Source organism: Corynebacterium sp. (genome assembly GCF_022712195.1).
In the GTDB taxonomy this organism is placed as follows: domain Bacteria; phylum Actinomycetota; class Actinomycetes; order Mycobacteriales; family Mycobacteriaceae; genus Corynebacterium.
Genome location: NZ_JALAGY010000061.1, coordinates 1 through 57,108 on the forward strand (window position 1 = coordinate 1; position 57,108 = coordinate 57,108).

Consider the following 57,108-nt stretch of genomic DNA (forward strand, 5'->3'; position numbering starts at 1 on the left):
GGGGAGTGGCCGCGGTGGTCGGTCCCGGGGTCGGGGTGGTCTTCGCGGCGGGGGCCTACTGGACCTACCGGGCTCTCACCGCGGAGGCGGAGCGTCAGCGCGCCACCGCCGACGAGTTGCTCCGGACGCGGGACCGTCTGCTGGTCACCGAGAAGAACGCGGGACGGCTGGAGGAGCGGGAGCGGATCTCCCGTGACATCCACGACACGCTCGCCCAGGGGTTCAACGCGGTGGTCCTGCTGTCGCGTGCCGCGCAGACGGCGGTGCGGCAGGGGCGTACCGGGGACGGGCTCGGTCAGCTGTCGCTGATCGAGAGGACGGCGGGGGACAACCTGGACCAGGCGCGTCTCCTGATCCGGGACCTGGCGGCCGGGTCGGCGGGGGAGCCCATGGAGCCGGTGCAGCTGGCGCTGCGTCGTGTCGTGGACGACGTCACCGCCACTCAGCGGGCGCTCGGTGACGGTCTCGACGTCCGGCTGGTGGTGGAGGACGCGGTGGTGGACAGGGCACCGGAGCTGCCTGCCGCCGTGCAGGACGCGCTGGTCCACGTGGTGAAGGAGTCGTTGACCAATGTCGTCAAGCACGCCGACGCCCGCGGGGTGGGTGTCCGGCTCGGTGTGGAGGACGGTGCGCTGGTGCTCGACGTCGTCGACGACGGGCGGGGGATCGACCCCCGCGAGGTCGACCGGCCCTCCGGGGGCGGGTACGGGCTGACCGGGATGATGCTGCGGGTCAGGGAGGCAGGCGGCGAGGTCGACGTCCACGGTTCGGAGGGGACGCGCGTCAGCGCCCGCTTCAGCCTCGACGCCGGCGGGGACCGGGGGGACAGGCCGTGACGGTGCGGGTGATGCTCATCGACGACCACCCGGTGGTCCGCGCCGGGCTGCGCGCCATCCTCGACGGTTTCGGGGACGTGTGTGTCGTCGCCGAGGGGTCGGACGGTGCGGAGGCGGGCCGTGCCGCGGAACTCGGGGTGGACGTCCTGGTGATGGACATCCAGATGCCCGGCACGGACGGGATCTCGGCGACGCGGGACACCGTCGCCGCCGGGGGTCCGCCGGTGCTGGTGCTGACCACCTACGACACCGGGCGCCATGTCCGGGACGCCCTGGAGGCGGGTGCCACGGGATACCTCCTGAAGGACGCCCCGGAGGACGTCCTGCACCGGGCGGTGCTGGACACTGCGGCGGGCCGTCGGACGTTGTCGCCGGAAGCCGCGGTCACCCTCGCCGACCAGGTCGGCAGGTCCGGCGAGACCCTGTCGCGCCGGGAGGTGGAGATCCTGGCTGCACTGGCCACCGGTGCGAGCAACCGCGAACTGGCGGGGCGGTTCGTGATCTCACTGGCGACGGTGAAGACACATCTGATACATATTTATCAGAAGTTGGGGGTCGAGAACCGCACCGCCGCGGTGGCGGAGGCGCGCTCACGGGGCCTGATTGCAGGGTGAACGCGTGCCGACGGTGGGGGAACACGCACATAGGCTGTGATCTTTTTCACGGGGGCAGGGGTCGGTTGGTACTTGCCACTATGAGGGTCGTACAGTGTCTATGACACTGGAGGTGCCATGACTGTTAAATACGACGATCCCGCCGCAATCGAGCACGGGAAAATTTCCATCAAACCGTTGAGGGAGAAGCCGGGCTTCCCCTCCTGGGCGATGAAGCTGACGATGGCCGTGACGGGCATCATCTTCGCCCTCTACGTTCTCGTCCACATGGTCGGAAACCTGAAGGTATACACAGGTGCCGGCCACTTCAACGAGTACGCAGGCTTCCTGCGTGAAATCGGCGAGCCGCTCGTCCCGCACGAGGGCTTCCTCTGGATCGCACGCGTGGTCCTGCTGGTTTCGCTCATCCTGCACGTGTGGTGCGCCTTCGCGTTGAAGAAGCGCTCGCGCGAATCACGTGGTTCGTTCAAGCGCACCGGCAAGGTCGGTGGGCTGAACACCTTCACCGCCAGCTCCATGCTGGGTACCGGTATGGTGCTGCTGCTGTTCATCATCTTCCACATCCTCGATCTGACGATCGGTGCGGAGCCGGCGGCGTCGACCGCCTTCGAGCACGGTGAGGTGTACGCCAACCTGGTGGCCTCCTTCGAGCGCCCGGTTGTCGCGATCTTCTACATCCTGTGCATGGTCGTCCTCTTCCTGCACCTGAGCCACGGGATCTGGACCGCGTCCTCCGACCTGGGGATCACCGGTCACAGGACCCGTCAGGTCATGCTGTGGATCGCCTACCTGCTGCCCGCCGTCGTCATGATCGGCAACATCTCCATCCCGTTGATGGTGATGTTCGGCGTGGTGGATTAGTCCGGGTTCACAAGGGACCAACAGGGACCAAGGAGAGAGAAGAGACTATGGGAATCAGCAAGCCCCACCCGCACAACCAGACCCCGGACTTCGACTACGACGAGGCTCTGCAGGCCTTCTCCGCGCCGGAATCCAAGGTGGACGGTGTCGCCGTCGGCAAGGTCATCGGCGACAACGCCCCGCACGAGGTCGGCCAGCAGGAGCAGTGGCAGTACGACAAGGAGCACTTCAAGCTCGTCTCGCCGCTGAACCGCGCCAAGTTCCGCATCCTGATCGTCGGCACCGGCCTGGCCGGCGGCGCGGCGGCCGCGGCACTCGGTGAGCTCGGCTACGACGTCAAGGTCTTCACTTACCACGACAGCCCCCGTCGCGCGCACTCCATCGCCGCGCAGGGTGGCGTGAACTCGTCGCGGTCGAAGAAGCTGGACAACGACTCGACCTACAACCACACCAAGGACACCGTCAAGGGCGGCGACTACCGGTGCCGTGAGAACGACTGCTGGCGCCTGGCCATGGAGTCCGGCAAGGTCATCGACCACATGAACGCCATCGGTGCACCGTTCTCCCGCGAGTACGGCGGAACCCTGGCGACCCGTTCCTTCGGTGGTGTCCAGGTCTCCCGCACCTACTACACCCGCGGGCAGACCGGTCAGCAGCTGCAGCTGGCCACCACCTCGGCCCTGTACCGTCAGATCGGTGCCGGCAACGTCGAGATCTTCACCCACTCCGACGTCCAGGACATCATCGTCGAGGACGGGGTGTGCAAGGGCATCGTCACCCGCAACATCATCACCGGTGAGCTGTCCACCCACACCGGCCACGCCACCGTGCTGGCCACCGGCGGGTACGGGAACGTCTACCACATGTCCACGCTGGCCAAGAACTCCAACGCCAGCGCGATCATGCGTGCCTACGAGCAGGGTGCCTACATGGCGTCCCCGTCCTTCGTGCAGTTCCACCCGACCGGCCTGCCGGTCAACTCGGACTGGCAGTCCAAGACGATCCTGATGTCGGAGTCGCTGCGTAACGACGGCCGCATCTGGACGCCCGTCAAGAAGGGCGACGACCGCCACCCCAACGACATCCCCGAGGACGAGCGCGACTACTTCCTCGAGCGCCGTTACCCCGCCTTCGGCAACCTGGTGCCGCGCGACATCGCCTCCCGTGCGAACGCGCAGCAGATCAACGCCGGTTACGGAGTCGGCCCGAAGAAGAACTCGGTGTACCTGGACCTCACCCACGCCATCAAGAAGCTGGGCGAGGACACCATCCGCGAGCGCTACTCGAACCTCATCCAGATGTACGAGGAGGCCATCGGCGACGACGCCTACAAGGAGCCGATGCGCATCGCCCCGACCTGCCACTACACCATGGGTGGGCTGTGGACCGACTTCCACGAGATGACCTCGATCCCGGGGCTGTTCTGCTCCGGCGAGTCCTCCTGGATGTACCACGGCGCGAACCGTCTGGGCGCGAACTCCCTGCTCTCCTCCTCCGTGGAAGGCTGGTTCACCCTGCCGTTCACCGTGCCGAACTACCTGGCCCCGCTGCTGGGTGAGGAGGCCCCGGACACCGACTCGGAGGCGGCCAAGGCCGCGCTGAAGCGGGCCGAGGAGCGCATCGACCGCATCCTGAGCATCCGCGGACCCAACCCGCACGGTGCCGAGTACTACCACCGCCAGCTCGGTGAGATCCTCTACCGCTGCTGTGGTGTGGCACGTACCGTGGAGGGTATGCAGGCGGGCATCGACGAGATCCGGAAGCTCCGCGCGGACTTCTGGGAGAACGTCTTCGTGCCCGGCGGCAAGGAAGAGATGAACCAGGCGCTAGAGAACGCCATCCGCGTCGCCGACTACCTGGATCTCGGCGAGCTGATGTGCGTCGACGCCCTGGACCGTGACGAGTCCTGTGGCGCGCATTACCGCGAGGACCACCTCGACGAGGACGGCGAAGCCGAGCGCAACGACGACGAGTGGTGCTTCGTCTCCGCCTGGGAGCCGGGCGACAAGCCGGAGACCTTCATCCGTCACTCGGAGCCGCTGTACTTTGACCGCATCCCGCTGATGACAAGGAACTACAAGTAATGAAACTGCATCTTGAGATCTGGCGTCAGGCGGACCACACCTCGGAGGGGCACTTCGAGTCGGTGGACGTCCCCGACGCTGAGCAGGCAATGTCCATCCTGGAGCTCCTCGACCACGTGAACACCACGTACGTCGAGGCGGGCAAGGAGCCGTTCGCCTTCGCCTCCGACTGCCGTGAGGGCATCTGCGGCACCTGCGGCCTCATGGTCAACGGGCGTCCGCACGGTCCGGACAAGAACAAGCCGGCCTGCCAGCAGCGCCTGTACAGCTTCAACGACGGTGACAGCATCAAGCTCGAGCCGCTGCGCTCCGCCGCGTACCCGGTGATCAAGGACATGGTCGTCGACCGGTCCGCACTGGACCGCGTCATGGAGAAGGGCGGCTTCGTGTCCATGGCGGCCGGTACCGCCCCGGACGCCGACAGCCTGCTGGTCAACCACGAGGACGCCGAGCTGGCCCTCGACCACGCCGCCTGCATCGGTTGCGGTGCCTGCGTGGCCGCCTGCCCGAACGGTGCCTCCCACCTGTTCACCGGTGCCAAGCTGGTCCACATGACCCTGTCCCCGCTGGGGCGCCAGGAGCGTGGCCGCCGTGCCAAGAACATGGTCGACGAGGCCGAGGGCACCTTCGGTCCCTGCTCGCTCTACGGCGAGTGCGCCGACGTCTGCCCGGCGGGCATCCCGCTGACCGCCGTCGCCGCGATCACCAAGGAGCGTGCCCGCGCCGCGATCCGCGGCAAGGCCGACTAGCTGCACGTCCCCGGGTGTACGACCCGGGTGCACCACCAGGTGCGCGACTAGGCCCCCGGCCACACCCGTGCGCTAGAATCATGGTGTCGCCCGGGTCCGACGTCCCCGGAAAGTACCGAAGGATGAGAGAAGAATCGATGATGTTTCCGCATTCAGACACCAAAGGTGAGCACTCGGCGTCACCGGAGTACCTCGACGGCTACGTTCCGTCCAGCTGGGACGCGCCGCACTCGTCACTGCAGCGTGGCGTGACCTGGCTGTCGATGGGGCTGCTCGTCGCCGCCGTCGCCATCATGGGTGTCGGGATCTTCGGCTTCGCCGCCTACAGTGTCGACGCGCAGGAGCACGGCGTCACCATCGGCATCGTCGGCTGGGTCGTCGGAGTGGTCCTCCTCCTCGCCTCCTTCCTCGGTATCCGTATCGGCCGTCGTGGTACCCGCGAGTACCGCAAGCGCACGGGACGCGTCTACTAGAGTCCCCCGGTACCTGAACCACCTGTACCACCCGCGCCTCCAGCGCACCCCGGCCCTCTGAGCTGCCCGGCAGCCAGGGGGCCGAGGTCTGTCCGGAGCCGTGTCCGTCACCGGTGGAATAATGGGGCGGGTGACCTCCTCCACGAACCCCGCGGGCTCCCTGAGCTCCCCGGGCTCCCCGAAGAACAGCCCCGCCGACAGCCGCCTCGAGGTACCGGGACCGTCCCCGGAGTCCGAGGCCGGGCGTCGTCGTGACCTGCGCCGGCACAAGGCGTTCGCCACCGGCCTACTGGTGCTGGCCACGGTGGTCTACCTGCTGTGCCGGTGGCTGGAGGCCACCGGCAGGGACGGCGGGTGGACGGGGTACGTCCGGGCCGCGAGCGAGGCCGGGATGGTCGGTGCCCTGGCAGACTGGTTCGCCGTGACCGCGCTGTTCCGGCATCCGCTGCGCATCCCGATCCCGCACACCGCGATCATCAAACGAAAGAAGGACCAGGTCGGCCACGCGCTGAGCTCGTTCGTGGGCGAGAACTTCCTCAACGCCGCGCTGATCACCGAGAAGCTGCGCCAGGCACGGATCCCGGAACGTGCCGCGGACTGGGTGCTGGACCAGGGAGGGGCGGAGCGGACCGGGGAGGAGGCGGCCCGGCTGGTCGACCTGGTGGTCAACGGCGTGGACCCGGCGGAAGCGGAACAGCTCCTGCGGACCCTGGTGGTCGACAAGATCTCGGAACCGGCCTGGGGTCCGCCGTTGGGACGCGGTCTGGAGCAGCTCATCAGCGAGGGCAGGACCGAGCCCGTCGTCGACGCCGTCGTCGTCTGGTTGGACGACAAGGCCCGCGACAGTGAGGAGCTCATCGTCCGGCTCCTCGACGAGCGCACCCCCGCCTGGGCGCCCCGGTTCGTCCGCGAACTCGTCGGGGACAAGGTGTACAGCGAGGTCGTGCAGTTCACCGGGGACGTCCGAGCCGACCCCGACCACGAGGCGCGCCACGCGATCCGCCGGTTCATCACCCAGTTGGCCCGGGACCTCCAGCACGATCCGGCGATGATCACCCGGGTGGAGGGCCTCAAGAACGACATCATGAACTCGCCCACCGTCCAGGCGCTGCCGGGCACCCTGTGGGAGTCGGTGCGGTCCACCCTGACCACCATGGCGCGGGACAGGGACTCCGTCCTGCGCACGAGGATCGTCACGTGGGTCACCACCTTCGCCACCCGGGTGCGTACCGAGGAGGAGCTGCGGGCCTCCCTGGAGAAGCGGCTCGTGGGGGCCGCGTCCTACCTGGCGGAGAACTACGCCGGTGAGGTCACCGGCATCATCGGCGAGACCGTCGAGCGTTGGGACGCCGACGAGGCCAGCGACCGTATCGAGCTGATGGTGGGCAAGGACCTGCAGTTCATCCGGGTCAACGGCACCGTGGTCGGGTCGTTGGCGGGGCTGGCCATCTACACCGTGTCCGAGCTGATGTTCACGGTGCTGTGACGTCGGATAGTATCGGGAGCCATGATTGACTTTGTGGACATGGCCTTCCGGGGTCTCGGCTACCTGCAGCTCGTCTTCCTGGTCCTCGTGGTCGTCGGGGCGATCTGGGGTGCGGTCCAGGTCGCCGTGACCAGGGACGACGCCTTCACGGTCATCGACCGGTCGAAGCAGAACTGGCTTCTGCTGCTCGGCGGCTCGGCGCTGGGTGTGCTGCTGCTCGGGACGGTGGTGTCGATGGTGTGGATCATCGGCGCCGTGATCGTGGGCATCTACTGGCAGGACATCCGCCCGTCCATCCGTGACGTCCTCGGCAACGCCCAGTGAGCGACAACACCGGCGTCGAACTGGTGATGCTCGACCCCGCCTGCACCGGGCGGGACGCCCGGGACCTCATCGAGGAGGCCGTGGACGGCGGATTCTCGGCGGTGTGCCTGCCACCGACGCTGTTCCCCGTGCGGGATGTGCCGGAGACCGTCCGGCTGGTGGCGGCGGCAGGCTACCCGAGCGGGAAACACCACCCGTTGGTGAAGGCCAGTGAGGCACACATGGCGGTGGTCAATGGGGCGCAGGAGGTCCATGCGGTCCTGGATGCGTCGAACGTGGTCGCGGCGGACGGCAACGCGATGATCAGTGAGATCGTGACGCTGCGCGAAGCGGTGCCGTACCCGGCGGTGCTGCGTGTCTCCCCGGGGGAGTACGGGGCCGACGTACCCGACACCGCCCCCGACACCGCCCCCGGCACCGCGGCCGGCGACCGGGTGCGGGCCTTCTGTCGGGCGGCGGTGACCGCCGGGGCGGACATGGTCTCCGCCGGCTCCGGGCACGAGGCATCGCTGATGCTGGAGGCGGTGCAGGGGACGAACGTGACCGTGACCGCGCCGGTCCGGCTCCCCGGGGTGGCACGTGTGACCGTGCACCGGTGAACGGTCGTGCGGGTGGTTCCGGCGCAGGTGCCGGGTACTCAGGCGTAGTTCGCCTCCACCTGTTCGGCGAAGTGCGCGGCGACCGGCTTGCGCCGTAGCTTCAGCGACGGCGTGAGCTCGGCGTCCTCCACCGTCAGGTCACGGGGGAGGATCTGGAAGGTCTTGATCTGCTCCCACCTGTTCAGCGTGGTGTTGAGTTCGTCGATGTACCCCTGCACCAGGTCCCTTGTCCGTGGGTCGGCGGCGATCCGGGCGTAGTCCCCGTCGATCCCCTCCCGTTGTGCCCAGGCCGTCAGCGCATCCCCGTCCAACGCGACCAGGGCGCTGACGTACTGACGCCCCTCTCCGATGAGCACCAGGTTGGAGGCCACGGGGCAGAGCCCCTTGAACTGCGCCTCGATGGGTGCCGGTGCCACGTACTTGCCGTTCGAGGTCTTGAAAAGCTCCTTCTTCCTGTCGGTGATGCGTACGAACCCGTCGTCGTCGATGTCGCCGATGTCGCCGGTGTGCATCCACCCGTCTGCGTCGAGTGCCTCGGCCGTGGCTTCCGGGTTGTTGTGGTAGCCGTCCATGACCCCGGCGCAGCGGAAGAGGATCTCACCGTCGTCGGCGATGCGGAGGTCCACGCCGTCCAGGGGGCGTCCGATCCGCCCCGAGCGGTACGCCCCCGGCATGCCCAGGCAGGACCCGCCCCCGGACTCGGTCATCCCGTATGCCTCGAGGATCATCATCCCGGCGGCACCGAACCACCGCGAGATGTCGGTGTTGAGCGCGGCGGAGCCGGAGATGAAGTACCGGATCCGTCCGCCGAAACGTTCCCGCACGGTGGAGAAGACCAGACGGTCGGCGAGCCGCGCCTGCAGCCGCTCCCAGCGGGAGACCGTGGTGCCGCCGTCGCCGTGGTCCGCCTCGAAGACCTTCACGCCCACTCGGCTGGCCCACTGGAACAGCCGCTCCTTCACGCGGAGCGGCCCGGGGTCGTCGGCGATCATGGTGACGATGCCGTTGTAGGCCTTCTCGAAGATGCGCGGTGCCGACCCCATGAAGGTCGGACGGACCACCGGGAGGTTGGAGACGATGCGGTCGACGCGTCCGTCGATGGCGGTCTCGAAGCCGAGGTGTACCGGCATCATCAGCAGCAGCTTGCCCATCACGTGTGACAGGGGCAGCCACAGGAACTGCTTGTCGTCGATGGTCAGCATGTCGTCCGGTGACGTCCTGCGCATCGTGTCGTCCATGGCCAGGATCTCGAACACCAGGACCCTGTGGGGGAGGAGGACCCCTTTGGGGCGACCTGTCGTCCCGGAGGTGTAGATCAAGGTCGCGAGGTCATCGAGGTCGGTGTCGTCGATGCGCCCGTCGATCTCCCCCGGGTGGGAGTCGAGCCGGGCGCTCCCACGGCGTCGCAGCTCGTCCATGCTGATCACCCAGTCCCCGTCGGCGTCTGCGGGCACGTCGTTGTCGAGCACGACGACGGTGTTCACCTTGGGGAGGTCCCCACGGAGACCGGAGATCTTGGCGAGTTGTTCGCGGTCCTCGACGAAGACGACTGTGCTGTCCGAGTCGTCGAGGATGAAGCGGACGTCGTTCGCGAGGGTGGTGGGGAACACGGTCACGGTGGCGGCGGCCGCGTAGACGATGCCGTAGTCGGCGAGTGCCCACTCGTACCGGGTCGTGCTGGCGATCGCGACCCGCTGTTCGGGGCCGACCCCCAGGGAGATCAGGCCGGCTCCGACCTCCGCCGCCTGAGCCCCGACCTCACCCCAGGTCAGGGTCTTCCAGGTTTCCTGCCCGGTGCCGTCGGTGACGGGGTAGCTGTAGGCGCGGCGCTTCGGGGTCTCGGTGACCCGTTTGCGCAGCATGTGTCCGGTGGACCGGACCGACGGGTCGAAGGTGGTGGTGGCGATGTCGGTGGTTGTCATGGGGTGTCTCCTTCTACGTGGTGGGGTACAGCGCGGCGATGTCGGTGGCGAAGTGGTCGGCGACGGGCCGACGTCGGAGTTTGAGCGAGGGCGTGAGTTCCTGCCGCTCGACGGACAGCTCACGGTCGAGGATGCGGAAGGCCCTGATGCGCTCCCAGGGGTTGAGGCCGTCATTGAGTTCGTCGATGTAGCCCTGCACGTGCTGACGGGTCCGCTGGTGGCGGGTGACGGAGAGGTAGTCGCCGGGGACCCCCTCGCGCTCCGCCCACGCCAGGATCGCGGCCTCGTCCAGAGCCACGAGGGCCGCGACATGGCGGCGGCCTTCGCCGACCACCACGATCTGTGACGCCTCGGGGCATAGTCCCTTGAACTCCGCCTCGATCGGCGCGGGGGCGACGTACTTCCCGTTGGACGTCTTGAACAGTTCCTTCTTGCGGTCGGTGATCCGCAGCCGTCCGGCCTCGTCGAGGGTGCCGATGTCCCCGGTGTGCAGCCAGCCGTCGCCGGTCAGGGCCCGGGAGGTTTCCCCGGGGTTGTCGTGGTAGCCGGCCATCACCCCGGGGCCACGGACGAGGATCTCGCCGTCGTCGGCGATGCGGACACTGAAACCGTGGACCGGGGAGCCGACGGTGCCGGCCTTGTAGGAGGACGGCAGCCCCAGTGTCGCCACGTTGCTCTCGGTCATGCCGTACCCCTCGAGCACGGGGAGTCCGGCGGCGCCGAACCACCGGGCGATGTCGGTGTTCAGTGCGGCGGAGCCGGAGATGAAGTACCGGATCCGTCCGCCGAAGCGTTCCCGCACGGTGGAGAACACCAGGCGGTCCGCCACCCGGGCCTGGAGCCGGTCCCACCGGGTGGCGGAGCCCCGGCCCTGGTCGGCGTCGAAGACACGGACCCCGACCCGTCCGGCCCAGTGGAACAGCCTCTCCCGGATGCGCCAGGGGCCGGGGTCCTCCGCCATCATGGTGGTGATGCCGGTGTGGGCCTTCTCGAAGATCCGTGGGACCGAGGCCATGAAGGTCGGCCGTGACTCCCGGAGGTTGTCGACGATTTTCTCGATCCGGCCGTCGACGGTGGTCTCGAACCCGACGTGGACCGGCAGCAGCACCATGAGCTTCCCCATGACATGGGCCAGCGGGAGCCAGAGGAACTGCCTGTCGTCGATGCTGAGGAGCGGGGTGCCGTCGGGTGTCGGTTCCGCCGCCACCGTGTCTGCGATGGCGCCGACCTGTGACACCCACACCCGGTGGGGGAGGAGCACGCCCTTGGGGCGGCCGGTGGTGCCGGAGGTGTAGATCAGGGTGGCCAGGTCGTCCGGCCGGATCCCGTCGATGCGCCGGTCGACGGCGTCCGGGACGTCGTCGAGAAGGTCTCTCCCGCTGCGCCGGAGTTCGTCGACGGTGACGACCCAGTCGTCCGGACGGTCCGGCAGGTCGGTGTCGAAGACGACCACGGTGTGCACGTCGGGTAGTCGTTCGCGCAGCGTGAGCAGTTTCGACAGCTGTTCGGCGTCCTCCGCGAAGACGACCCGGGCGCCGGAGTCCCCGATGATGTGGAGGACGTCCCCGGTGACGGTGGTGGGGTAGACGGCGACGGTCGCGGCGCCGGCGCTCATGGTTCCGAGGGTGGCGATGATCCATTCGTACCGGGTGGAGCTGGCGACGGCGACGCGGTCCCCGGGGTCGACCCCCAGGGAGATGAGCCCGGCGGCGACCTCGTCGGTGTCCGCTGCCACCCGGGACCAGGTGGCGACGGTCCAGATATCGTTGTCGGAGGTGGTGTCAGGGTAGGTGAAGGCGCGTCGGTGTGGTGTCTCGGCGGCGCGTCTGCGCAGCATGTGGCCGACGGTCGGGGCACTTACGGCGGTGGTGGTGGTCATGGGTGGTCCTCCGGACCTGCGCGGTATCCGCTATTGTTGTGAAAGCTAAGTAGCTGGTGTGAGACGTGTCCCCGGGCGGTGGAGCAGATGGACGGTGTGGCGGTGGTCAGTCGTTGCGCCGGATGTCGGCGAGGATGGCCGACCACGTCTCCAGGGCGTGGCGCTGGTGTTCCCGGTTGTCGACGAGGACCGAACCGAGCCCGAGCCCCCGGGCGACGTCCAGGGTGAGGCCCAGGAGACGACGGGTGCGCCTGTCGGACAGGTCGGCGTTCAGGGCGAGGGCGGTGAGGTGGTAGACCTCGCGACCGTAACGGGCCTCCGCCGGGACGATCAGTTCACGGAGGGTGGCGTCGGTGCTCGCGGCGGCCCAGATGTGGAGGGCCGCGTGGAACGGTCGGTTGCTGAAGAACCCGAAGACCAGCTCGAGGACGTCCTCCACAGGAGCACCGTCGCTGCCCGAGGACAGTTCGGCGACACTCGTGCGGAGGTTCTGGGTGCGTTCGGAGAAGAACTCCTCGAGAGCGGCCTCGATCAGCGCGTCCCGGGTGGGGAAATGGTGCTGTGCCGCACCCCGAGAGACCCCCGCCCGCGAGGCGACGGCACTCAGCGTCGTCGCGGCGAGGCCGTGTTCGGACAACGTCGCCAGGGCAGCCTCCAGCAGGCGACGCCTGGTCACCCTGCTGCGTTCCTGCTGCGCTACTCTGCTGGCCATGTGTCCTCCGGGCTTCTCGGTCAAACGACAGTCACTGTAACAGCCGGTGAAGGTCACCCCGCACCACCACCGACGTCACGCCGCCCAGCTCGGGGGACGCTTCTGCAGGAAGGCGGTGATCCCCTCCAGTGCCTCCGGGGTGGCGAAGAGCTCGGCGGACTTCGAGGCCAGGGCCTCCGCCCCGGCGTCGAAGGAGTCCACGAGCGGCCTGTTGATGATCGCCTTGGTCTCCCGCAGGCCCTGCGGTGAACACTTCAGCAGTCCCTCGGCTGTGGTGGCGGCCTGCCGCCGGGGGTCGTCGACGACCTCGGTGACGAGCCCCAGTCGGGCCGCGGTCTCCGCGTCGAAGCGTTCGCCGGTCAGCAGGTAACGCGACGCGGCACGGGAGGTGAGACGTGGCAGCACTGTCAGCGCGATCATCGCCGGGGCCACGCCGATGCGTGTCTCCGTGGTGGCGAAGGACGACTCCGACGAGGCGAACACCATGTCACAGGCACCGACCAGCCCGGTGCCACCGGCACGGACGTTGCCGTCGACGACGGCCGTGACCGGCTTGGGGAGCTCCACGACGGTGCGCAGCAGCCCGATGAAACTGCCGGTGACCTCCTCCGGTGACAGGTCGCCGACCGCGGCGAGGTCCGCGCCGGAGCAGAACGTCGATCCGGTGTGGTCGAGGACCACGCTGCGCACCGACTCGTCCTGTGCGGCACTTCTCAGGGCGTCGTCGAGATCCCTGATCAGCGCCGGCGACAGCGCGTTCCGGCGGTCCGGTGCGTCGATGGTGATCCGGGCGGTCTTGTTGTCCGTGGTGGTGGTGATGGTCATGCCTGTCTCCTGTGACGTCGTGGGTGGGTGTGTCCGGCGGTCAGTAGCTCTTGGGCAGGCCCATGACCGTCTGCGCGACGTAGTTCAGCAGCATCTCACGGCTGACCGGGGCGATACGGGGGAGCCGTGAGGCGGCGTACATGCGGGCCAGGCCGTACTCCGCGGTGAGGCCGTTGCCGCCGAGGGTCTGCACGGCCTGGTCGAGCGACTTCGCGGAGACCTCGCCCGCGGCGTACTTGGCCATGTTGGCGGCGGTCGCCGCACCGTCCAGGTCGCCCTGGTCGAACCGTGCCGCGGCGTTACGGCACATCAGCCGGGCCTGCTCGAGCTCGATCCGGCACTGTGCGAGCGGGTGGGACAGGCCCTGGTGCGCACCGATCGGGGTCTTCCAGATGACACGCTCGTTGGCGTACTTCACGGCGGTGTCGAGCGCGTAGCGGGACATGCCGGTGGCCATCGCGGTGGCGATGATGCGCTCCGGGTTCAGGCCGACGAAGAGCTGGAAGATCCCGGCGTCGCTGTCGCCGACCAGGTCCTCGTCCTTCAGCCGGATGTCGTCGAAGTGCAGGGTGTACTGCCACTCAGGCAGCATGACCTCGGTGGGGATCTGGGTCTTGGAGAAACCTTCGGCGTCGGTGGGGACCATGAACAGTGCCGGCTTCAGCTTGCCGGTGCGCTCGTCGTGGGCACGGGCGACGACCAGGACGGCGTCGGCCTGGTCCACCCCGGAGATGAAGGTCTTCGAGCCGTTGAGGATCCACTCGTCACCCTCCTTCTTCGCGGTGGTGGTGATGTTGTGGCTGTTGGTGCCGGCGTCGGCCTCGGTGATGCCGAAGGCACTGATGAACTCGCCGGAGGCGATGCCGGGCAGCCAGCGCTGTTTCTGGTCGGGAGTGCCGAAGGCAGCGATGATGGACCCGCAGATGGCGGGAGACACGACCAGCATCAGCAGGCCGCAGCCCTGTGCGGACAGCTCCTCCTGGACGATGGAGAGCTCCAGCAGGCCCGCTCCACCGCCGCCGTACTCCTCGGGCAGGTTCACGCCGACGAAGCCGAGTTCACCGGCTTCCTTCCACAGCTCGGTGGGGTACTCCTTGGCGTCGGCCTTCCTGGCCATGTAGTCGTAGCCGTACTTCTTCGCGAGCGCACGGACGGTCTTGCGTAGTTCCTCCTGCTCGGGGGTGTCGTTGAGGGGCATGCTGACCTGGGGTTGTGACATGGTGTGATCTCCTTGGGAAGTGGTGGTCGTTAGTTGTCGTCAGTTGTCGTTGTCGGGGGTGTCGATGACCGCAAGCAGGGTTCCGGTCTCGATGTGGTCCCCGGTGGCGGCGGCCAGCTCGCTGACCGTGCCGTCGGAGGTGGCCGAGATGGTGTGCTCCATCTTCATGGCCTCGATGGTCATCAGTTTCTGACCGGTGGTGACGGTGTCGCCGACGGCGACCAGGACCCCGGTCACCGTTCCCGGCATGGGGGCGACCAGGGCGCCTTCGGCGACGATGTCGGACGGGTCGTCGTACCTCGGACGTTCGGTCAGGGTGACCGGGCCGAGCGCCGAGTCCACACCCACACCTCCACCGGGGTACCGGTGGACGGTGAGCGTGCGGCGGATGCCGTCGACCTCGACGAGCACCGTGGCCGCGCCGTCGGAACCGCCGCCGGTCCGCGGTCTGACCTCCACGAGCCGGACGCCGTCGTGCCCCGCGAGGGTCGTGCCCCCGGCGCCCGTCGAGCGCGAGGAGCGCACGACGGTGACCTCCACCTCGTTGTCCGTGTCCTGGCCACGGAAGTACCGGTGGGTGGTGCGGGCGTCGCCGTGCAGGCGGAACCCGGAGGGTACGTGGGGGGCGGGGCGCGTCGACGCGGTGTCGGCCTCGGCGACGACGGCGGCGGCGAAGGCGGAGACCGCCACCGCGTCGTCGTCGGCCAGCGGGGCCATCGAGACCTCTGTGTGGGTCTTCTCCAGGAACGCGGTGTTGATGTCACCGGCCCGGAAGTCGGGGTCGTCCAGGATCCGGACCAGCTGGTCCCGGTTGGTGCCCAGTCCGTGGATCCGGGCGCGGCGCAGCGTCCCGCTGAGTCGCCCCACCGCCTCCGCACGGTTCGGCGCCCAGGAGATGACCTTGGCCAGCATGGCGTCGTAGTTCACGCCGACAACGGCAGGACGGCCCGGCTCTGCCTCGGGTCCCGAGTCCAGCCGGATGCCCGGCACCCCGGGGCCGGTGAAGGAGGAGACCACGTCGTCGAAGTCGAACCGCAGCACCTCACCGGACATCGGCCGGTAGTCGTGGCGGGGGTCCTCGGCGTAGACACGTGCCTCCACCGCCCAGCCGTCGAGTCCCGGAGGGCCGCCGGCGGGGAGTTCCCGGCCGGCGGCGACGTCGAACTGCAGGCCGACCAGGTCGAGGCCCGTGGTCGCCTCGGTGACCGGGTGCTCCACCTGCAGCCGGGTGTTGACCTCGAGGAAGAAGAACTCGCCCTTGTCGTTGGCCAGGAACTCCACCGTGCCGGCACCGCTGTAGCTGATGGCGTGGGCTGCGGCGCGCGCGGCATCGAACAGCCGGTCGCGCATCCCGTCGACGCGTTCGACGAGTGGGGACGGGGCCTCCTCGATCACCTTCTGGTGACGGCGCTGGATCGAACACTCGCGTTCGCCTACCGCCCACACCCCGCCGTGGTTGTCCGCCATGAGCTGGACCTCGATGTGGCGGCCGGACTCGATGTAGCGCTCTATGAAGACGGTGCCGTCCCCGAAGGCGCTCTCGGCCTCACGGACGGCGGCGGCCGTCTCGGACTCGAGTTCGTCGATGGTGCGGACAACGCGCATCCCGCGGCCGCCGCCACCGGCGGACGCCTTGACCAGGACCGGCAGCATGTCCTCGGTGATCTCCGAGGTCTGCAGGTTTGTCAGCACCGGTACTCCGGCGGCCTCCATCAGCTTCTTGGCCTCGGTCTTCGACCCCATCGCGTCGATGGCCTCGGGGGACGGGCCGATCCAGGTCAGACCGGCGTCGATCACGGCACGGGCGAAGGAGGCGTTCTCCGACAGGAACCCGTAACCGGGGTGGACGGCGTCGGCACCGGTCCGCTTCGCCGCGTCCAGTACCGCGTCGGCGTTGAGGTAGGTCTCCGCGGGGGCGTTGCCGGGGAGCCGGACGGAGGCGTCGGCTTCCCGGACGAAGGGTTCGTCGCTGTCGGTGTCCGAGTACACGGCGACGGTCGAGAGCCCTCTGTGTCGCGCGGTGGTGAACACGCGGCGGGCGATCTCGCCGCGGTTGGCGACGAGTACCGTGGAAAATTCTGTGTTGGTCATCTCTTCTCTCATCTCTCGTTCTCGGCCGTCACATCCGGAAGACACCGAAGGCGTCGGTGCCCTCCACCGGGCCGGAGTGGATGGCGGACAGTGCCATCCCCACCACAGAACGGGTGTCGCGGGGGTCGATGATGCCGTCGTCGTAGAGCATCCCTGACATCTTCAGCGGTGCGGACTCGGCGTCCGCCTGTGTCTTGAGCATGTCGAAGAGCTGCTTCTCCGCGTCCTCGGTGTAGTCCAGGCCACGGGCGCGGGCCGACTGGGCGCTGATGCTGCTCACCACGGAGGCGAGCTGCTCGGACCCCATCACCGCGGACCGCGCGGAGGGCCATGCGAAGACGAACCGGGGGTTGAAGGCCCGGCCGCACATTCCGTAGTGCCCCGCCCCGTAGCTGGCGGCGGTGATCAGGGAGATGTGCGGCACCTCCGAGTTCGAGACGGCGTTGATCATCATCGCGCCGTGCTTGATGATGCCGCCCTCCTCGTACTCGCGACCGACCATGTAGCCGGTGGTGTTGTGCATGAAGATCAGGGGGGTGTCCGACTTGTTCGCGAGTTGGATGAACTGGGTCGCCTTCTGCGCCTCCTCGCTGAACAGCACTCCGCGGGAGTTGGCGAGGATGCCGACCGGGTAGCCGTGCACCTCTGCCCAGCCGGTCACCAGTCCTGAACCGTAGCGGGGTTTGAACTCGTCGAACTCGCTGCCGTCGACGAACCGGCCGATGATCTCGTACGGGTCGTAGGGGACCTTGAGCCCGTCGGGCACGATGCCCAGCAGCTCTTCCTCGTCGAGGACCGGGGCCGCGACATCTTTCGCGGGGGTCTGCCCCTTGCGGCGCCAGTTCAGGCGACGGATGATGGACCGGCCGATGCGCGCCGCGTCCAGTTCATCGACCGCGAGGTAGTCGCCGAGTCCGGAGACGTCGGTGTGCATCTGCGCACCGCCGAGGCTCTCGTCGTCCGTCACCTCGCCGGTGGCGGCCTTGACCAGCGGTGGGCCGGCGAGGAAGACCTTGGAGCGTTCCTTGACCATCACGACGTGGTCGGACATGCCGGGGATGTACGCGCCACCGGCGGTGCAGTTGCCGTAGACGATGGCCACCGTGGGGACGCCCGCCTTCGAGGCCTGGGTGATCGCACGGAACATCGCACCGCCGGGGACGAAGACCTCCTTCTGGCTTCGCAGGTCAGCACCGCCGGACTCGACCAGTGTGAGGACCGGGAGGCGGTTCTCGACGGCGATCTCCTGCAACCGGTTGCATTTACGCAGCGTCCACTCGTTCGATGCGCCACCCTTGACCGTCGGGTCATTGGCGACGATCATGCAGTCCACGCCTTCGACGGTCCCGATACCGCCGACGACTGAGCCTCCCACGGTGAAGTCGGTCCCGTACCCGGCCATCGTGCAGAGCTCCAGGAAGGGGGAGCCCCGGTCGAGGACGGAGTCGATACGCTCGCGGGGGGTCAGCTTGTCCCTGCCACGAAGCTTCGCCAGGGACTTCTCGCCACCGCCGATGAAGGCGGTCTCGTACGCCTCCCGGATCTCGGAGAGCTTCTCCTCCATCGAGGCCCGGTTGGCCTGGTACTCCTCGGAGCCGGGGATCACGGCAGAGGTTGCGGTCATGACGCTTCCTTTCCTTCGCTGCTGGTGCTGAGCAGGCTCACGGGGATGTCGACGTGGCGTGAACGCAGCCACTCACCGAGCCCCTTGCCCTGCGGGTCGAACCTCGCGCCGTGGGCGACGCCCTGGCCGAGAATGTCCTGGACCACGATGTTCACGGCGTTCAGCCGGGGAAGCGGGTAGACCTCGACATCGAGTTCCGCGGTCTCCGGCAGCAGTGTCCTGACGGAGTCCGGCGTGACGGTGGCGAGCAGCCACGGGTAGGCCTCCGGATCCCTCGTCCACAGACCGATGTTCGCGCTGCCGCCCTTGTCTCCGCTCCGCGCGTCCGCCAGGAGTCCGAGCGGAGCCCGCCTGGTCTCTCCGTCCGGGCTGAAGTCGGGGAGCGGCTCGTCCGTCCGGGAGGACCCGAGCTCCGCGGTGGTCTTCGTCGGTGGGACCCGGACGTCGGTGCCGTCGGCGAGGTGTGCGGTGTGTTCCGGGACGTCATTGTCGACGTAGGCGGGCGAGAACGTGCCGTACATGCTCGGCTTCGGAGGTACACCGTCGAAGAACGTGCCGGGCGGGGAGGCCAGGGCGGTGCCCACCACCCCGCGGCCCCACTCGGCGATGCGGTTCTGGTCCGGGTCCCAGACCACGCACACCAGCCGGGCGGATGCGGCGGCCTGGGTGTCCGCGTCCGCGTGGTCGGTACGCTCCAGTCGGTACTCGACGGTGCGGGGACGTGGCTCCAGCTCGTCGAGCTGGCGGGTGAACAGGTCGGCCTTGTCCTCCACGTCCAGTCCCGAGAACAGCACCTGGACCTCGTTGCGGAACCCGCCGAGCCGGTTCACCCCGACCTTGGTGGTGGGGGGCGGGGCCTCGCCGGTGGCACCGCTGATGCGCACCCGGTCACCACCCAGGTCGTCGACCCGGACATGGTCCAGCCGCAGGACAGCGTCCGGGCCCGCGTACCTGGCGCCGGTGACCTCGTAGAGGAGCTGTGCCGTGACGGTTCCGGCGGTCACCGCCCCGCCGGTGCCGGCGTGCTTCGTGATCACCGAGGTGCCGTCGGCGTGGATCTCGGCGAGCGGGAACCCGGGTGTCACCGGCGAGTCGGGGAGTTCCCCCCGGTTGAACCCGGAGTAGTTGCCGCCGGTGGCCTGGGTGCCGCACTCGATCACGTGCCCGGCGGCCATGGCGCCGGCGATCTGGTCGAGGTCGCCCGGCCCCCAGCCGAAGTGGTGCGCGGCCGGGCCGACAACCACAGAGGCGTCGGTGACACGCCCGGTGACGACGATGTCGGCCCCGGCGTTGAGGCACTCGACGATGCCGAACGCGCCGAGGTAGGCGTTGGCGCAGAGGGCGTCAGGAACCGTCGGCCGTAATGGTTCCCGGACGTCGTCACCGTCCACGTAGGCCACCGAGAGGCCGAGGCCCCGTTCGGCGATCTTCTCCCGGAGTGCGTCAGCCAGGCCCGAGGGATTGAGGCCGCCGGCGTTCGTGACGACCTTCACGCCGCGCTCCGCGATCGAGTCGAGGCAGGTGTCGAGGTGGTCGATGAACCGCCTGGCGTAGCCGAGGGTGGGGTCCTTCATCATGCCCTTGGCGAGGATGAGCATGGTGAGTTCCGCCAGGTAATCGCCGGTGAGGTAGTCGACCTCGCCGCCGTCGAGCATTTCTCTCATGGCGCTGTCGCGGTCACCGTAGAAGCCGGAGAAGTTGGCGATTCTCACGGGTGGGGTGTCGCTCACTGGAGCCTCCGAAGGGTGTCGGTGTCGGGGGATGGTTCTGACCGTGAACACTGTGGTTCGATGATCGAAATCATGAGGTCAGTTGTAGCATCTGAAAACAAGCAGTCGTGACTGATTGATTCGATCGGTCCAGAGGAGCATCTGGTCACCCCTGTCCGGGTGTGGTCCCACGGCGAAGGCCCCGGACTCGTGGTCGAGTCCGGGGCCTTGGGGTGGGGCCTTGGGGTGGAACCTGTGGTGGGCCGGGAGGCCGGTCGGTCAGCTGTCCTGTCGGCTGTCCTCCGTGAAGCCGGAGGTGCTCGAGGAGACCTCGTCGAGGCTCACGTCGGTGCCGTGGAGCCGGACCTTCAGGCCTCCCTCGGTGATGTCCGCGCTCTGGATCTGCAGGCCCTCCACGTCATTGACGGTCTCCTGCAGTGAGTCGGTGAGCGACTGGACCATGGACTCCGGCAGGTCCATGCCGAGGATGCTGAGGTTGTCCACGCGGAAGTTCATCGCGCCGTCCTCCACGACCGGGGTCATGCTCAGTGTCGCCAGGCCTCCGGTGATCTCGAGGTCCATGGTGTTCTCACCGGTGTTCATGTTCACGCCGGTCACCTCGATGAGCCCCTCGAGCAGGCCGCCGGCATCCCCGCCGTCGCCACCGTTTCCGCCGTTGGCGGAGGACTCCGCCTGGGACTTCTGGATCTCGGCGAGCAGGAACTCCGGCGGCAGGGTGGTGTCCACCGCGATCTCACCGGCGGTCGCGTCGCCGGTGTCGGTGGACATGTCCTTCGCGTTGATCCTCATCTCCGGCTGGCCTGTGACGACCGGCCGGGACTTGTCGGAGTCCTCGTAGGAGACGTCCAGACTGGAGGGGATCGTCGCGTCGAAGGAGGGGATCTTCCCCTGGGCGATCCCGAGGAGGAGGGGGGAGGTGCCGAAGCTCACGGAGGGGTCCTCGGAGAGCTTCGTGCCGTTCTTCTCCGCGGACGAGCGGATCTCGTCGACCACGGTGTTCTTGGCGTAGGCGCGAACGCCGAACTCTGCGGCGGCGGCCAGCAGGGCCAGGACCACGACCAGGATGAGGAGGATCTTCCACCACAGGCCTGACCGCCTTTTACCGGCGGTGCTGCCGTCCTGCCCGGAGTGAGCCCCCCAGCTCTGCGGGGCGGCGGGTTGTCCGGTGTTGTTTGAAGTACTCACCGGACCAGTGTGAACCATCACTGCCCGTCGGCGCCAGGGATCCGCCGTAAATACGGTGGATTATGCGGAGACCCGCAGGTTGGTCCGGGCCTGGATCAGAGGTTCTCCTTGATCCAGGTGTCGATCAGGGTGTTCTCGTTGGCGAGGATGTCGCGGACCGTGTCGGCGACCTTCGGCTCGATGACCGGGCCGACCATCGGGATGGTGACGTCGATGTCGGCGTCCGCGGTCAGGGTGGTGGAGTCGCCCTCGCCGGTCAGGGTGAGCTCGGCGCCGAACTTCACCGGTGCGCCCTTGACCTCGGCCTGCATCTCACCGTTGACGACGCCGTCCTTCTCGGCGCCGAAGGTGACGGTGCGCTTCAGCTTCAGGTTCTGCGAGACCATCGAGCGCACGGCCTCGGGCAGGGCGTCGGTGGGCAGGACCTCGTAGAGAACTGCCTCGATCGGGTCGGCGGAGAAGGAGTTGACCTCGCCGGGAACCTCGGAGATGTTCTTGGCCTCGTACTCCCAGTACTCCTTGGAGCTCAGGGCGGACAGCACCTTGTCCAGGGGGTGATTGACTGTCGTTGAAGACTCGATGTGTGTTGTCATGCAGAAAGGCTAACATCATAAGTGTGCAGCGTCCTGATTTTAGATTCCATTCGCGAACAATTGCGTCGACCTCGCCAGTAGTGGCCCGGTTGGCGGCGCGCGACGACGTCGAGCTGTCCTCACGGAGCTTCGCTGAACTGACGACCCTGCAGGTCGGCGGTTCGCCGGCCCTGGTGCTGTCCTGCCGCTCGGCCGACGCCGTCGCGGAGGTCGTCGGAGCGCTGGACGCAGAGGACGTCCCGCTGCTGGTCGTCGGGGGCGGATCCAACCTCGTCGTCGGCGAGGACGTCGCGGACATCGTCGCGGTCGTCCTCGAGCCCTGCGGGGAGCCGGAGGTCGACCGGGGGACCGGCCTGGTCCGGGCGTTCGCCGGGCTGGTCTGGGACGATGTCGTCGCCGCCACGGTCGACGCGGGGCTCGGCGGCCTGGAGTGCCTCTCCGGCATCCCCGGGTCAGTCGGCGCCACCCCGGTGCAGAACGTCGGGGCCTACGGGGCCGAGGTGTCCCAGACCCTGCACCGGGTGCAGTTGTTCGACCGCTCCACCGGCACCACCTCCTGGGTGACCCCGGAGTCCCTGGACCTGGCGTACCGCTACTCCAACCTGAAGTTCACCTCGCGGGCCGTGGTCACCGCCGTGGAGTTCCGGCTCACCACCGACGGCCTGAGTGCCCCGCTGCGTTTCGGCGAGCTCGCCCGACGTCTCGGCGTGACCCCCGGTGACGCGGGGCAGGACGGCGACGTCCGGCGTCCTGTGGCCGAGGTGCGTGACATGGTGCTGGAGCTGCGCCGGGGCAAGGGCATGGTGCTGGATCCGGACGACCACGACACCTGGTCGGCCGGGTCGTTCTTCACCAACCCCGTGGTGGACGTCGCCACCGCCGACGAGGTGCAGCGTGCCGTGGCCGCCACGCACGGTGCGCAGGACGCCGCCACGATGCCGCGGTTCGCCGCGGGGACGGACGGGGCGGGCGCCCCGCTGGAGAAGCTCTCCGCCGCCTGGCTCATCGAACGCGCCGGGTTCTCCCGGGGGTGGCACGTCCCCGGCAACGACCGGGCGGGCCTGTCGACGAAGCACACCCTGGCGTTGACGAACCGCGGCTCTGCGATGTCGTCGGACATCGTGGACCTCGCCCGCGCCGTGCGCGACGGGGTGCGCGGGACATTCGGTGTCACCCTGGTGCCGGAACCCGTGTGGGTCGGGGTCTCACTCGACGCCGGGTGACAGGGCGCGTCGCGGGTGGGGCGTATCCTGGGACGCTATGCGCGTCGCGATGATCTCCATGCACACCTCCCCGTTGGAACAGCCCGGTATCGGGGACGCCGGAGGGATGAACGTCTACGTCCGCAACGTCGCCGAGCACCTGGCGTCCCACGGTGTGGAGGTGGACGTGTTCACTCGGGCAACCCGCGCCTCGCAGGGTGAGGTCGTCGAGGTCGCACCGGGCCTGCGGGTGGTCAACTGTGTGGCGGGCCCGTTCGAGGGGCTGGCGAAGGAGTCGCTGCCGACCCAGCTCGCCGCGTTCACCGGGTCCGTGCTGTCCTTCGTGCGCCGGGAGGCCGGTAGTTCCGGGGAGGCGGGGAACCGTGTGGACCGGACGGGTGCCGGACACTACGACCTGATCCACAGCCACTACTGGCTCTCCGGGCAGGTCGGCTGGCTTCTGCGGGACCTGTGGGGGGTGCCGCTGGTGCACACCGCCCACACGTGGGCGGCGGTGAAGAACCTCGGTCTCGCCGACGGCGACACCCCGGAGCCGGAGTCCCGCCGTATCTGCGAGCAGCAGATCGTCGACAACGCCGACCGCATCATCGTCAACACGCAGGACGAGGCGGACGCGCTGGTCACCGCCTACGACGCCACCGGTTCCGGGCTCGCGGTCATCTCGCCGGGGGTGGACGTGGACCGGTTCACGCCGGGGTCGGACCGGGCGACCGAACGGTCGCGCCGGGAGCTGGGCATCCCCCTGCGGGCGAAGGTCATCGCGTTCATCGGCCGGCTGCAGAAGCTCAAGGGCCCGCACATCCTGCTGCGGGCCGCCGCCGACCTGATCCGGCGTCACCCGGAGCAGAACATCCGTGTGGTGATCTGCGGCGGCCCGTCGGGCACCGGGATGGAACGGCCGGATGAACTGCACGACCTCGCCGCCGAACTGGGTGTCTCCGGTTACGTCCGGTTCCTCTCGCCGCGGCCCCCGGAGGAACTGGTCAGCGTGTACCAGGCCGCCGACATCATCGCGGTGCCCAGCTACAACGAGTCCTTCGGTCTGGTGGCACTGGAGGCGCAGGCTGCCGGCACCCCGGTGGTGGCAGCCCGGGTCGGCGGGCTGCCTCTCACCGTCACCGAGGGGGAGAGCGGCCTGCTCGTCGACGGACACGACCCGGCGGACTGGGCGCGCGCCCTGGAGTCGCTGGTGATGGACGACGACCTGCGCAACTCCATGTCGGACGTGGCCCCCGCCCACGCTGCAGAGTACTCCTGGGACGTCACGGTGGAGAAGATGATCGCCGAGTACCGCGACCTCGTCGACCGGTGGCGGGCCCACGGATGCTCCGAGCCGGACGTCGCACTCACCTCACTGGCCTCCCGGGACCCCAGCGGTTCGAGGTAGCGGCGGGTAGATTCGTTGCCATGGAACTACAGCAGCTGACCGACCTCCTGGAAGCCGCCGAGGTCGACTACGAGGTCTCCAACGGGGTCGCCGTCGTCGTCCTGCCCGGTGAACGCCGACTGAAGACCAACACCCTGTTCATCCCGCAGGACGGGATGTTCCGCGTCGAGGCGTTCGTGTGCCGCGCGGTGGAGGAGGCCCACGCCGAGGTCTACCGGCTGCTGCTGCAGCACAACCGGAAGGCGTTCGGGGTGCACTACACCCTGGACAACAACAACGACATCTACCTGGCGGGCCAGTTCCCCGACACCACCACCGCCGGGGACGTCCAGACCATCCTGGGACAGGTTCTGGAGCTGGCGGACGGCGACTTCAACCACATCCTGGAGCTCGGGTTCGAGACGTCGATCCGGCGCGAGTGGGAGTGGCGGATCGACCGCGGGGAGTCCACCCGCAACCTCGAGGCGTTCCAGCGGCTGCGGCCCGGGTACCGGGAGGAGCGTGCCGACGACAGGGCTGACAGGGCTGACAGGGCTGGCCGTGCCGGCCGTTCGGGTTCCTCGGCGCCACCGGTCCCGCCGACCGCGCCCACGGCCTGACCCCCGCGGCGCCGGTCTTCACGGCTACCCTGTGCGACGGGCCAGGGCGTGGCAGAATAAGGAACCATGAGTGACAACAACCACGGCACACTGATCCTCCTCCGCCACGGCCAGAGCGAGTGGAACGCATCCAACCAGTTCACCGGCTGGGTCGACGTCGACCTCACCGACCAGGGCCGCGACGAGGCGGTCCGCGGCGGGAAGATGATCGCCGACGCGGGCCTGGAGCCCACCGTCCTGTACACCTCCCTGCTGCGCCGCGCGATCACCACCGCGAACCTCGCGCTCGACGCCGCCGACCGCCACTGGATCCCCGTCGTGCGTGACTGGCGGCTCAACGAGCGCCACTACGGCGCGCTCCAGGGCCTGAACAAGGCCGAGACCAAGGAGAAGTACGGCGAGGAGCAGTTCATGGCCTGGCGTCGGAGCTACGACACCCCGCCGCCCGAGCTCGAGGACGGCAGCGAGTACTCCCAGTCCGGCGACCCCCGCTACGCCGACCTCGCCGAGGTTCCCCGCACCGAGTGCCTGCTGGACGTCGTCAAGCGGTTCGTCCCCTACTACGAGACCTCGATCCTGCCGCGACTGGAGGCCGGCGAGACCGTGGTCGTCGCCGCCCACGGCAACTCGCTGCGCGCCCTGGTCAAGCACCTCGACAAGATCTCCGACGAGGACATCGCCGGTTTGAACATCCCCACCGGGATCCCGCTGGTCTACCGCATCGACCAGAAGGGCAGCGTCCTGAACGCCGGCGGCGAGTACCTCGACCCGGAGGCCGCCGAGGCCGGCGCCGCCGCCGTCGCCGCCCAGGGCGGGAAGTAGAGGCCCCGGGGGACGGTCGACAGGACATCGGGTCGTGATGACGTCAGCATCCTTCGCCCTGCTGGCAGGGGGAGTCCTCGCCGGGCTGCTCGTCGGAGTCGCCGTGACGGTGATCGTGGTGGTGGTCCGGCGTCGGGCCGAACACCGCGAGGAGGAACGTATCCGCCGGGAGACCCAGCACAACCGGGTGTCGACCATCGCACAGGTGATGCACTTCGCCCTGGAGTCGTCCCCGTTGGGGGTCGCCGTGGTCGACCAGCGTGACGACGTGGTGTACACCAACCGCAGTGTCCACGAGCTCGGTGTGGTGGATCGGCGCCACCTGGTTCCCGAGGTCTACAGGCTGGCACAGCGGGTCTTCGACGACGGCGAGCCCCGCGACAGCGTCCTGCACCCGGGGAACTCCGCCGTGGGACCGGTGTTCTCCGTCGCCGTCACCGTCCGGCGGCTGACCTCCGTGGACGACCGGTTCGTGGTGGTCTACGCCGCGGACAACTCCGAGAGTCTCCGGATGGAGGCCGCGCGCCGCGACTTCGTGGCCAATGTGTCCCACGAGCTCAAGACCCCGGTCGGGGCGATCTCCCTCCTGGTCGAGACGATGCTGGAGGCCCGCGAGGACCCCGACACCGTGGAGTACTTCGGCAGTAAACTCCACGCCGAGACCCGGCGGATGTCGACGATGATCTCGGAGCTGATCGGGCTGTCGAAGCTGCAGGGCGCTGAGCCCCTGCCGGACGCCCGCCCGGTGAGCGTGGACCGGGTCATCGACAAGGCCGTGGAACGTTCCCGCGTCGCCGCGGAAGTCGAGAACATCGAGCTCGTCACCGACGCCCCCGGCGGCGCCTGGCTCACCGGTGACGAGGAGCTGCTGGTCACCGCCGTGACGAACCTGATCGCCAACGCCATCAACTACTCACCGGACGACACCCCGGTCAGCATCAGCCGCGCCGTGCGGGGCCAGTCCGTGGTGATCAGGGTGACGGACCGGGGCATCGGGATCGCCCCCGAGGACCAGAAACGGGTCTTCGAGCGGTTCTTCCGCGCCGACAAGGCCCGCTCCCGGGCCACCGGGGGGACGGGCCTGGGCCTCGCCGTGGTCAAGCACACCGTGATCAACCACGGGGGGAACGTGTCCCTCTGGTCGCAGCCGGGCACGGGGTCGACCTTCTCCCTGGAGTTCCCCGTGCTGGACACCGAGGCCGTGCCGGACGAGGGTGTCCCGGACCAGGAGCGGTTCACCGCCGCCGAACTGCTGCCGAACCGGGACTGACCGGGACTGGCAGGGACAGGCCGGGCGCCACCGTGACCTTCGGACTTCACCCGGCAGGATCGGTGTGCGGAGTTTACAATGATGTCGTCCCGAAGCAGTCTCCCCGCAATGTCCGTCATTCACCCCGGCCGGTTCGCGGCCCACAGTCTTCCGTGAGGACCAGAATTCCCTATGCCCAGTGACCGTCCCACCGTCCTGCTCGTCGAGGACGAGGAATCACTCGCTGAACCCCTGTCGTTCCTCCTGCAGAAGGAGGGCTTCGGTGTCTACACCGCGGCGGACGGGCCCACCGCCCTCAAGCTCTTCGACGCACACGGTATCGACCTGGTGTTGCTCGACGTGATGCTCCCCGGCATGTCCGGGACGGACGTGTGCACCCAGCTGCGTGCGGTCTCCTCCGTGCCGGTGATCATGGTGACCGCCCGTGACAGTGAGATCGACAAGGTCGTCGGCCTGGAGATCGGCGCGGACGACTACGTGACCAAGCCCTACTCCGCCCGCGAACTCATCGCCCGTATCCGTGCGGTGCTGCGCCGCGGCGGCGACAACGGTGCCGACGAGGGGGAGGGCGACGACGGGATGGTGCTCAGGAGCCGGCGCGTGATCCTGGACGTCGAACGGCACACCGTGACTGTGGACGGTGCCCCGGTGTCTCTCCCGTTGAAGGAGTTCGACCTGCTGGAGTACCTGATGCGCAACGAAGGGCGGGTGCTCACCCGTGGCCAGTTGATCGACCGGGTGTGGGGCATCGACTACGTCGGTGACACCAAGACCCTCGACGTGCACGTGAAACGTCTGCGGTCGAAGATCGAGGAGACACCGTCCGCGCCGACGATGCTGGTCACCGTGCGCGGCCTGGGGTACAAGTTCGAGGGGTGAGCGGGGGAACCCGGTGAGCCGGTCGCCCGTCAGGAGTGGCCGGGCCCGGCGTCACAGGCACGGGAACCGGCCTTGTCTCCGTCTCCCGACGGCCCTTCCGCGGCAGCGGCGGCGGCCGTGGCGGGGTGGATCGACAGCAGCGGGAACCCGGAGGGGGAGTGGCGGGCAGCCTCCTCCCGCTGACGGCAGTGGGCGGCGACGACCTCGTACGCCTCGGCGCCGATGAGTTCGCGTAGTTCGTCGGCGTGGGTGGACCACAGTGACTCGCCGCCGGTGTGGCACCCCGGGTCGGAGGTGCAGTACCAGTCGAAGTCCTCGCCTCCGCCGCCCCAGCCCCGCCGGGTGTACTCGGTGACGGTGGTGCGCAGGACCTCGACGCCGTCCGGCCGGGTCTCCCAGTCCTCGAGCCGGCGCAGCGGCAGCTGCCAGCACACCTCCGGTTTGGCGACGGTGAGGGACACGTCGTTCTTCAGTGCCCAGCCGTGGAGCGCACAGCCGGCGCCGCCGGGGTGGTCGGCACGGTTGGCGAAGACGCACGCGCCGTGGTGCACGCGGGTCTTCAGGGCGGGTTCGGGTTCCCCGGAGTCGGTGTCGTCGCCGTCAAGCTCGTCCCAGACGAGCCAGGGCTCCACCTCGTCGTCGCTGTCCGCGCTCTCCATGACCAGGGACCTGAGCTGCCAGTCGTCGTCGGTGAGGTGGGGGACGATCTCCGCGAGTGCACCCCGGTCGTCGTCGTCCGTGAGGAAGGCCCCGTGGACGCAACAGCCCACGTCAGGGTGCTCGGCGTCGATGCCGTGGCAGGCGTCTGTGCCGAACCTGCACCGGTAGGTGGACAGAAGCCACGTAAGATCGACGGAGACGATGTGTTCGGAATCCGCCGGATCGGTGAACTCCAGGTACTCGCGCGGATGGTCGGCGGGAGTCTCCTGTCCTGAACGCACCGCGAGATCGGCCGGGGTGCCTTCCGGGTAGCCGCTGGTGATGTCGGAGAGAACAGAATGTGTCACGGTGAACACCGTAGACCGGATAGGGTGAAAACCGTGCGACTAGGTGTCTTGGATGTGGGAAGCAACACTGTCCACCTCGTGGTGGTGGACATGGCTCCGGGCGGTCCGCCGACCCCGATGAGCAACTGGAAGACCCCGATGAGGCTGGTGGAGTACCTCGACGACGAGGGTGCGATCACCACGAAGGGCATCCGCAAACTGATCAAGGGGGTCGGTCTCGCCGCGGAGATGTCCGAGCAGTTCCACTGTGACGAGATGCTGCCGTTCGCCACCTCGGCGTTGCGCTCGGCGACGAACTCGGACTCGGTGCTCGCCCAGGTCGAGGAGGAGACGGGGGTGCGGCTGCGGATCCTGTCGGGGACGGCGGAGGCGGAGCTGACGTTCCTGGCGGTGCGCCGCTGGTTCGGCTGGTCGGCCGGACGGATCTGCGACCTCGACATCGGCGGCGGGTCGTTGGAGATGTCGGTGGGGGTCAACGAGCTTCCCGATGTGGCGGTGTCGGTGGATCTCGGCGCGGGGCGTCTGACCCACGACTGGTTCCGCACGGATCCGCCCAGCCGCAAGGAGATCAAGGCGCTGGCGGCGCACATCGACGAGACGTTGGAGGAGCCGGTGGCCCGGCTCAAGGAGGCGGGTCCGGTGGACCTGGCGGTCGGTACGTCCAAGACGTTCAGGATGTTGGCGAGGCTCACCGGTGCGGCGCCGTCGTCGGCGGGGCCGCGGGTCCGCCGCGTGCTGACCCGCCCGGGTGTGCGCCAGTTGACCTCCTTCATCTCCCGGATGACCGCCGCTGACCGAGCTGAGCTGGAGGGTGTGTCCGCGGACCGTTCGGCGCAGGTTGTGGCGGGGGCCCTGGTGGCGGAGTCGACGATGCGCCACCTGGGTATCGAGCAGCTGCAGCTGTGTCCGTGGGCGTTGCGTGAAGGGGTGATCATGCGTCGTGCCGATGCCGAGGACGCCGCAGACTTCGACCCGAACAACAAGGTGGACAAAGGGTAGCGACGCCGCATTGTCCGGACATCGGGGTCAACGGCGGTGTCAGGTGGCGGATCTACGCGAACACCGGGCGGTAAAAGTCCTGGTAGCCTATAATTTCCCGGTGGTCACCTGTGAGCGTTGATCCACCGATGTGGGCTGTACACGTGATAACTGTAAACTGTCACCTGATAATTTAGGCATCAGTGTCGGTCGTCGGAAATGTGCGGCGACTTCTGCGGTGTCTTGTGCCCGCCATCCGGACCGGCGGGAGATGACCGATGATGGGAACGACGGATGAGTGAGAAGCTGACAGTTGCGGAGCTTATGGCCCGCAACGCCAAGGACGGTGCTGGCAGAGCTAACCGTCCCAGGCGTCGACGTAATCTCGAGGACGGCGGGGTCTCGGTCTCCGAGCTGACCGGGTCCATTCCCGTCGTCAGTGACGAGGACATCGAGCAGGACGAGGCGCAGCGCGCCGGGGAGTCCGCACCTGCCGGCACCGACGTCGTCGACAGTGCCGCCGGAGCCGACAGTGCCAGTGGTGCCGCCGTCGCGTCGCCGGGTGCCCACCCCTACCGCGGTGGGCACCAGCTCGCCGACGGCCCTGTCGGGAAGGTGAGCCCCGAAAGCCCCGAGATCCCCGGGACCTCTGAGGAGCCTGACGCCGCTGTGGAGGACGTTCCCACCTCCGGTGCGGACGCGGCTGACGGTATCGAGGAGGGCGTCGAGGAGGACGTCGAGAACGACGTCGTCGATGGTGAGGTGGTCGAGGAGGTCGTCGAGGAGCCTGCCGACGACTCTGACGACACTGACGACACTGACGAGGCCGGCTCCGTCGGGTACGTTCCTGCGGCCGGTGAGCCGGTGGCGCCTGAGCGTACCGGGGACGTACTGGGCGACCAGGACGACCAGGACGACCAGGACGACCAGGACGCCGCGTCGGGTGCCGCGGAGACCTCCGTGCTGCCGCGTGTCGGGGCGGAGTCCGCGGAGACGGCGGAGGCCGGGCGTGGGGCTGAGCCGGAAGCCGAGGGCTTTGACCCGGAGGACCCGGAGGGGCCGGTCGACCCGGAGGACCCGGACACCATCATCGAGTACGAGGACGACGCGATCTCGTGGCCGGCGCTGCTCGGCCAGACGGCTGTCGCCCTGGTCATCGGCGTCGTCATCTTCTTCGGCTTCACCCTGCTCTGGGACAAGCTGGGCACCGCCCTGGTCCTGGTCATGTCCGGCGTGGTCACCCTGGTGTGTGTGGGCGTCGTCCACGCGCTGCTGCGCCACCGGCACACCCTGGTGCTGATCCTGGCGTTCATCGTCGGCCTGGTGATCACCCTCGGGCCGCGGCTCATCATGTCTATCTGACCCGACCCCCGGTAGGCACTGACCGGCCCCGGCGGACCCCGGAGTGGCGAGCTTCACTCCCGCGTGGCACGCTGGGGCGCATGACTCGTATTGCATTTATCGGCGGAGGAAATATCGGTGAGGCCCTGATCTCGGGCCTCGTGAACGGGGAGGGTTCGGCCGACAAGCCGGACGTCGTCGTGTTCGACCCGAGCGCCAAGCGTCTGGATTTCCTCCGGGAGAAGTACGGCATCACCGGGGCGGATGACGCCTCCACGGCCGCGTCGGAGGCGGACTTCGTCGTCATCGCCGTGAAGCCTCACATCGTGGTTCCCGTCCTGGAGGAGATCTCCTCCACCCTGGACAACAACGACGCCGAGACCGTCGTCGTCTCCGTCGCCGCCGGTGTCAGCCTGGCGACGATGGAGTCGGCCCTGGCCGCCGGTGTGCCGGCCGTCCGGGTCATGCCGAACACCCCGATGCTCGTCGGTAAGGGCATGAGCGCCGTCGCCGGTGGACGGTTCACCTCGGATGAGCAGGTCGAGGCCGTGAAGGAGCTCTTCGCCACCGTCGGCCAGTCCGTCGCCGTGGCGGAGAAGGACATCGACGCGGTCACCGCGGTGTCGGGCTCCGGTCCGGCCTACATCTTCCTCGTCGCCGAGGCGATGACCGACGCAGGTGTCCAGCTCGGGCTGACCCGTCCGGTCGCGCAGCAGCTCGCTGTCGCGACGGTCGAGGGTGCGGCCACGATGATGGCGCAGGGGGAGACGAACCCGGTGGACCTGCGGGCGAACGTCACGAGCCCCGGTGGCACGACCGCCGCGGCGACCCGTGGTCTCGAGGAGAACGGGATCCGTACCGCGTTCTTCCGCGCCATGCAGGCGTGCGTCGACCGTTCCGTGGAACTGGGTCGTCCCGCCGGCGACAACTGACCGTCCGGCACCGGCTTCCCCCGTCCGGGGGTGGAGGAGTGACCGACCCGTCCCCTGTGTCCCTCGAGTCACAACCGTGTCACCAGTGTCTCCCGCCTCCCGGAGTGTCAGCCGTCATCTTTTGTCATTCGCGTCGCATTATTCTCAGGAATAACGCTAGGATGGGTCCAGCGCCCGACGTGTCGAAGTTCTGCAGGAGGGGAAGCCTGCAGCGCGTGCGTGCGTCGTAAGGATTGGAAATTATGGCTAACAATGACAGTGGAACGTTCCTCACGGTCGCCGAGGTCGCCGAGCTCATGCGGGTGTCCAAGATGACCGTGTACCGCCTGGTTCACTCCGGTGAACTGCCGGCGGTGCGTGTCGGACGTTCATTCCGTGTGCACGAGCAGGCGGTTGAGGAGTACCTGGGCGCCTCGATCTACGAGGCGGGCCAGACCGGCTAGTACGGCCGTGTCCCGCACGGGACGGCTCACGGGGTCGATCGCAGGCCCCGGACCCCTCCGCCCCACCGGTGGTGAACCGGTGGGGCGGAGGGGTTTCTGCTGTGGTGCACCACGGGGCGTTTACGGTGGGGTCTTTTGCCGTGGCAACGGTGCGCCGGTTAAACTGATCTGCATTCGTGTCGGATCGGTCCCGATCGGTGTGGTTCCCCTGCCGTTTGCCGTCCGCCCGCGGTGCCGCCGGTGCCGTGCGGGAACCGACCAGCAGCATGATCCTTAACCGAAGACCAACCACGAGGGAGGACCCATGGGTTCTGTCATCAAGAAGCGTCGTAAGCGCATGTCGAAGAAGAAGCACCGCAAGATGCTTCGCCGTACCCGCGTGCAGCGGCGGAAGCTCGGCAAATAAGCCGGTGCCCCACGAGGCGCGGTCCTGTCCCGGAATCCCGGGGCCGGGCCGCGCCTTGCTGTGTGCCGGGGCAGTCGCGGTCACTAGACTCGGGTGGCATGGACAGCGTCACCGACAGCGTTACCGACAACATCACCGACGGCGGCTCCCCGTCCGCCGGACACCGGCCCACGGTCACGCTCATGGTGCGTGAGGGCTGCGGGTCCTGTGTGCGGGTGCACGGCCAGATCGCCCCGGTCTGTGCGCAGGCCGGGGCGACGCTGCAGGTGGTGGACGTGGACTCGTCACGGGCGACGGCGGTGGAGTTCGGCGACCGGGTGCCGGTGGTCCTGGTCGACGACGAGGAGATCGCCTGCTGGGAGATCGACGACGAAGAGCTGGTGGAGGCTCTGTCGGAGGCGCGTCGGGAGGGGCACGTCCCGGGCAGGTGAACGGACTTGTGGCTGCGGGGGCTTAACCGGGGGTCGGTCACAGCGCTCTCCGCTGCTTTTGTTATTGGGGGCGGTGAGGGGATACCGTAGGAGGCTGGTACCGCATGACGGCGTCGACCACCGGTCTCCGGTGGGCGGGAGGCGCCGCGGCGGAAAAAGTGACCACTGACGATTTTCGCGGGAGGCTGTGCAGCCATGGCAGGACTCGGGATCACCGGACCGGCAGCCGTCCTCCTGGTCGGCCTGTCCTTCCGGTCGGCACCGGTGCCGGTTCTCGAGAAGGCCTCGGTCTCGCCGGCGGAGCTGAACCGTCTGGAGCGCGACCTCGTCGGGGGTGACTGTGTCACTGAGGCGCTGATCCTCTCCACCTGCAACCGCATGGAGTTCTACGTCGCCACCTCGGCGTTCCACCCGGCGCTCGACCATGTGGTGGAGACGATCGCCGCGCACGCGCGGATGGACGCCGTCGAACTCGAGCCGTACCTCTACGTCCGGTACGCCGACGCCGCGGCCGAGCACATGCTCACCGTCGCCGCCGGCCTCGACTCGATGGTGGTGGGTGAGCAGCAGGTCATCGGCCAGTTGCGGGCCGCCTACACCTCCGCCTCGGAGAACGGCGTGGTGGGAACGACGCTGCACGACCTCACCCAGCGTGCGCTGCACACCGGCAAGCGCGTCCACACGGAGACGAGTGTGGACGAGGCCGGCTCGTCGATGGTCAGCTTCGCCCTCGACCACGCCCTGGCCGAGCTCGAGGTGCAGGACATGGCGGGACGTGACGCGGTGGTCATCGGCGCCGGGGCCATGGCCTCGCTGGCCTCGACCTACCTGGGGCGTTCCGGGGTCCGTCACGTGACCGTGGTGAACCGGACGGTGGCCCGCGCGGAGAACCTCGCCGCCCACGCCAGGGAGGCGGGGGTGGACGCGGCCGCGGTGGGTCTGGACGGCCTGCGCGAGGTGCTGCGGGGTGCGGACCTGGTGGTCTCTGCCACCGGTGCCGTCGGTACGGTGCTCGGGCCGGACGATCTCGTCGCCGCCCAGTCGGAGCGGCCCCGGCGCATGGTCCTGGTGGATCTCTCGATGCCCCGCGACATCGACGACGCCGTCGTCGATGTCGCCTCCGACGGCGCATCCGACGTCCGACTGCTCAACATCGAGGAGCTCACCGCCCTCGCCGGTGACGGTGCCCGTGACGAGTCCGCCGCCCGCGGTATCGTCGCCGCCGAACTGTCGGAGTACCTGGAGCAGGTGCGTGTGCAGTCGGTGGTTCCCACGGTCAAGGCGCTGCGTCGCCGTGCCGCCGACGTGGTCGACGACGAGCTCGGCCAGCTGGTCCGCCGGACCCCGGGGATGGGCGAGGACGACCGCGCCGAAGTGGCGCGGACGGTGCGCCGGGTGGTGGACAAGCTCCTCCACGCGCCCACGGTCCAGGTCAAGAAGCTCAGCTCCCAGGACGGGACGGTCAACTACGCCGAGGCACTGGCCGCCCTCTTCAACCTTCCGGCCGGCAGCACCTCGGTGGTGTCGCAGGCCATCGAGCCCGGGGACGCGGGCAAGGCACGCATCGGCAACGTGCTGCAGCAGGGCACCGTCGGCACCGGCAGTGCCAGCGGTGCAGGCGCCTCGGAGGCGGCCGGCGTGACGGCCCCCGTCGCCGAGGGCGAGGAGGAGGCGTCGTGACCAGTGACTCCGCTGAGCCGCGGAACCTCCTCGTCGGTACCCGGGCCAGCAACCTCGCCCGCACCCAGGCCGGCACCGTCCGCGACGCGCTGACGGACGTGCTGCGCGGTATGTTCGCTGATGCGGCCGGTGCCGCCGAGCTGCACTTCGTCCACACCCCCGGTGACGCCTCCCAGAAGGCGCAGACCCCGGTGAACCGTATCGGCGTCGGCGTATTCACGGAGACCCTGCGCAACGCCCTGGCCGCCGGTGAGTGCGACGTCGCCGTCCACTCCTTCAAGGACCTGCCCACCGCGCCGGACCCGCGGTTCGTCAGCGTGGTCCCAGCCCGCGTCGACCCCCGCGAGGTGCTCGTGAGCACCGGCGGCACGGCGCTGCGCGACCTGCCGGAGGGGGCGAGGATCGGCACCGGCGCCCCGCGGCGGGTCTCGCAGATCCGCGCGTTGCGTCCGGACCTGGAGGTCTGCCCGCTGCGCGGGAACATCGACACCCGTATGGGCCGTGTCCGCGACGGCGACCTCGACGCCGTCATCCTGGCCCGGGCCGGTCTGGAGCGGGTCGGCGTGCTCGACCGCGCGTCCGAGACCGTCTCCGTCGACGACATCCTCCCCGCGCCCGCACAGGGTGCACTGTGCGTGGAGGTCCGCGCCGACGACGAGGAGGCCGTCGCCGCGGTCCTCGGCCTGGACGACCCGGTGTCGCATGCCACCGCCGTCGCCGAGCGCGCCGTCCTGGCCGAACTGCAGGCCGGCTGCACCGCACCCGTCGGCGCATGGTCCACCTACGTGGACGGCACCCTGACCTTACGTGGCGGTGTGTTCGCCCTGGACGGGTCGAGACAGCTGGTCCGTGAACGCTCCGTCGACCTTGAGATACCCGGTGGGCCGTGGCTGCACACCGCCGCAGATCTCGGCCACGCCGTCGGACGTGACCTCATCGCCGGCGGTGCCGCCGGGATCATCACCGACATCGTCGGTGCGCGTTGACCTGGTATTGACCGGTCTGCCGCACCGTCCCCCGCGGCCCAGCCACGCCCACCAGCACTGCCTGACCTACCTGAGAAAGTCGCCTCGATGACCACTGCCGGAATTGCCCAGACGGGTCCCTCGAACAGCCCACTGACCGGCCGCGGCCGCGTCCTGTTCGTCGGCGCCGGCCCCGGAAACCCGGAGCTGCTGACGGTCCGTGCCCGCGAGATCCTCGAAAACACCGCCCACGTCTGGGTCGACCCCGCCGTCACCGAGTCCGTCCGGGCCATCATCGCCGGTGCGCTGCCGGTCCCCGAGGACAAGCGCATCGCCGCGGAGAAGGAGTGGGAGGCCGAGCTCGAGGCCGCGAAGGCCGCCGGCGCCCGTCGCCGTCCCCGCCGGCCGGCAGAGGTCACCGCCGCCGAGATCGTCCTCGCCGCCCCCCACACCACCGAAGCCGTCGCCGCACACGCCGCCGCCGAGGAGGCCGCCCGTGAGGCGGAGGCCGGCGGGTACGCCAGCTACCCGGACACCCCGGACCCCGACGAGATCCGCCCGGTGGAGGCACAGGCCGTCGCCCAGGCGATGGTGGACCACGTCCGCCACGGCCACAGCGTGGTCCGCCTCGTCGCCGGCAACCCGGTGAGCAATCCGGCGGTGCTCATGGAACTGCAGGAGGTCGCCGCCCTCGGTGTGGAGTTCGAGGTCGTCCCCGGGATGACCGGCGCCTCGGCCCTGCCCGCCTACACCGGTATCGCCACCGGAGACGGGTACACCACCGTGGACCTGCGTTCCGACGCCACCACCGAGATCGACTGGGACGGCATCGCCGCAGCCCCGAAGCCGCTGATCCTCACCGCGGGCCCGTCGGACCTGCCGCTGATCACCGCGGAACTGAAGCGTCGCGACGTCGCGGGCAGTACCCCGGCCACGGTCACGTCGCACGCCACGACCCGGCGCCAGCGCTCCTACGACGTCACCCTCGACACGCTGAAGTCCGTCGTCGCGGCCTCCGGGCCGTTGGCGAAGGAGGGCGAGATGCCCCAGGAACTGGTGGTCACCGTGGGCGCCCAGGCCAGCCGCCGCAGCAAGTACTCCTGGTGGGAGAACCGCTCCCTGTACGGGTGGACGGTGCTCGTGCCCCGGGCGAAAGACCAGGCCGGGCCGATGAGCGCCCGCCTCGCCTCGCACGGTGCCATCCCGATCGAGGTCCCCACCATCTCCGTGGAGCCGCCGCGCAGCCCCGCCCAGATGGAACGGGCGATCAAGGGACTGGTCGACGGCCGGTACCACTGGATCGTCTTCACCTCCGTCAACGCGGTGAAGGCCGTGTGGGAGAAGCTCGCCGAGTTCGGGCTCGACGCCCGCGCCCTGGCGGGTGTGCGTGTCGCGGCCGTGGGCGCGAAGACGGCCCAGGCCGTCCGTGACCTCGGGATCACCCCGGAGCTGCTGCCGAAGGCCAACGCCCGCAACGCCTCCGGACTGGTGGACGTCTTCCCCGCGTACGACGAGGACCTCGACCCGGTCGACCGGGTGCTGCTCCCGCGCGCCGACATCGCCACGGACACCCTGGTGGACGGGCTGGTCGAGCTCGGCTGGTCGGTGGAGGACGTCGTGGCCTACCGCACGGTGCGTGCCGCGCCCCCGAGCCAGGAGGTCCGCGACATGATCAAGTCCGGCGGCTTCGACGCCGTGTGCTTCACCTCCTCCTCGACGGTGAAGAACCTCGTGGGCATCGCCGGTAAGCCGCACACCCGCACGATCATCGCCTGCATCGGCCCGATGGCCGCGCAGACGGCCCGCGAGCACGGCCTGCGTGTGGACGTGATGCCGGAGGTCGCCGGTGTGCCGGAGCTGGTGGACGCCCTGGCCCACCACGTCGCTGAACTGCGCGCGGCCGGCCAGCTCCCCCCGCCGCGCAAGCGTCGCCGCCGGCGCCGCCCTGCCGCCGGCCAGTAGGCGCGGCACGCGGCGTACCATCAGCACCATGACTGATGACGTACACCCCGTCCGCCGACCCCGCCGACTCCGCACCACCCCGGCGATGCGGAACTTCGTCGCCGAGACCCACCTGGTCGCCGACCAGCTGGTGCTCCCGATGTTCATCGCCGACGGCCTGGACTCCCCACGGGACATCTCCGCGATGCCCGGCGTGCAGCAGCACACGGAGGACTCCCTGCTGCGCACCGCCGAGGCCGCCCTCGCCGCAGGTGTGGGGTCGGTCGACCTTTTCGGCGTGCCCACCCCGGACTCCAAGGACGCCACCGGCTCCCAGGCCTGGGCAGAGGACGGCATCCTCAACCGGGGCCTGGCGGCCCTGCGCCGGGAGTTCGGTGACGACCTGATCGTCATGGCCGACACCTGCCTCGACGAGTTCACCGACCACGGCCACTGCGGGGTGCTCACCGAGGACCGGTTCGGCACCACCGTGATCGACAACGACGCCACCCTGCCGCTCTACGCGCGGATGGCCGTGGCACAGGCGGAGGCAGGCGCCCATGTCGTCAGCCCCTCGGGGATGATGGACGGACAGATCGCCGTGATCCGGCGTGCGCTGGACGAGGCCGGCTTCCAGGACGTGTCGGTGCTGGCCTACTCGGCGAAGTACGCCGGCGCATTCTACGGGCCCTTCCGCGAGGCTGTGGGATCGTCCCTGCAGGGCGACCGCAAGACCTACCAGCAGGACCCCCGCAACGCCCGCGAGTCGCTCATGGAGGTCGAGCTCGACATCGCCGAGGGTGCGGACATGGTGATGGTCAAGCCCGCCATGCCGCACCTCGACATCCTGCGCCAGGTCGCGGACTTCTCCACCGTGCCCGTCGCCGCCTACCAGGTGTCGGGGGAGTACTCCATGATCACCGCGGCGGCGCAGAACGGGTGGATCGACCATGAGGCCGCGATCATGGACTCGCTGACCGGGATCCGTCGCGCCGGCGCCGACATCATCCTGACCTACTGGGCCACGGAAGCGGCCCACCTCCTGCGCGGCTGACGACCGGTTGACTAAGCTGGTCGACGATATGACACAGCAGACTCCACCGACACCACCCAAGGTCGGCCGTCCCGACGGACTGGCACCCTCCTCCGAGGGTGCGCCCGAGGATGTCCGCGACGGCGTCCGCGCCTGGTACATCGTCGGGGCCGTCCAGGCGTTGACCGCCGTCCTGCAGCTGGTGATGAACCTGCAGGACCCGCGTGCGTTGACCGGTCAGGTGCGCGAGCAGATGAACTCCGTCTCCCTGCCGGACGGTGTCACCGTGGAGACGCTGGTCACCGGGACGGCGATCCTGAACCTGCTGGTCATGCTGGCGGCGGTGGCGCTGTGCATGTACCTCAACCACCGGGTGTCGCGGGGAGGGGTCCGCAGCCGGCTGTTCCTGTGCGTCGGGTCGGTGTACCTGGCGTTGATGGCGCTGCTGCAGGTCTTCTCCAGCCCGCCGGACACCGGTGCCACCCCGCTGGTGCTGCTCGTCGGTGCCGGCACCATCGTCTCCGGTGTGGTGGCCGCCGTGGGGGTCTGGCTGGTCACCCGCCCGGACAACGCCGACTGGTTCGGCCTGCCCGACAAGTCCGAGGTCGAGGCCTACGCGGAGAAGCTGGCCCGGCGGAACGAGGAACTGGACAGGGAACGCGCGGAGAAGAAGAAGCGGAAACGCCGGGCTCGCGAGGACAGGGACAGTGGGAACGACAGGGACCGCAGGGACGCCGGTGGCACCGGGGAGCCGAAGAACAGGGGGCGGTGAACCGTGCCTTCCATGTTCCCGGTCTCCCACAACTCCGACCCCGGAGACCGCAACCGTGCGATCCGCTACTGGCGGCCGGGGGAGGGGATCCCGGGCTCGGTGAAGACCGCCGTGGTCCTCTTCCTCCTCGCCGCCGTCGGCCTGCTGGTCAGCGGTGCGATGATGTGGACCGCCGAGCGGCCCGTCGTCGACGACCCCGCGCGGATGGCCTACTTCGAGACCCTGTCCACGAACATGCGGTGGGTCGGTTCCGTGCAGATCCTCACCGCGGTGCTGACGGCGCTGCTGGTCCCCGGGCTGCTGCGCGGTGACGGGCGTCGGCGGCGCCGGCTGATGACCACCGTGGCCGTGGCGGCGGGGTTCACCCTCGTCGGCTGGGTGTTCAACGTCGGGGGACTGGAACAGCCGCTGATCGCCCTGGCCGTCGCACTCGGCGCCCTGGCGATGTACCGCCCGGCGGTGCGGACGTTCTTCGGCGACACCCCCTCGGACCTGGAAGGCTGACCCCGTGGACACGGCACCCCGCACCACCGATACCGTGAGCACCGCCATCGCGGAGGCGCGCCGCGCCGCACGGGCGGCCGGCCTCGTCGACGACGACGCCGGGGAACAGGGTGAGGCGGGTGAGCTGGGGGAGGAGACCCTCTCCCGGCGGGGACGTGGCGGGGCGCGCCTGACCTCGTTCACCTTCCACCTCGGCGGACTGGAGTCCGCGGTGCAGGCGGGCCGGGTGGAGGAGGCGCTGAACGCGCTGCCGGGTGTGCAGGCGCGGGTGGTGTACTCCACCTCGATGGCCTGGGTGACGGCGCCGGAGTCGCTGCAGCCGGACGTCCTGCGCACCGTGATCGCCGACGCCGGGGCGGACTCCTGGCTGACCCTGGCCTCGCTGCGTCGCCGGTCGGAACGGCTGTCGGCGCCGTCGCGGTTGAGGCGTCCTGCGCGGAGGCGCCCGTCGCGGGTGTCGCGTGGGGCCCGTGACGGCACGGGCCGCGGGACCGGTGGACCGGACGGGGCCCGGGGTCAGTCCGGTGTGGAGGTGCTCTACACCGCACGGGCGCTGATCACCGTCGGACGGCTGCTCGTCGCGTTGGCGTTGGGGGTGCCGGTCGTGGTGCTCCAGCTGGTGCCGGCCTGGCAGTTCACCTCATGGCAGTGGGTGTGCCTGGCGCTGTCGGTCCCCGTGGTCTTCTGGTGCGCCTGGCCCTTCCACCGTGCGATGCTCGGGGGCCTGCGGCGCCGGATGCCCGCCCTGGACGCGGCGTCGTCGGTGGCGATCCTGCTGGCGTTCACCTACTCCGCGGTCGTCATGGTCACCGGTGAACCCGGGGACCCGGGCTGGCGTTCGGAGAACATCCTCACCGCCTGGGGTTACCAGGAGGAGGCGCTGTTCCTCGACGTCGCGTGCGGGTGCACGATCCTGCTGCTTCTCGGCCGGTTGGCGTCCCGCCGGACCCGGCTGCGTTCCCTGCTGGCGCTGAACATGCTGCCCGGCGGGCAGGACGTCCCGGTCACCGTGGTGCGCAAGGACCGTCGGGGTAAACCGGTCAAGACGCTCATCGCGCCGACGGAGCTGCGCGTCGGCGACGACGTGCTGGTGCCCACCGGGGCGGTCGTCCCCTGCGACGGTGAGGTGGTCGGTGGACGGTCCGTCCTGCAGTCCGGCCCGTTCACCACACGCCGGGGAGGGACGGGGGAGACGCCGGTCGAGGTCGGTGACGAGGTGTTCGCCGGCTCGCGCAACACCGGCGAGTCCACCGGGGACACCATCAAGGTCCGGGTGAACCGCACCGGGTCACAGACCCGCATCGCCGGGGTCCGCCGGTGGATCGCCTCGGCGGAGCGTGAGGAGAACCGGCTCGAGCAGCTCGCCACCCGCACCGCCTCGGTCCTGGTGCCCTGGGCGATGGTGGTCGCCTCACTGGCGGCCGTCGGCTGGCTGACGATCGGTGACGGCCTGTCCGCCGCTGTGGCCACCGCACTGACCGTGCTCGTCACCGTCGCGCCGGTGGCACTGGCAGTGTCGACGACGCTGGCACTGCGCTTCGGCCTGGCCCGCGCGGCCGCCGACGGCATCCTCATCCGCGACACCGGCACCGTCCACCGGCTCGCGGCGATCGACAGCATCATCTTCAACCGCGCGGGAACGCTGACCACCGGACGGATGAACGTGGTCGGCATCACCGCGGCCTCCGGGGAGAACAGTGAACTGGTGCTGCGTGTCGCCGGTGCGCTCAGCCTGGAGAGCGGGCACGCGGTGTCGCGGGCGATCGTGCGCGCCGACCGGGAGTCCCGCGACACCGGCGCCGGCGGCAGCGACGTGCCGCACTGGCTCGACGTCGGGCCGGTGGAGGTCGACGACCAGGGCGCCTTCAGCGCGACGGTGGACCTGCCGGCGGAGGACGGCGAGACGCGTCCCGTGCGCGCCCGGCTGTGGCGTCCCCGCGACCTCTCCGAACTCACCGACCCGGCACTCGCCAACGCGGCGCTGGGCGGCGGCGCACCACTGGTGGTCAGCTGGAAGGGCCGGGCCCGTGGGGTGATCAACCTCGCCGACACGGTGAAACCGGACACCGAGGGCGCGGTGCAGTGGCTCGAGGAGGCGGGCGTGGAAACCTACATGCTCTCCCGGGACACCTACCCCGTCGCCCGCCGGATGGCCGACTCGGTGGGGATCTCCACCGTGCTCGCCGGGATCGTCCCCTCGCAGAAGGCCCGGGCGGTGCGTAACGTGCACGCCCACGGGTCCACCGTCGCCCTGGTCGGGGACCGGGACATCCTGGACTGCCTGGCCGTGGCGGACGTCGGAATCCTCATGGGGTCCGGCGACCGCCTGGAGACCATCGACAGTGACGCCAGCGACGTGGTCGTCATCCGTGACGACATCGCCGCCGTCCCCGAGGCGGTGAACCTGGTCCGCCGGGTGCGTGCGGTCGTCGACTGGAACCTGTGGCTGGCCTGGGGCTACAACCTCGTCGCCCTGGTCCTCGCGGTCGCCGGCGTGCTCAACCCGCTGCTGGGCACGGCGCTGATGCTGGGCTCCTCGCTGCTGATCGAGTGGCGCTCGGCGAAGATCACCCACCGGGACTTCAGCGTCGACGCCAACCTGGTGCGCCGCGGCGACACCCGGGACGGGCACGGTGACCTGGGCAGGACCCGTCGGGGACGCCTGCTGGCCTGGGCAGGGGAGAACCTGAGCCCCTGGCAGTTCCGCTGAGGCCCCCGGTCATTATGCTGGGGCACGGCAGCAAGACAGGCGACCTCTAAGGAGTGGCACATGAGTGGACGGACGAACAGCTCGGCGGCGATGGACCGGGCCAGGGGGGTCACGCCCGGCGGCGTGAACTCCCCGGTGCGTGCGTTCGGGTCGGTCGGCGGCACCGCCCCGTTCATCGCTTCAGCGGAGGGGTCGCGGCTCACCGACATCGACGGCAACGACTACGTGGACCTGATCTGCTCCTGGGGCCCGATGCTCCACGGCAACGCCCACCCCGCCGTGGTCGAGGCCGTCCGTGAGGCCGCCGGACGTGGCCTGTCCTTCGGCGCGCCCACCCTCGCCGAGACCGAACTGGCGCAGGAGATCATCGACCGCACCAGCGTGGAGCGGGTTCGTCTGGTCAACTCCGGTACGGAGGCGACGATGTCAGCGGTGCGGCTGGCCCGCGGCTTCACCGGACGGGACAAGATCCTGAAGTTCAACGGGTGCTACCACGGGCACGTGGATTCCCTGCTGGTGGCGGCCGGGTCGGGTGTGGCGACGCTGGGCCTGCCGGACTCGCCCGGCATCACCGCCTCCGCAGCGGCGGAGACGATCGTGGTCGACTACAACGACCTGGACGCCGTCCGGGCCGCCTTCGAGCGCAACCCCGGCCAGATCGCCGCGGTCATCGCGGAGGCCAGTGCCGGCAACATGGGGACGGTGCACCCGCGGGACGGCTTCAACGCCGCCCTGAAGGAGATCGCCCACGCCGACGGTGCGCTGCTGATCCTCGACGAGGTGATGACCGGGTTCCGCACGTCCCGGTCCGGATGGTTCGGGGTGGACGGTGTCGCAGGCGACATCACGACCTTCGGCAAGGTCGTCTCCGGCGGCATGCCGGCCGCCGCCTTCGGCGGGCGTGCCGACATCATGGGCATGCTGGCGCCGGAGGGGCCGGTGTACCAGGCGGGCACGCTGTCGGGGAACCCCGTGGCGACCGCGTCCGGCCTGGCGTCACTGCGGCTGGCGGACGACTCGACCTACACGACGCTGCAGGCCAACGCGGACCGGCTGTCCGGGCTGGTCAGCGAGGCCCTGTCGCGCGAGGGCGTGGCACACCACATGCAGCGTGCCACGACCATGCTGTCGGTCCGCTTCGCCGAGGGGGAGGGGCGGAACTTCGCCGACATGCAGGCGGCGGACACCTTCCGTTACGCCCCCTTCTTCCACGCCCTGCTGGACAACGGGGTCTTCGCCCCGCCGAGCGTCTTCGAGACCTGGTTCGTGTCCACCGCACTGACCGACGCGGACTTCGAGCGCGTCGAGGCCGCCCTGGTGCCGGCGGCGAAGGCCGCCGCGGCGGCTGAACCCCGGTAGGCCCCGACCGGTCAGGCGAGCGCGTCGCGGATCATCGGGATGTAGCGTTCCAGGGCCCAGGGCACGGTGAGGGGGTTGATCATCGAGGACCCGGTCACGAAGGACGGGTCGGTCGGGGCGACCTCGGCGCCGTCCCGGATCGCGGTGATGCCGCCGTAGACCGGGTTGGCGTGCATCTCGCGCCGGTTCGTCTCGTCGGAGTAGAAGGTGAAGATCAGGTCGACACCGTCGAGCCGGTCGGCGTCCTCGAGACTGAACCGGGCGGAGTCGGTGCCCACGACCTCGTCGTCCTTCATCTCCTCGACCACCGGCGCGACGGGGAAGCCCAGGTTGGCGACCATCGCGGCACGCTGCTCCGTCGGGAGGAAGACACCCATGTTCTCGGCGGGGCCCTGGTTGTAGATGAACGCGAAGTCGTGGTCGGCGAAGTCGGGGTTGTCGGCGCGGGCGGCGGCGAAGTCGTCGTCGATGCCGTCGATGAGTTCCGCGGCACGGTCCGGTTTCCCGAGCGCCGTGGCGACGGTGGTGATCTGGTCCTTCCAGTCGATGGTCCAGGGGTGTTCGGGGTAGGCGACGGTGGGGGCGACCGCGCTGATCTGGTCGTACTGGTCCTGCGTCAGGCCGGACCACGGGGCGAGGACGAGGTCGGGCTCCAGGGCGGCGATCTCCTCGGCGTTGACCTCCTCACCGCCGGTGATGAGCTCAGGCATCTCGTCGCCGCGTTCCTCGACCGCCTCGCGGATCCAGGGCAGCTGGCCGGTGTCGTCGGCGCCCCAGTCGTAGCGTTCGGTGGCCACCGGTGTCACGCCCAGGGCGATGGCCGTCTCCGCGGAGCCCTGCCCCAGCGTGACGACGCGTCGTGGTTCGGAGGTGATCTCGGCCTCGCCGAGGGCGTGGGTGACGGTGACCGGTTCGAAGCCCCCGTCACCGCCGCCACCGCTGTTGCCGTCCGTGCCGTCCCCGCCGGGGCCGGAGGAGCAGGCGACGAGCAGGAGGGTGGTCAGCAGGGATGCGGCGACGGCGGCCACGGGACGCGCCGTGGGGCGCCGGACGGTGAGATTCATGAGGGTAGGCTAGCATACATTCCAGGGGTGACCGTCGTTCACTCCGGTGTGCGCGGGAGTGTCGTCACTTATGAGCTGAGCACCATCCCAGGTAGTGTCAGGCACCATGACAACGATCGTCCACCTCGTCCGCCACGGGGAGGTCCACAACCCCGACCGCATCCTCTACGGTCGCCTGCCCGGCTGGCACCTCAGCGTCCGTGGCCGTCAGATGGCCGCGGCGGTCGCCGCCGACCTGTCCGATCACAACGTCACCTACGTCGTCTCCTCCCCGTTGGAGCGTGCCCGGGAGACCGTGGCACCGCTGGCGGAGAAACTCGGCGTCGAGCCGGGGGTGGACGGGGACCTGCTGGAGGCCGGCAACGACCTGGAGGGCCTGCACATCAAGGGCCTCCGGTCGGCACTGTGGAACCCGAGGCGGTGGCCCATGCTGACCGACCCCACCGCCCCGAGCTGGGGCGAGCCCTACTCGGAGATCCTCGACCGCATGTGGCGTGCCGTCGACCGCGCCCGCCGCGGCGCCGAGGGCGGCGAGGCGGTGTGCGTCACCCACCAGCTGCCCATCGTCTGTGTCCAGCGGGACGTCCAGGGGCTGCCGCTGCGGCACAACCCGGCGGCCCGCCGGTGCGAACTCGCCTCGGTCACGTCGCTGGTCTTCGAGGGCGACGACCTGGTCGACATGGTCTACTCGGAGCCTGCACAGGAGATCTGATTCGGTGATGAACGTGAGACTACAGGGACGGCGGACGGCGGCGGCCGTCCTGACGGCGTCGCTGGCACTCGGCCTGTCCGCCTGCGGTGAGAGCAACACCGCCGGGACGGACGCGGTGGCCCAGGGCGGCACCTTCGAGTTCGTCTCCCCGGGCGGACAGACGGAGATCACCTACGACGAGGCGGACCGCGAACCCGTCGGCGACCTGCAGGGCGAGTCCCTGATGGAGCCGGACGAGACGGTCGGCCTCAAGGACTTCGAGGGCCAGGTCGTGGTGCTCAACTCCTGGGGCCAGTGGTGCGGTCCGTGCCGAAGCGAGGCAGACGACCTGGAGCGGGTCCAGCAGAAGTTCGAGGATCACGGCAGCGGCACGATCCTGGGCATCAACGTGCGCGACTCGGTGGCGGACAAGGCACGCGACTTCGTCACGGACAACGGGATCAGCTACCCGTCGATCTACGATCCGCCGTTCAAGTCCGCCCTCGCCCTCGGCGGCCTGCCGGCGTCGGTCATCCCGACGACGATCGTGCTGGACAAGCAGCACCGTCCCGCGAAGGTCTTCCTCCGCGAGATCAATGACGACGAGCTGTGGGCGGCCGTGGAGCCGCTGCTCGACGATGAGTGAGCTCGGCACCGCGTTCTCCGACGCGGTCACCACCGGGCCGATCCTGCTGGCACTGCTCGCCGCGGCCGTGGCCGGACTCGTCTCCTTCGCCTCGCCGTGTGTGATCCCGCTGGTGCCGGGCTACGTCTCCTATCTCGCCGGCGTCGTCGGTGCAGACACCGAGTACACCCGCGAGGGCACCGTGGTGACCGCCCGTCGCGGCCGTGCGGGCGGCGCCGCACTGCTGTTCGTGGCCGGATTCACCGTGGTCTTCGTCCTCGCCTCGACGACGGTATTCGGGGTGGTCGGTGCGCTGCAGATCAACCAGGAGACGCTGATGCGTGTCGGCGGTGTGGTCACGATCGTCATGGGCATCGTCTTCATGGGGTTCATCCGCCCGCTCCAGAACGACACACGCATGGCGCCGAAGCGCTGGTCCACCCTGGGCGGCGCACCGCTGCTCGGCGGGGTCTTCGCCCTGGGCTGGACGCCCTGCCTGGGCCCCACCCTCGCCGCGATCATCTCCGTCTCCGCGGGGACCGAGGGCATGACCGCCGCGCGTGGTGTCGTCCTCATCATTTCCTACTGCCTGGGCCTGGGACTACCGTTCGTCCTTGTCGCCCTGGGCTCCGCCAGGGCACTGCGCGGGGTCGGCTGGCTGCGGAGGCACTCCCGCACCATCCAGATCGTCGGCGGTGCACTGCTGGTCCTCGTCGGCATCCTGCTGGTCTCCGGCCAGTGGGCGCTGTTCGTCGACTGGATCCGTCAGGGCGTGGTGTCGGACACCACGCTGCCGATCTAGGAATCAACCCTAGGAATCAACCCTAGGCATCAACCGAAGTCCTCTCCCGAAAGGTCCCCATGATCCGCTGGTTCCTGCGTCTACCGAAACGGGCCTGGCAGTGGCTGACCCGTATGCGGACGGCACTGGTCCTGCTGTTCCTCCTCGCCCTCGGTGCGGTGCCCGGCGCCCTGCTGCCGCAGCGGTCGCTGAACGCCGGCAACGTCACCGAGTACATCGAGAACAACGGCCGGATCGGTGAGATCTACGACAAGCTCGGGCTGTTCGACGTCTTCAGCTCCACCTGGTTCGCGGCGATCTACGTCCTGCTGTTCCTCTCGCTGATCGGCTGCATCCTGCCGCGCAGCTGGGACCACTACAAGGCACTGCGCACCCGGCCGCCGTCGGCGCCGAAGCGGCTGACCCGGATGCCGAACTTCGTCGAGGGGACCGTCGAGGCGCCGGCGGGGGAGGTGCAGGACCAGGTCACCCGTCGTTTCCGCAGGTGGCGCGGCGGCGCGACCGAGGCCGCCGACGACCGGGCAGGCCGGTGGTCGTTCGCCGCCGAGCGCGGTTACCTGCGGGAGGCCTCCAACCTGGTCTTCCACCTCTCCCTCGTCGGCATCCTCGTCGCGGTGATGGCCGGACGCCTGGTGTACTACGAAGGCCAGGTCATCGTCGTCACCGGGACGGACTCCGCCAGCTCGCAGTTCTGCAACTCGGCGGTCGCCAACTTCGACTCCATGCGCTACGGCCCGCTCTTCGACGGCACCACGCTGACACCGTTCTGCGTGAACGTGAAGAACTTCGAGGCGGAGTACCTGCCGTCCGGGCAGGCCACCAGCTTCTCCTCGGACATCGACTACGCCGAGGGTGACCGGGCTATGCTGCCGACCGAGGACTGGGACAAGACCCAGTTGCGGGTGAATCACCCGCTCAACGTCGACGGCGACATGGTCTACCTGCAGGGGCACGGCTACGCGCCGACCTTCACGGTGAAGTGGCCCAACGGTGAGGAGCGTACCGAGACCATTCAGTTCCGTCCGGACGACCTGACCAACTTCCTGTCGTCCGGCGCGGTCAAGATGGACCCTCCGGCGGGCATGTACGAGGACCTCTACGACCGCCGGCAGAACCAGCTGGCGATCCAGGGGCTGTTCGCGCCCACCGCGGAGTTCTCCGGGGAGAACGACGCCCTTCTGACCTCGAGCTACCCGGCGATGAACGACCCGGCCGTGGCCATCGACATCTACCGTGGCGACACCGGGCTCGACGCCGGCACAGGCCAGGACATCTTCTCGCTGGACTCCAACCAGCTGCACAGCGGTGCCCTACAGAAGCTCGACCGGGTCAACCTGATGCAGGGCGAGTCGGTGACGTTGGACGACGGCACGGAGATCTCCTTCGACGGTGCCGAGGAGTTCGTGAACCTGCAGATCAGCCGCGATCCGACGACCCCGTTCGTCCTCGGGTTCGCGATCCTGATGCTGGTGAGCCTCGTCGGCTCGCTGACGATCAAGCGTCGCCGTTTCTGGGTGCGTGTCACCGACAACGGTGACGGCACCACCCACCTGCAGATCGCCGGCCTGGCGCGCACCGACTCGGCGGGCTGGGGACGCGAGTTCAACCGCGTGGCCGAAGAACTGCTCCACCTGGACGAGGAGGAGCTCGACGAGGAGTTCGACCAGACCGACAGCGAGTGGGAGGACTGGGAGGACGAGCTCGACCGCGAGATCCAGCGCGAGGTGGACTCCGGTGAGCTCGCCGACCGGTCGGACCTGTCGGACCGGTCGGACCGGCCAGATCAGCAGGGTCAGGGGGACGGTCCGGAAGACCGTCCTGAGGAACGCTGAACCCCTGCTCACTTTTGGTTTCGGGCGCGGGCGCCCAGTAACGTGGGCCGTGTTACGGCCCAGTCATCATCGACGGAGGAACTGACGGATGGACATCCACGACCTCAATGAAGGGCTGGCGGACTTCTCCGACCTTGCCTACACCACCACGGTGGCGCTGTACCTGCTCGGCCTCGCGGTCTCGCTGGTGTTCTACGGGATGTACCGGTCCGCCACGGAGACCCGTCGCGAACGGGCCCGCATCCTCGGTGAGAACAAGGCCGGGCGCGACCGCGAGAAGGTCGCCGTCGCCGCCGGGGCTGTCGCCGCCGACACCGAAGGTGGCACCGACGACAAGGACCTCGCCGACGGTGGCAGCCACGACGTCTCGGGAATCGCCACCGGTTCGCTCAGCGAGGACGAGCTCCCCGAGCGGTTCCAGGTGGAGTCCATCCGTGAACGCTTCCGCCGGACCGACCGCTGGGGTGGCATGGCGCAGGCCGTGATCTGGCTGGGTGTGGCCATGCACGTCCTGTTCGTGGTCGTGCGTGGCCTGGCCGCCAACCGGTTCCCGTGGGGCAACCTCTTCGAGTACGTGTCCGTGGTCTCCGCGGTGTCCATGGTGATCGCCTGCTACGTCCTGAGGCGTAAGGCCATGCGTGTGCTGTGGCCCTGGATCCTCACCCCCATCGTCCTGCTGCTGTTCTACGCCGGCACCGAGCTCTACGCCGACGTTGCGCCGGTCGTGCCCTCGCTGAACTCCTACTGGTTCGTCATCCACGTCTCCGTGGTCTCCGTCGGCGGCGGGATCGGCCTGGTCTCCGGCATGGCCTCCCTGCTCTACGTGTTGCGCCGCGCCCAGCCGCGCGGGCAGGAGAAGGGTGTCCTCGGGGTGCTGGCCACCCCGCTGCCGGACGCCTCCAAGCTGGACGCCCTGGCGTACCGTGCGGCGATCTGGACTCTGCCGGTCTTCGGCCTGGGCGTGATCTTCGGGGCGATCTGGGCGCACGCCGCCTGGGGCCGGTTCTGGGGCTGGGACCCCAAGGAGACCGTCTCGCTGATCACCTGGATCCTCTACGCCGCCTACCTGCACGCCCGGGCGACCCCGGGTATGCGTGGCAAGCCGGCGGCGTGGATCAACGTCGTGGCCTTCGCGACGATGGTCTTCAACCTCTTCTTCATCAACATCGTCGTCTCGGGTCTGCACTCCTACGCCGGACTGAACTGACATGACGCAGCATCCTGACCGCCGGATCACCCACCTGCTGGTGACCGGCGGTGCCGGTTTCATCGGCGCCAATTTCGTCCACCGCACTCTCGCCACCCGTCCGGAGGTGGGTATCACCGTCCTGGACGCGATGACCTACGCGGCGAACCCGGCGAACCTGGCCGGGGTGACCGGGCCGGACGGTGTCACACTGACGGAGGGGGACGTCTGCGACGCCGTCCTCGTCGACGGTCTCGTCGCCGCCCTGGGCCGGGACGCCGAGGCCGCCGGGGGAACCGCCGCGGTGGTGCACTTCGCCGCGGAGAGCCACAACGACAACGCCCTGCGGGACCCCCTGCGGTTCGTCCGCACCAACACCGAGGGCACCGGCGTGGTCGCGGAGGCCTGCGTGCGCCACGGGGTGCACCTCCACCACGTCTCCACCGACGAGGTCTTCGGTGACCTGCCCCTGGACGGCACAGACCGTTTCACGGTGGACACCCCGTACGCGCCGTCCTCGGTGTACTCGGCGTCGAAGGCGTCCGCCGACCACCTGGTCAGGGCGTTCGTGCGCAGCCACGGTCTCAGTGCCACGATCTCCAACTGCTCCAACAACTACGGGCCGAGGCAGCACCCGGAGAAGTTCCTGCCGCGCCAGATCACCGGGCTCATCGACGGTGAGACCCCGCGGCTCTACGGCGCCGGGGACAACGTCCGCGACTGGATCCACGTCGACGACCACAATGACGCGGTCTGGACGGTCCTGGAGCACGGGGAGTCCGGCGGGACCTACCTGATCGGGGCGGACGGGGAACGCACGAACCGGGAGTGCGTGGAGGCGCTGCTGGAGCTGTTCGGGCGCGACCCCGGTGACGTGCTCCACGTGACCGACCGTCCCGGGCACGACCGCCGCTACGCCATCGACCCGTCGTCGATGACGTCGTTGGGGTGGACGCCGCGCTACACCGACTTCTCCGCGGGGCTGGCGGACACGGTGCAGTGGTACCGGGACAACCGTTCGTGGTGGGAGGTCAGCAGGAAGGACGCGGAGGAGAGCTACCGGGACACCGAGGAAGTCATCGCCCGGAGTTGACCTGGGAGGACGTCGCGTAGGGTAATCTCCCTCACATGACTGATTTCAAGAAGTGGAAGCTCGCACTTATCTCAGGGCTGGCTGTTCCTGCGCTCGCGTTGACCGCATGCTCCTCCGACGACGGGGACTCCTCCGCGACGGAGTCCGGCTCGGCGTCGGACAGTGACTCCGACACCAGCTCCGACGTGACCTTCGAGGGGGCGCCGGACGGGTTCGAGCTCACCGCCCCGGGGAGCAAGCTCTCCCTGGACGAGACCGGCCACGTGGTGACCAAGCACCGGGAGGGGCCGACCCGGTTCTGGGACATCACCCCGGGCGAGATGCGCGACCTGCCCGCCGACGCCGCGGAGCTGGAGGACGGCAACGAGGACGTCGACCACTTCGTCTGCGTCGACTACGACATGACCTACCTGGGGGAGGGGTCGGACGGCACGAACCCCGAGGACGCCACTCCCGTGCCCGAGCCCTCGGTGAGGGCGATCGGCGACGACGGGTACGGTGCCAACTCCATCTTCATGGACATGTCCAACACCTGCGGGATCCACGAGTCCGACGAACTGCCCTCGACCGCCGATTCCCTGGAGGTCGGCAAGGTCTACAAGGACTCGATCCTCAGCTTCGTCGCCAAGGACGAGAACTCGGGTGTGAGTCCCACGGGTCTGAAGTTCAGTTTCTCCGTGGAGTCCCCGGAACTCGAGGGTGCCGAGGACATCTACTGGAACTGACCCCGTACGGGTGTCTGTGACCGCCGGTGCGTCGCGACGATAGGCTTCGTGGCATGACTGTGTCGCAGAAGTGGAAGTGTGCCGCACTCGCCGTCGTGACGGTACCGGCCCTCACCGTCGTCGCCTGCTCCGTACCCGGTGACGGGGGCGACCCCGCACCGACGGACACCTCCGGCGCTGCGGTGTCGCAGGAGGCGGAGGAGACGGACAGCGCAGAGGGTGCAGGGGGGATGGCGGAGTTCGTGTCTGCCCGGTTGCCGGACGCCGTCGTTGACGGCGCACCTGACGGGGTGGAGCTGTCGGAGCCCGGAACCACCCTGTCCTTCGGAGAAGCCGGTTACGTGGTCACCGGCACGGTCGACGCACCACGGTACTGGAAGGTGACGGCGAAGGAGCCGGAGAAGATCGGTGCCGACGAGGTCCCGCTGACCGACGACGCGAACGACGACGTCGACACCTTCGTGTGCCTGACCTACACGGTCACACTGCTGGAAGCGGAGGACGCCGCAGAGCCGCCCGAGAACCCGGACCCGCCCACGGCGCCGGAACTGGTCCCGGTGGACGACAAGGCCCACGAGGCCAACAGAGTGGTCCACGGAGGGACTGAGCAGTGCGGCGTCGACGGGGAGGACACCCTGCCCGCCGAACCCGCGGACGTGGAGCCGGACACCGGCTACACCCGCGCGGTGCTCAGCTACGTCGACAAGGACCCGCGCCGGGGGATCAGTCCGACGGGGATGGCCTTCACCTACGACCTCGACGGGGCGGTGGAGGACCGGGGGGAGAATGACCCGGTCGTCTGGGACTGACCTGGCAGCCTGTCACGCCAGGAACTTCGGGCGTGCCTTCTTCAGCAGGGCCAGGCCCTTCTTCAGCTGACGGTGCCCGGTCTGCTCCGCGATCTCCGGGTTGTCGGTGAAGGCGGCGTCCGACCGGACCTCAGGGGCGTTCGACGGGTCGGCCCGCAGCATGGAGTTCGGGAGGGAGAGCTTCAGCAGTGTGCGCTGGACCTGCAGCAGCTGCTTCGGGAAGCTGTCGGTGTTGTAGGGCAGCCCGTACTCGTCGGCGATGCTCTCGACCTCCCTGCTGATCTCCGCCAGGTGGTTCGACGGCATGTCGGGGAAGAGGTGGTGCTCGATCTGGTAGTTCAGGTTGCCGGACAGGACCGACAGCACCGGGCCGCCGCGGAAGTTCGCCGAACCGAGCATCTGGCGCAGGTACCACTCGTCCTGCGTCTCCTCGCTGAGGGTGCGGCGGGTGAAGGTCTCGACGTCGTCGGGGAAGTGCCCGCAGAAGATCACGGCGTAGGCCCACACGTTGCGCATGAGGTTGGCCATCAGCGCGGTCTTCAGGGCGGCGCCGGCGCGACGTTTCGCCCCGGCCGCGCGGGAGAGCTTCCGTCCGCCGATGGAGCCGGGGAACAGGAAACCGGTGGCGGCGGCGATGGCGGGGAAGCCGATGTAGTCCTTGCCGAACTGCCGGCCGGTCTTCCGGGCGGCGGCGATCAGCCGCGGCCGGGTCTCCTCCCAGCTCTGACGTCCGGTGAAGTACCGTCCCAGTTCCACGTCGTAGAAGCCGACGGCGAGCTCGAACAGGCTGGCCAGTACCACGTTGACCAGTGGCTGCATCAGTGCCTGCGGGGTCCACGCCCGGTCCCGGGTGACGCGCAGGATGCCGTATCCCACGTCGTTGTCCATGCCGATGATGTTGGTGTAGGTGTGGTGGACCACGTTGTGGGAGTGCTTCCACCCCGACGACGGGCCGGTGTTGTCCCACTCCCAGGTGGAGGAGTGGATCTCCGGGTCGTTCATCCAGTCCCACTGCCCGTGCATCACGTTGTGGCCGATCTCGAGGTTCTCGAGGATCTTGGCCAGGCCGAGCATCATGCCCGCCGGGACCGCCACGGTGGAGGAGGTGGCGGTGGCTATGCGGGCGATGAGGTCCAGGGCACGCTGGGTGCGGATGAGGGTCTTGATGTAGTCGGCGTCGCGGGCGCCGAGGGACTCGCGGTGCGCCTTCTCGATCGCCGACAGCCGGCGACCGATGTCACGGACGTCCTCGTCCGACAGGTGGGCGTAGGCGGTGATGTCCTGTACAGCCATGGTGTGTGTCGCTCCTTCTGGAGATGGGTGTGGCGGTCAGTTGCCAGCGAGGTGGACGTACCCTGACGGGACGCTGCAGCAGGTGCGGATCTGTTCACCGGGGCCGTAGGTGGAGCCGTCCCGCAGGTCCACGGCGGTGCCGTCGGTGATCGGTGTGACACATGTCCGGCAGATGCCCATCCGGCACCCGTGGACGAGGCTGACACCGCAGTTCTCCGCGGCGTCGAGGATGGTCGTCGACCCGGTCGAGGTGGTGACGACTCCGCTGTCGCCGAACTCGATCTCGCCGCCGAGCTCCGCGGGGTCAGGTGAGGTCCCGGCGTTGCCGGACGCGGCGCCCTGGGCGTGGAAGGTCTCGGTGTGGATGTCGGGGATGGTCTCGGCGAGCGCCTCGAGCAGTGGGCCGGGACCGCAGGCGAACACCTCGCGGGACTCCCAGTCCGGGACGGCGCCGGTCACGTCCTGCACGGTCAGTCGGCCGTCCTGCGAGGAGTTCCACATGGTCAGCCGGTAGGACGGTGCCGCGTCCGCGAGTGCGTCGAGTTCGTCGGCGAAGGGCTCCGGCGGGCGGGGACCGCGCTCACTGTGGATGTGGACGACGTCCGGCCAGGTCTCCGGCGTGTTCTCCTCACGGAGCCAGCGCAGCATGGACATCACCGGGGTGATGCCCGCGCCGGCGGTGACGAACAGGAGCCGTGCGGGCAGTGGGGAAGGAAGGTGGAAGTCCCCGCCGGGGGCGGTGAGCCGGATGATCTGGCCGACGGTGGCGTGCTCGGCGAGATGGCCGGAGACCTCCCCGCCGGGGACGGGCTTGACCGTCACCGTGAGCGTCCGGGAACGGCCGTGCCCCGAGCGGACGGGGGCGTTGGTCAGTGAGTAGCAGCGCCAGCGCCACCGTCCGTCGATCTCCAGGCCCAGGCCGATGAACTGGCCCGCGTGGAAGATCGCGGCGATGCCGGGGCCGGGGGAGATGGTCAGGGTGGTGTAGCCGCCTTCGCGGGTCACCGCCGTGATCCGTCCCCGCACCTCGCGGCCGCGCAGCGGGTCGAAGAGACCCGCGTAGTCGGCGGGGGTCAGTGGGGTGGTCAGTTTCCTGAGGGCAGGCGTGAGTGGTTTCGTGGCACGTGCCACGACCTTCCCGAGTCGCACTTTGTTCATCACAAGGACATTACAGTCAAGAAGATATGTGTTTCAAGATAAAGGAGCTGGGAAGATGCTGGTGATCGGCCCGTGGGGGCGTCTCTGACGTCCGCCGGGGCACCATGACGTTAGGCTGGTGGTCATGAACGAGATCACCGACCTGGAGATTCCGGGCGCCTGGGTCGCCGAACCCCGCGTCTTCGCCGACGACCGGGGCACCTTCCACGAGTGGTTCCGCGCCGACGTCGTCGCCGACAAGCTCGGACATCCCCTCGACATCCCGCAGGCGAACCTGTCGACCTCGCGGGAAGGGGTGGTCCGCGGGATCCACTTCGCCGACGTGCCGCCGGGACAGGCGAAGTACGTCACCTGCGTGGCGGGCCGCGTCATCGACGTCCTCGTGGACCTGCGACGTGGTTCGCCGACCTACCTGAGGCACGTCGCCGTGGAACTCTCCGCGGAGAAGCGCAACGGCGTGTACGTCCCGATCGGGGTGGGCCACGCCTTCGGCGTCCCCGCCGGCGCCGGTGGGGCGACGGTGAGCTACCTCGTCTCCGAGGGGTACGACCCGCAGGCCGAACACGCCGTGACCCCGTTCGACCCGGAGCTCGGCATCGACTGGGACGCCCTCGGCGTCCCGGCCGCCGACGCGGTGCTCTCCGACAAGGACCGGGAGGCGCCCACCGTGGCGGACATCGGGCGCGACGGCCCGGCACTGCCCTCCTGGAACGAGTGCCGGGGATGGGAGAAGGAGCTGCGGCTGGCCTGGGAGCAGGCGCAGGACGACGCGGAGAACTGGGAGGGCGAGTGATGCGGGGCATCATCCTGGCCGGTGGCACCGGATCCAGGCTGCGCCCCATCACCCTCGGGGTGTCCAAGCAGCTCGTCCCGGTCTACGACAAGCCGATGATCTACTACCCGCTGAGCACACTGATGCTGGCGGGGATCCGCGAGATCCTGGTCATCACCACCCCCGAGGACAACGGCCAGTTCCGCCGGTTGCTCGGTGACGGGTCGCAGTTCGGCGTGAGCATCGAGTACGCCGTCCAGGACGCCCCCAACGGCCTGGCGGAGGCGTTCGTCCTCGGCGCCGACTTCATCGGTGACGAGCCGGTGGCACTGGTGCTCGGCGACAACATCTTCTACGGTGCCGGCCTGGGGTCCCAGCTGCGCCGGTTCCACGACGTCGAAGGGGGTGCGATCTTCGCCTACTGGGTCGCCGACCCGTCCGCCTACGGGGTGGTGGACTTCGACGAGAACGGGAAGGCCACTTCGCTGGAGGAGAAACCGGCCGACCCGACCTCGCACTTCGCGGTGCCGGGCCTGTACTTCTTCGCCCCGGACGTCGTGGACGTCGCCC

53 protein-coding genes (1 of these 53 only partly in view) are annotated in these 57,108 nt (G+C 69.1%); 39 read left to right on the forward strand and 14 right to left on the reverse strand.

Annotated elements, in window-relative coordinates; translation table 11 throughout:
- The 9 genes from Q0A34_RS07575 to Q0A34_RS07615 form a co-directional block, all read left to right on the forward strand.
- The coding region (locus tag Q0A34_RS07575; protein WP_291479394.1) for a sensor histidine kinase at positions 1–836 on the forward strand (836 nt) is incomplete at its 5' end.
- A gap of 11 nt (positions 837–847) precedes the next feature.
- Positions 848–1,450 (forward strand): response regulator transcription factor, encoded by a 603-nt coding sequence (locus Q0A34_RS07580; RefSeq protein ID WP_291479452.1) that lies wholly within the window; start codon positions 848–850, stop codon positions 1,448–1,450.
- A 117-nt stretch (positions 1,451–1,567) separates the two neighbouring features.
- Positions 1,568–2,311, forward strand: coding sequence for a succinate dehydrogenase cytochrome b subunit (locus Q0A34_RS07585; RefSeq protein ID WP_291479395.1), 744 nt, complete (start codon positions 1,568–1,570; stop codon positions 2,309–2,311).
- Between the two features lie 47 nt (positions 2,312–2,358).
- Positions 2,359–4,395: a fumarate reductase/succinate dehydrogenase flavoprotein subunit gene (locus Q0A34_RS07590; RefSeq protein ID WP_291479396.1), complete on the forward strand. Its 2,037-nt coding sequence runs from the start codon at positions 2,359–2,361 to the stop codon at positions 4,393–4,395.
- Positions 4,395–5,144 carry a succinate dehydrogenase/fumarate reductase iron-sulfur subunit gene (locus Q0A34_RS07595; RefSeq protein ID WP_244803482.1) on the forward strand — a complete coding sequence of 250 codons (750 nt, stop codon included), beginning with the start codon at positions 4,395–4,397 and terminating at the stop codon, positions 5,142–5,144. Before Q0A34_RS07590 ends, Q0A34_RS07595 begins: the two co-directional genes overlap by 1 nt.
- Before the next feature lie 140 nt (positions 5,145–5,284).
- Positions 5,285–5,617, forward strand: a complete 333-nt coding sequence (locus tag Q0A34_RS07600) for a hypothetical protein (protein ID WP_291479397.1) — start codon at positions 5,285–5,287, stop codon at positions 5,615–5,617.
- A gap of 130 nt (positions 5,618–5,747) precedes the next feature.
- The gene (locus tag Q0A34_RS07605; protein WP_291479398.1) at positions 5,748–7,103 is read left to right on the forward strand and encodes a DUF445 family protein; all 1,356 of its coding nucleotides are present in this window, start codon (positions 5,748–5,750) and stop codon (positions 7,101–7,103) included.
- Positions 7,104–7,124: 21 nt separating this feature from the next.
- Complete coding sequence (locus tag Q0A34_RS07610; protein ID WP_291479399.1) at positions 7,125–7,427, forward strand: DUF2516 family protein; 303 nt, start codon at positions 7,125–7,127, stop codon at positions 7,425–7,427.
- Entirely contained in the window at positions 7,424–8,026 is a 603-nt protein-coding gene (locus Q0A34_RS07615) for a 2-deoxyribose-5-phosphate aldolase (RefSeq protein WP_291479400.1), read from the forward strand. The genes Q0A34_RS07610 and Q0A34_RS07615 overlap by 4 nt, the downstream gene beginning before the upstream one ends.
- A gap of 38 nt (positions 8,027–8,064) precedes the next feature.
- Here Q0A34_RS07615 and Q0A34_RS07620 read toward each other — a convergent pair whose 3' ends face one another.
- The 10 genes from Q0A34_RS07620 to Q0A34_RS07665 form a co-directional block, all read right to left on the reverse strand.
- Entirely contained in the window at positions 8,065–9,948 is a 1,884-nt protein-coding gene (locus Q0A34_RS07620; RefSeq protein WP_291479401.1) for a long-chain fatty acid--CoA ligase, read from the reverse strand.
- Between the two features lie 13 nt (positions 9,949–9,961).
- On the reverse strand, positions 9,962–11,827 hold the full coding sequence (locus Q0A34_RS07625) for a long-chain fatty acid--CoA ligase (protein ID WP_291479402.1): 1,866 nt from the start codon (positions 11,825–11,827) through the stop codon (positions 9,962–9,964).
- Positions 11,828–11,933: 106 nt separating this feature from the next.
- Complete coding sequence (locus Q0A34_RS07630) at positions 11,934–12,539, reverse strand: TetR/AcrR family transcriptional regulator (RefSeq protein ID WP_291479403.1); 606 nt, start codon at positions 12,537–12,539, stop codon at positions 11,934–11,936.
- Between the two features lie 75 nt (positions 12,540–12,614).
- Positions 12,615–13,364: an enoyl-CoA hydratase family protein gene (locus Q0A34_RS07635; RefSeq protein ID WP_291479404.1), complete on the reverse strand. Its 750-nt coding sequence runs from the start codon at positions 13,362–13,364 to the stop codon at positions 12,615–12,617.
- A gap of 40 nt (positions 13,365–13,404) precedes the next feature.
- Positions 13,405–14,562, reverse strand: a complete 1,158-nt coding sequence (locus tag Q0A34_RS07640) for an acyl-CoA dehydrogenase (RefSeq protein ID WP_291479453.1) — start codon at positions 14,560–14,562, stop codon at positions 13,405–13,407.
- A gap of 60 nt (positions 14,563–14,622) precedes the next feature.
- Positions 14,623–16,674, reverse strand: a complete 2,052-nt coding sequence (locus Q0A34_RS07645) for a biotin carboxylase N-terminal domain-containing protein (protein ID WP_291479405.1) — start codon at positions 16,672–16,674, stop codon at positions 14,623–14,625.
- Positions 16,675–16,702: 28 nt separating this feature from the next.
- Positions 16,703–18,238 carry a carboxyl transferase domain-containing protein gene (locus Q0A34_RS07650; protein WP_291479454.1) on the reverse strand — a complete coding sequence of 512 codons (1,536 nt, stop codon included), beginning with the start codon at positions 18,236–18,238 and terminating at the stop codon, positions 16,703–16,705.
- A 56-nt stretch (positions 18,239–18,294) separates the two neighbouring features.
- Positions 18,295–20,028 carry an acyclic terpene utilization AtuA family protein gene (locus Q0A34_RS07655; RefSeq protein ID WP_291479406.1) on the reverse strand — a complete coding sequence of 578 codons (1,734 nt, stop codon included), beginning with the start codon at positions 20,026–20,028 and terminating at the stop codon, positions 18,295–18,297.
- A gap of 258 nt (positions 20,029–20,286) precedes the next feature.
- Positions 20,287–21,213 (reverse strand): DUF2993 domain-containing protein, encoded by a 927-nt coding sequence (locus Q0A34_RS07660; protein ID WP_291479407.1) that lies wholly within the window; start codon positions 21,211–21,213, stop codon positions 20,287–20,289.
- Positions 21,214–21,308: 95 nt separating this feature from the next.
- Complete coding sequence (locus tag Q0A34_RS07665) at positions 21,309–21,806, reverse strand: DUF2505 domain-containing protein (protein WP_291479408.1); 498 nt, start codon at positions 21,804–21,806, stop codon at positions 21,309–21,311.
- A gap of 89 nt (positions 21,807–21,895) precedes the next feature.
- Here Q0A34_RS07665 and Q0A34_RS07670 point away from each other — a divergent pair, with 89 nt between their 5' ends.
- The 6 genes from Q0A34_RS07670 to Q0A34_RS07695 all read left to right on the forward strand — a co-directional run bounded on the left by Q0A34_RS07670 (position 21,896) and on the right by Q0A34_RS07695 (position 27,986).
- On the forward strand, positions 21,896–23,029 hold the full coding sequence (locus Q0A34_RS07670) for a UDP-N-acetylmuramate dehydrogenase (RefSeq protein ID WP_291479409.1): 1,134 nt from the start codon (positions 21,896–21,898) through the stop codon (positions 23,027–23,029).
- A gap of 37 nt (positions 23,030–23,066) precedes the next feature.
- The gene (gene mshA, locus Q0A34_RS07675; RefSeq protein WP_291479410.1) at positions 23,067–24,416 is read left to right on the forward strand and encodes a D-inositol-3-phosphate glycosyltransferase; all 1,350 of its coding nucleotides are present in this window, start codon (positions 23,067–23,069) and stop codon (positions 24,414–24,416) included.
- 20 nt (positions 24,417–24,436) lie between these two features.
- The gene (locus Q0A34_RS07680) at positions 24,437–25,015 is read left to right on the forward strand and encodes a YbjN domain-containing protein (protein WP_291479411.1); all 579 of its coding nucleotides are present in this window, start codon (positions 24,437–24,439) and stop codon (positions 25,013–25,015) included.
- A gap of 66 nt (positions 25,016–25,081) precedes the next feature.
- On the forward strand, positions 25,082–25,837 hold the full coding sequence (locus tag Q0A34_RS07685) for a phosphoglyceromutase (protein ID WP_291479412.1): 756 nt from the start codon (positions 25,082–25,084) through the stop codon (positions 25,835–25,837).
- Positions 25,838–25,874: 37 nt separating this feature from the next.
- A complete protein-coding gene (locus tag Q0A34_RS07690) occupies positions 25,875–27,107 on the forward strand; it encodes an ATP-binding protein (protein ID WP_291479413.1) in 1,233 nt (410 codons plus the stop codon).
- Positions 27,108–27,278: 171 nt separating this feature from the next.
- Entirely contained in the window at positions 27,279–27,986 is a 708-nt protein-coding gene (locus Q0A34_RS07695; protein WP_291479414.1) for a response regulator transcription factor, read from the forward strand.
- A gap of 29 nt (positions 27,987–28,015) precedes the next feature.
- Here the strand turns inward: Q0A34_RS07695 and Q0A34_RS07700 are convergent, their stop codons facing one another.
- Positions 28,016–28,993 carry a hypothetical protein gene (locus Q0A34_RS07700; protein ID WP_291479415.1) on the reverse strand — a complete coding sequence of 326 codons (978 nt, stop codon included), beginning with the start codon at positions 28,991–28,993 and terminating at the stop codon, positions 28,016–28,018.
- 33 nt (positions 28,994–29,026) lie between these two features.
- On the opposite strand from Q0A34_RS07700, the gene Q0A34_RS07705 reads away from it, so the two are divergent.
- From Q0A34_RS07705 to hemL, 14 genes are all read left to right on the forward strand, one after another.
- A complete protein-coding gene (locus tag Q0A34_RS07705) occupies positions 29,027–29,992 on the forward strand; it encodes a Ppx/GppA phosphatase family protein (RefSeq protein ID WP_291479416.1) in 966 nt (321 codons plus the stop codon).
- Positions 29,993–30,265: 273 nt separating this feature from the next.
- Complete coding sequence (locus Q0A34_RS07710) at positions 30,266–31,333, forward strand: hypothetical protein (protein WP_291479417.1); 1,068 nt, start codon at positions 30,266–30,268, stop codon at positions 31,331–31,333.
- 80 nt (positions 31,334–31,413) lie between these two features.
- Positions 31,414–32,244 (forward strand): pyrroline-5-carboxylate reductase, encoded by an 831-nt coding sequence (proC, locus tag Q0A34_RS07715; protein ID WP_291479418.1) that lies wholly within the window; start codon positions 31,414–31,416, stop codon positions 32,242–32,244.
- A 242-nt stretch (positions 32,245–32,486) separates the two neighbouring features.
- A complete protein-coding gene (locus tag Q0A34_RS07720; protein ID WP_038546114.1) occupies positions 32,487–32,687 on the forward strand; it encodes a helix-turn-helix domain-containing protein in 201 nt (66 codons plus the stop codon).
- A gap of 304 nt (positions 32,688–32,991) precedes the next feature.
- Positions 32,992–33,093 (forward strand): AURKAIP1/COX24 domain-containing protein, encoded by a 102-nt coding sequence (locus tag Q0A34_RS07725; RefSeq protein WP_003855542.1) that lies wholly within the window; start codon positions 32,992–32,994, stop codon positions 33,091–33,093.
- Between the two features lie 182 nt (positions 33,094–33,275).
- Positions 33,276–33,524 (forward strand): glutaredoxin family protein, encoded by a 249-nt coding sequence (locus Q0A34_RS07730; protein ID WP_291479455.1) that lies wholly within the window; start codon positions 33,276–33,278, stop codon positions 33,522–33,524.
- Positions 33,525–33,719: 195 nt separating this feature from the next.
- Positions 33,720–35,204, forward strand: coding sequence for a glutamyl-tRNA reductase (locus tag Q0A34_RS07735; RefSeq protein ID WP_291479419.1), 1,485 nt, complete (start codon positions 33,720–33,722; stop codon positions 35,202–35,204).
- Entirely contained in the window at positions 35,201–36,190 is a 990-nt protein-coding gene (gene hemC, locus Q0A34_RS07740) for a hydroxymethylbilane synthase (RefSeq protein ID WP_291479420.1), read from the forward strand. The genes Q0A34_RS07735 and hemC overlap by 4 nt, the downstream gene beginning before the upstream one ends.
- A gap of 87 nt (positions 36,191–36,277) precedes the next feature.
- Entirely contained in the window at positions 36,278–38,131 is a 1,854-nt protein-coding gene (locus Q0A34_RS07745; protein ID WP_291479421.1) for a uroporphyrinogen-III synthase, read from the forward strand.
- Positions 38,132–38,159: 28 nt separating this feature from the next.
- The gene (hemB, locus tag Q0A34_RS07750) at positions 38,160–39,164 is read left to right on the forward strand and encodes a porphobilinogen synthase (protein ID WP_291479422.1); all 1,005 of its coding nucleotides are present in this window, start codon (positions 38,160–38,162) and stop codon (positions 39,162–39,164) included.
- A gap of 28 nt (positions 39,165–39,192) precedes the next feature.
- On the forward strand, positions 39,193–39,915 hold the full coding sequence (locus Q0A34_RS07755) for a hypothetical protein (RefSeq protein ID WP_291479423.1): 723 nt from the start codon (positions 39,193–39,195) through the stop codon (positions 39,913–39,915).
- Between the two features lie 12 nt (positions 39,916–39,927).
- Complete coding sequence (locus Q0A34_RS07760) at positions 39,928–40,419, forward strand: hypothetical protein (RefSeq protein WP_291479424.1); 492 nt, start codon at positions 39,928–39,930, stop codon at positions 40,417–40,419.
- 34 nt (positions 40,420–40,453) lie between these two features.
- A complete protein-coding gene (locus tag Q0A34_RS07765) occupies positions 40,454–43,129 on the forward strand; it encodes an HAD family hydrolase (RefSeq protein ID WP_291479425.1) in 2,676 nt (891 codons plus the stop codon).
- Positions 43,130–43,189: 60 nt separating this feature from the next.
- The gene (gene hemL / locus Q0A34_RS07770; protein ID WP_291479426.1) at positions 43,190–44,488 is read left to right on the forward strand and encodes a glutamate-1-semialdehyde 2,1-aminomutase; all 1,299 of its coding nucleotides are present in this window, start codon (positions 43,190–43,192) and stop codon (positions 44,486–44,488) included.
- 11 nt (positions 44,489–44,499) lie between these two features.
- Here hemL and Q0A34_RS07775 read toward each other — a convergent pair whose 3' ends face one another.
- Entirely contained in the window at positions 44,500–45,552 is a 1,053-nt protein-coding gene (locus Q0A34_RS07775; protein WP_291479427.1) for an iron-siderophore ABC transporter substrate-binding protein, read from the reverse strand.
- Between the two features lie 106 nt (positions 45,553–45,658).
- On the opposite strand from Q0A34_RS07775, the gene Q0A34_RS07780 reads away from it, so the two are divergent.
- The 8 genes from Q0A34_RS07780 (at position 45,659) to Q0A34_RS07815 (ending at position 53,315) form a co-directional block, all read left to right on the forward strand.
- Positions 45,659–46,264: a histidine phosphatase family protein gene (locus tag Q0A34_RS07780; RefSeq protein ID WP_291479428.1), complete on the forward strand. Its 606-nt coding sequence runs from the start codon at positions 45,659–45,661 to the stop codon at positions 46,262–46,264.
- A 7-nt stretch (positions 46,265–46,271) separates the two neighbouring features.
- A complete protein-coding gene (locus tag Q0A34_RS07785) occupies positions 46,272–46,889 on the forward strand; it encodes a TlpA disulfide reductase family protein (RefSeq protein WP_291479456.1) in 618 nt (205 codons plus the stop codon).
- Positions 46,882–47,670 (forward strand): cytochrome c biogenesis CcdA family protein, encoded by a 789-nt coding sequence (locus Q0A34_RS07790; protein WP_291479429.1) that lies wholly within the window; start codon positions 46,882–46,884, stop codon positions 47,668–47,670. Before Q0A34_RS07785 ends, Q0A34_RS07790 begins: the two co-directional genes overlap by 8 nt.
- 59 nt (positions 47,671–47,729) lie before the next feature.
- The gene (locus Q0A34_RS07795; RefSeq protein WP_291479430.1) at positions 47,730–49,502 is read left to right on the forward strand and encodes a cytochrome c biogenesis protein ResB; all 1,773 of its coding nucleotides are present in this window, start codon (positions 47,730–47,732) and stop codon (positions 49,500–49,502) included.
- 88 nt (positions 49,503–49,590) lie between these two features.
- On the forward strand, positions 49,591–50,709 hold the full coding sequence (ccsB, locus tag Q0A34_RS07800) for a c-type cytochrome biogenesis protein CcsB (protein WP_291479431.1): 1,119 nt from the start codon (positions 49,591–49,593) through the stop codon (positions 50,707–50,709).
- A gap of 1 nt (position 50,710) precedes the next feature.
- Positions 50,711–51,781, forward strand: a complete 1,071-nt coding sequence (gene rfbB / locus Q0A34_RS07805; protein ID WP_291479432.1) for a dTDP-glucose 4,6-dehydratase — start codon at positions 50,711–50,713, stop codon at positions 51,779–51,781.
- Positions 51,782–51,816: 35 nt separating this feature from the next.
- Entirely contained in the window at positions 51,817–52,506 is a 690-nt protein-coding gene (locus Q0A34_RS07810; protein WP_291479433.1) for a hypothetical protein, read from the forward strand.
- A 53-nt stretch (positions 52,507–52,559) separates the two neighbouring features.
- Entirely contained in the window at positions 52,560–53,315 is a 756-nt protein-coding gene (locus Q0A34_RS07815) for a hypothetical protein (protein ID WP_291479434.1), read from the forward strand.
- Positions 53,316–53,327: 12 nt separating this feature from the next.
- On the opposite strand, the gene Q0A34_RS07820 is transcribed toward Q0A34_RS07815, so the two are convergent.
- Positions 53,328–54,608, reverse strand: a complete 1,281-nt coding sequence (locus Q0A34_RS07820) for an acyl-CoA desaturase (protein WP_291479435.1) — start codon at positions 54,606–54,608, stop codon at positions 53,328–53,330.
- Between the two features lie 36 nt (positions 54,609–54,644).
- A complete protein-coding gene (locus Q0A34_RS07825; RefSeq protein WP_291479436.1) occupies positions 54,645–55,766 on the reverse strand; it encodes a 2Fe-2S iron-sulfur cluster-binding protein in 1,122 nt (373 codons plus the stop codon).
- A 124-nt stretch (positions 55,767–55,890) separates the two neighbouring features.
- On the opposite strand from Q0A34_RS07825, the gene Q0A34_RS07830 reads away from it, so the two are divergent.
- Together Q0A34_RS07830 and rfbA are read left to right on the forward strand one after the other, a co-directional pair.
- Positions 55,891–56,559: a dTDP-4-dehydrorhamnose 3,5-epimerase family protein gene (locus Q0A34_RS07830; RefSeq protein ID WP_291479437.1), complete on the forward strand. Its 669-nt coding sequence runs from the start codon at positions 55,891–55,893 to the stop codon at positions 56,557–56,559.
- A protein-coding gene (rfbA, locus tag Q0A34_RS07835; RefSeq protein ID WP_291479438.1) for a glucose-1-phosphate thymidylyltransferase RfbA crosses the window boundary here: on the forward strand, positions 56,559–57,108 show its 5' portion. Its footprint extends 326 nt past the window's final position; 550 of the gene's 876 nt are visible here — the first part of the coding sequence; the start codon lies at positions 56,559–56,561; the stop codon falls past the right edge of the window. Before Q0A34_RS07830 ends, rfbA begins: the two co-directional genes overlap by 1 nt.

Coding starts and splice junctions, on each gene's coding strand:
- Q0A34_RS07710 (WP_291479417.1), top strand. CDS start 30,266: ATGAGTGAGAAGCTGACAGTTGCGGAGCTTATGGCCCGCAACGCCAAG.
- Q0A34_RS07780 (WP_291479428.1), top strand. CDS start 45,659: ATGACAACGATCGTCCACCTCGTCCGCCACGGGGAGGTCCACAACCCC.
- Q0A34_RS07725 (WP_003855542.1), top strand. CDS start 32,992: ATGGGTTCTGTCATCAAGAAGCGTCGTAAGCGCATGTCGAAGAAGAAG.
- Q0A34_RS07640 (WP_291479453.1), bottom strand. CDS start 14,562: ATGCCCCTCAACGACACCCCCGAGCAGGAGGAACTACGCAAGACCGTC.
- Q0A34_RS07630 (WP_291479403.1), bottom strand. CDS start 12,539: ATGGCCAGCAGAGTAGCGCAGCAGGAACGCAGCAGGGTGACCAGGCGT.
- Q0A34_RS07760 (WP_291479424.1), top strand. CDS start 39,928: ATGTTCCCGGTCTCCCACAACTCCGACCCCGGAGACCGCAACCGTGCG.
- ccsB (WP_291479431.1), top strand. CDS start 49,591: ATGGACATCCACGACCTCAATGAAGGGCTGGCGGACTTCTCCGACCTT.
- Q0A34_RS07810 (WP_291479433.1), top strand. CDS start 51,817: ATGACTGATTTCAAGAAGTGGAAGCTCGCACTTATCTCAGGGCTGGCT.
- Q0A34_RS07820 (WP_291479435.1), bottom strand. CDS start 54,608: ATGGCTGTACAGGACATCACCGCCTACGCCCACCTGTCGGACGAGGAC.
- hemB (WP_291479422.1), top strand. CDS start 38,160: ATGACTGATGACGTACACCCCGTCCGCCGACCCCGCCGACTCCGCACC.
- Q0A34_RS07590 (WP_291479396.1), top strand. CDS start 2,359: ATGGGAATCAGCAAGCCCCACCCGCACAACCAGACCCCGGACTTCGAC.
- Q0A34_RS07685 (WP_291479412.1), top strand. CDS start 25,082: ATGAGTGACAACAACCACGGCACACTGATCCTCCTCCGCCACGGCCAG.
- Q0A34_RS07610 (WP_291479399.1), top strand. CDS start 7,125: ATGATTGACTTTGTGGACATGGCCTTCCGGGGTCTCGGCTACCTGCAG.
- Q0A34_RS07635 (WP_291479404.1), bottom strand. CDS start 13,364: ATGACCATCACCACCACCACGGACAACAAGACCGCCCGGATCACCATC.
- Q0A34_RS07690 (WP_291479413.1), top strand. CDS start 25,875: ATGACGTCAGCATCCTTCGCCCTGCTGGCAGGGGGAGTCCTCGCCGGG.
- proC (WP_291479418.1), top strand. CDS start 31,414: ATGACTCGTATTGCATTTATCGGCGGAGGAAATATCGGTGAGGCCCTG.
- Q0A34_RS07830 (WP_291479437.1), top strand. CDS start 55,891: ATGAACGAGATCACCGACCTGGAGATTCCGGGCGCCTGGGTCGCCGAA.
- Q0A34_RS07625 (WP_291479402.1), bottom strand. CDS start 11,827: ATGACCACCACCACCGCCGTAAGTGCCCCGACCGTCGGCCACATGCTG.
- Q0A34_RS07790 (WP_291479429.1), top strand. CDS start 46,882: ATGAGTGAGCTCGGCACCGCGTTCTCCGACGCGGTCACCACCGGGCCG.
- Q0A34_RS07720 (WP_038546114.1), top strand. CDS start 32,487: ATGGCTAACAATGACAGTGGAACGTTCCTCACGGTCGCCGAGGTCGCC.
- Q0A34_RS07580 (WP_291479452.1), top strand. CDS start 848: ATGCTCATCGACGACCACCCGGTGGTCCGCGCCGGGCTGCGCGCCATC.
- Q0A34_RS07645 (WP_291479405.1), bottom strand. CDS start 16,674: ATGACCAACACAGAATTTTCCACGGTACTCGTCGCCAACCGCGGCGAG.
- Q0A34_RS07585 (WP_291479395.1), top strand. CDS start 1,568: ATGACTGTTAAATACGACGATCCCGCCGCAATCGAGCACGGGAAAATT.
- Q0A34_RS07785 (WP_291479456.1), top strand. CDS start 46,272: ATGAACGTGAGACTACAGGGACGGCGGACGGCGGCGGCCGTCCTGACG.
- Q0A34_RS07755 (WP_291479423.1), top strand. CDS start 39,193: ATGACACAGCAGACTCCACCGACACCACCCAAGGTCGGCCGTCCCGAC.
- Q0A34_RS07650 (WP_291479454.1), bottom strand. CDS start 18,238: ATGGAGGAGAAGCTCTCCGAGATCCGGGAGGCGTACGAGACCGCCTTC.
- Q0A34_RS07730 (WP_291479455.1), top strand. CDS start 33,276: ATGGTGCGTGAGGGCTGCGGGTCCTGTGTGCGGGTGCACGGCCAGATC.
- Q0A34_RS07595 (WP_244803482.1), top strand. CDS start 4,395: ATGAAACTGCATCTTGAGATCTGGCGTCAGGCGGACCACACCTCGGAG.
- Q0A34_RS07665 (WP_291479408.1), bottom strand. CDS start 21,806: ATGACAACACACATCGAGTCTTCAACGACAGTCAATCACCCCCTGGAC.
- Q0A34_RS07745 (WP_291479421.1), top strand. CDS start 36,278: ATGACCACTGCCGGAATTGCCCAGACGGGTCCCTCGAACAGCCCACTG.
- Q0A34_RS07815 (WP_291479434.1), top strand. CDS start 52,560: ATGACTGTGTCGCAGAAGTGGAAGTGTGCCGCACTCGCCGTCGTGACG.
- hemL (WP_291479426.1), top strand. CDS start 43,190: ATGAGTGGACGGACGAACAGCTCGGCGGCGATGGACCGGGCCAGGGGG.
- Q0A34_RS07825 (WP_291479436.1), bottom strand. CDS start 55,766: ATGAACAAAGTGCGACTCGGGAAGGTCGTGGCACGTGCCACGAAACCA.
- Q0A34_RS07620 (WP_291479401.1), bottom strand. CDS start 9,948: ATGACAACCACCGACATCGCCACCACCACCTTCGACCCGTCGGTCCGG.
- Q0A34_RS07735 (WP_291479419.1), top strand. CDS start 33,720: ATGGCAGGACTCGGGATCACCGGACCGGCAGCCGTCCTCCTGGTCGGC.
- Q0A34_RS07680 (WP_291479411.1), top strand. CDS start 24,437: ATGGAACTACAGCAGCTGACCGACCTCCTGGAAGCCGCCGAGGTCGAC.
- Q0A34_RS07775 (WP_291479427.1), bottom strand. CDS start 45,552: ATGAATCTCACCGTCCGGCGCCCCACGGCGCGTCCCGTGGCCGCCGTC.
- Q0A34_RS07600 (WP_291479397.1), top strand. CDS start 5,285: ATGTTTCCGCATTCAGACACCAAAGGTGAGCACTCGGCGTCACCGGAG.
- Q0A34_RS07695 (WP_291479414.1), top strand. CDS start 27,279: ATGCCCAGTGACCGTCCCACCGTCCTGCTCGTCGAGGACGAGGAATCA.
- mshA (WP_291479410.1), top strand. CDS start 23,067: ATGCGCGTCGCGATGATCTCCATGCACACCTCCCCGTTGGAACAGCCC.
- Q0A34_RS07795 (WP_291479430.1), top strand. CDS start 47,730: ATGATCCGCTGGTTCCTGCGTCTACCGAAACGGGCCTGGCAGTGGCTG.
- rfbB (WP_291479432.1), top strand. CDS start 50,711: ATGACGCAGCATCCTGACCGCCGGATCACCCACCTGCTGGTGACCGGC.